Source organism: Arthrobacter sp. 8AJ (assembly GCF_902506025.1).
GTDB lineage: Bacteria > Actinomycetota > Actinomycetes > Actinomycetales > Micrococcaceae > Arthrobacter.
This window is the reverse complement of the sequence record NZ_LR733289.1, coordinates 2,783,408-2,831,510: the sequence shown is the minus strand read 5'-3', so window position 1 is coordinate 2,831,510 and position 48,103 is coordinate 2,783,408. Positions and strand designations below refer to the sequence as shown.

Annotated in this window: 32 protein-coding genes; 14 read left to right on the top strand and 18 right to left on the bottom strand. The window is 67.7% G+C overall.

The features are described from left to right. Positions 1-90: 90 nt before the first annotated feature. On the top strand, positions 91-1,677 hold the full coding sequence (locus tag BACI349Y_RS13125) for a radical SAM protein (RefSeq protein WP_159632471.1): 1,587 nt from the start codon (positions 91-93) through the stop codon (positions 1,675-1,677). Between the two features lie 9 nt (positions 1,678-1,686). Next, the gene (locus tag BACI349Y_RS13120) at positions 1,687-2,061 is read left to right on the top strand and encodes a hypothetical protein (protein WP_201302441.1); all 375 of its coding nucleotides are present in this window, start codon (positions 1,687-1,689) and stop codon (positions 2,059-2,061) included. A 41-nt stretch (positions 2,062-2,102) separates the two neighbouring features. On the opposite strand, the gene BACI349Y_RS13115 is transcribed toward BACI349Y_RS13120, so the two are convergent. The 5 genes from BACI349Y_RS13115 to BACI349Y_RS13095 form a co-directional block, all read right to left on the bottom strand. Then, on the bottom strand, positions 2,103-3,560 hold the full coding sequence (locus tag BACI349Y_RS13115) for a benzaldehyde dehydrogenase (RefSeq protein ID WP_159632470.1): 1,458 nt from the start codon (positions 3,558-3,560) through the stop codon (positions 2,103-2,105). Positions 3,561-3,700: 140 nt separating this feature from the next. Further along, positions 3,701-4,336, bottom strand: a complete 636-nt coding sequence (locus BACI349Y_RS13110) for a hypothetical protein (protein ID WP_159632469.1) — start codon at positions 4,334-4,336, stop codon at positions 3,701-3,703. 84 nt (positions 4,337-4,420) lie between these two features. Next, entirely contained in the window at positions 4,421-5,980 is a 1,560-nt protein-coding gene (locus BACI349Y_RS13105; protein ID WP_159632468.1) for an FAD-dependent oxidoreductase, read from the bottom strand. Next, positions 5,977-8,196, bottom strand: coding sequence for a molybdopterin oxidoreductase family protein (locus BACI349Y_RS13100; RefSeq protein WP_159632467.1), 2,220 nt, complete (start codon positions 8,194-8,196; stop codon positions 5,977-5,979). Before BACI349Y_RS13100 ends, BACI349Y_RS13105 begins: the two co-directional genes overlap by 4 nt. A 1-nt stretch (position 8,197) precedes the next feature. Beyond that, entirely contained in the window at positions 8,198-9,619 is a 1,422-nt protein-coding gene (locus BACI349Y_RS13095) for an MFS transporter (protein ID WP_159632466.1), read from the bottom strand. A gap of 277 nt (positions 9,620-9,896) precedes the next feature. On the opposite strand from BACI349Y_RS13095, the gene BACI349Y_RS13090 reads away from it, so the two are divergent. Then, positions 9,897-11,306: an MFS transporter gene (locus tag BACI349Y_RS13090; protein WP_159632465.1), complete on the top strand. Its 1,410-nt coding sequence runs from the start codon at positions 9,897-9,899 to the stop codon at positions 11,304-11,306. Between the two features lie 57 nt (positions 11,307-11,363). On the opposite strand, the gene BACI349Y_RS13085 is transcribed toward BACI349Y_RS13090, so the two are convergent. From BACI349Y_RS13085 to BACI349Y_RS13060, 6 genes are all read right to left on the bottom strand, one after another. Then, positions 11,364-12,095, bottom strand: a complete 732-nt coding sequence (locus BACI349Y_RS13085) for a glutamine amidotransferase (protein ID WP_159632464.1) — start codon at positions 12,093-12,095, stop codon at positions 11,364-11,366. 106 nt (positions 12,096-12,201) lie between these two features. Continuing rightward, positions 12,202-12,639: a YybH family protein gene (locus BACI349Y_RS13080; RefSeq protein WP_159632463.1), complete on the bottom strand. Its 438-nt coding sequence runs from the start codon at positions 12,637-12,639 to the stop codon at positions 12,202-12,204. Between the two features lie 18 nt (positions 12,640-12,657). Then, positions 12,658-14,469, bottom strand: coding sequence for an acetyl/propionyl/methylcrotonyl-CoA carboxylase subunit alpha (locus tag BACI349Y_RS13075; RefSeq protein WP_159632462.1), 1,812 nt, complete (start codon positions 14,467-14,469; stop codon positions 12,658-12,660). 130 nt (positions 14,470-14,599) lie between these two features. Then, the gene (locus BACI349Y_RS13070; protein ID WP_159632461.1) at positions 14,600-15,247 is read right to left on the bottom strand and encodes a Maf family protein; all 648 of its coding nucleotides are present in this window, start codon (positions 15,245-15,247) and stop codon (positions 14,600-14,602) included. 9 nt (positions 15,248-15,256) lie between these two features. Then, a complete protein-coding gene (locus tag BACI349Y_RS13065; RefSeq protein WP_159632460.1) occupies positions 15,257-17,779 on the bottom strand; it encodes an MMPL family transporter in 2,523 nt (840 codons plus the stop codon). Between the two features lie 18 nt (positions 17,780-17,797). Then, positions 17,798-18,487, bottom strand: coding sequence for a TetR/AcrR family transcriptional regulator (locus BACI349Y_RS13060; protein ID WP_159632459.1), 690 nt, complete (start codon positions 18,485-18,487; stop codon positions 17,798-17,800). A gap of 198 nt (positions 18,488-18,685) precedes the next feature. Between BACI349Y_RS13060 and BACI349Y_RS13055 the strand changes: the two genes are divergently transcribed. Further along, the gene (locus BACI349Y_RS13055; RefSeq protein WP_159632458.1) at positions 18,686-19,249 is read left to right on the top strand and encodes a hypothetical protein; all 564 of its coding nucleotides are present in this window, start codon (positions 18,686-18,688) and stop codon (positions 19,247-19,249) included. A 114-nt stretch (positions 19,250-19,363) separates the two neighbouring features. On the opposite strand, the gene BACI349Y_RS13050 is transcribed toward BACI349Y_RS13055, so the two are convergent. The 5 genes from BACI349Y_RS13050 to BACI349Y_RS13030 form a co-directional block, all read right to left on the bottom strand. Continuing rightward, positions 19,364-20,815 (bottom strand): dicarboxylate/amino acid:cation symporter, encoded by a 1,452-nt coding sequence (locus tag BACI349Y_RS13050; RefSeq protein ID WP_159632457.1) that lies wholly within the window; start codon positions 20,813-20,815, stop codon positions 19,364-19,366. Positions 20,816-20,934: 119 nt separating this feature from the next. Next, positions 20,935-21,786, bottom strand: coding sequence for a phosphatase PAP2 family protein (locus BACI349Y_RS13045; RefSeq protein WP_224025505.1), 852 nt, complete (start codon positions 21,784-21,786; stop codon positions 20,935-20,937). Positions 21,787-21,920: 134 nt separating this feature from the next. Beyond that, on the bottom strand, positions 21,921-23,606 hold the full coding sequence (locus BACI349Y_RS13040) for a DUF885 domain-containing protein (RefSeq protein ID WP_159632456.1): 1,686 nt from the start codon (positions 23,604-23,606) through the stop codon (positions 21,921-21,923). Between the two features lie 41 nt (positions 23,607-23,647). Further along, positions 23,648-23,896: an acyl-CoA carboxylase epsilon subunit gene (locus tag BACI349Y_RS13035; protein WP_159635648.1), complete on the bottom strand. Its 249-nt coding sequence runs from the start codon at positions 23,894-23,896 to the stop codon at positions 23,648-23,650. Further along, positions 23,896-25,479: an acyl-CoA carboxylase subunit beta gene (locus tag BACI349Y_RS13030; protein ID WP_159632455.1), complete on the bottom strand. Its 1,584-nt coding sequence runs from the start codon at positions 25,477-25,479 to the stop codon at positions 23,896-23,898. Before BACI349Y_RS13030 ends, BACI349Y_RS13035 begins: the two co-directional genes overlap by 1 nt. A gap of 215 nt (positions 25,480-25,694) precedes the next feature. Here BACI349Y_RS13030 and BACI349Y_RS13025 point away from each other — a divergent pair, with 215 nt between their 5' ends. The 4 genes from BACI349Y_RS13025 to BACI349Y_RS13010 all read left to right on the top strand — a co-directional run bounded on the left by BACI349Y_RS13025 (position 25,695) and on the right by BACI349Y_RS13010 (position 29,359). Beyond that, a complete protein-coding gene (locus BACI349Y_RS13025) occupies positions 25,695-26,582 on the top strand; it encodes an SDR family oxidoreductase (protein WP_159632454.1) in 888 nt (295 codons plus the stop codon). A gap of 84 nt (positions 26,583-26,666) precedes the next feature. Then, positions 26,667-27,575: a biotin--[acetyl-CoA-carboxylase] ligase gene (locus tag BACI349Y_RS13020; protein ID WP_159632453.1), complete on the top strand. Its 909-nt coding sequence runs from the start codon at positions 26,667-26,669 to the stop codon at positions 27,573-27,575. Next, a complete protein-coding gene (locus BACI349Y_RS13015) occupies positions 27,568-28,167 on the top strand; it encodes a PH domain-containing protein (protein ID WP_159632452.1) in 600 nt (199 codons plus the stop codon). The genes BACI349Y_RS13020 and BACI349Y_RS13015 overlap by 8 nt, the downstream gene beginning before the upstream one ends. A gap of 112 nt (positions 28,168-28,279) precedes the next feature. Continuing rightward, on the top strand, positions 28,280-29,359 hold the full coding sequence (locus BACI349Y_RS13010) for an adenylate/guanylate cyclase domain-containing protein (protein ID WP_236561043.1): 1,080 nt from the start codon (positions 28,280-28,282) through the stop codon (positions 29,357-29,359). Between the two features lie 365 nt (positions 29,360-29,724). Here the strand turns inward: BACI349Y_RS13010 and BACI349Y_RS20315 are convergent, their stop codons facing one another. Continuing rightward, positions 29,725-29,970: a hypothetical protein gene (locus tag BACI349Y_RS20315; RefSeq protein ID WP_236560829.1), complete on the bottom strand. Its 246-nt coding sequence runs from the start codon at positions 29,968-29,970 to the stop codon at positions 29,725-29,727. Between the two features lie 37 nt (positions 29,971-30,007). Between BACI349Y_RS20315 and BACI349Y_RS13005 the strand changes: the two genes are divergently transcribed. Beyond that, on the top strand, positions 30,008-35,671 hold the full coding sequence (locus BACI349Y_RS13005; protein ID WP_236561041.1) for an Ig-like domain-containing protein: 5,664 nt from the start codon (positions 30,008-30,010) through the stop codon (positions 35,669-35,671). A 342-nt stretch (positions 35,672-36,013) separates the two neighbouring features. Here BACI349Y_RS13005 and BACI349Y_RS20310 read toward each other — a convergent pair whose 3' ends face one another. After that, the gene (locus tag BACI349Y_RS20310; protein ID WP_236560829.1) at positions 36,014-36,259 is read right to left on the bottom strand and encodes a hypothetical protein; all 246 of its coding nucleotides are present in this window, start codon (positions 36,257-36,259) and stop codon (positions 36,014-36,016) included. On the opposite strand from BACI349Y_RS20310, the gene BACI349Y_RS13000 reads away from it, so the two are divergent. The 5 genes from BACI349Y_RS13000 to BACI349Y_RS12980 all read left to right on the top strand — a co-directional run. Further along, positions 36,246-41,927, top strand: coding sequence for an Ig-like domain-containing protein (locus BACI349Y_RS13000; RefSeq protein WP_236560827.1), 5,682 nt, complete (start codon positions 36,246-36,248; stop codon positions 41,925-41,927). The two genes, BACI349Y_RS20310 and BACI349Y_RS13000, sit on opposite strands and share 14 nt — an antisense overlap. 79 nt (positions 41,928-42,006) lie before the next feature. Then, positions 42,007-42,978 carry an AAA family ATPase gene (locus BACI349Y_RS12995; RefSeq protein WP_159632448.1) on the top strand — a complete coding sequence of 324 codons (972 nt, stop codon included), beginning with the start codon at positions 42,007-42,009 and terminating at the stop codon, positions 42,976-42,978. 71 nt (positions 42,979-43,049) lie between these two features. Next, on the top strand, positions 43,050-44,393 hold the full coding sequence (locus tag BACI349Y_RS12990) for a DUF58 domain-containing protein (RefSeq protein ID WP_159632447.1): 1,344 nt from the start codon (positions 43,050-43,052) through the stop codon (positions 44,391-44,393). Continuing rightward, positions 44,390-47,002 (top strand): transglutaminase-like domain-containing protein, encoded by a 2,613-nt coding sequence (locus BACI349Y_RS12985; protein WP_159632446.1) that lies wholly within the window; start codon positions 44,390-44,392, stop codon positions 47,000-47,002. The genes BACI349Y_RS12990 and BACI349Y_RS12985 overlap by 4 nt, the downstream gene beginning before the upstream one ends. Beyond that, positions 47,002-48,103, top strand: a 1,102-nt coding sequence (locus BACI349Y_RS12980) for an RDD family protein (protein WP_159632445.1), incomplete at its 3' end; no start/stop codon positions are given. The genes BACI349Y_RS12985 and BACI349Y_RS12980, both read left to right, overlap by 1 nt.

The window sequence follows — 48,103 nt, the reverse complement described above, 5'->3', positions numbered from 1 at the left end:
GATGGGGCTGGGCATCTTCCTGCTGCTCGGCGGGGGACTGTGCGTGGGAGCCCTCGCACAGACCAGAATCTGAGAAGGGAGCACTGATCAATGAGGTCGCGAGAGTTGCCAGGGACCGGCCAGCCGCTGCGGGGTGACCGGATCCACCGCTACGTCACGGCGTTCTGCCCCCGTTGCCACGACACCAACCCTCCACTCAGCGAGGTCCGGCGGCTGTCCGGGGCGTTGCTGGTCCGCGACGGGCGGGTGTGGCTTGAACGAGGTTGCCCGGAGCACGGGCTGGTCCGCACGCTCTATGACGAGTCCCCGGAGATCCTTCGCTACCTGGAGAAATGGCAGGCGCCCACCAAGCAGCATGTTCCTGACCGGCCAGGCAATTTCCGTCCCATCCCCGAGGCGTATGCCTACGGGCTTCCGGCCATGCAGACCCAGCACACCTGCATCCTGCTCCAGGACATCATCGAGCACTGCAACCTGAAGTGCCCCACCTGTTTCACGGCCTCCGGGCCGCAGCTGCAGGGCGTGGCTCCGCTGGAGGAGGTGCTGGCCAATATCGATACCCGCCTGGCACGCGAGAACAACCGCCTCGATGTGCTGATGTTGTCCGGCGGTGAACCAACGCTGTACCCGTACCTGGCGGAACTGCTGGACGAACTCGTGGCCCGGCCGATCGTGCGGATCATGGTGAACAGCAACGGCATGCTGATAGCCACTGACGACGAACTGCTTGCCCTGTTGGCGCGGCACCGTGACCGCGTGGAGGTTTACCTCCAATACGACGGCTCTTCCAGGGAGGCATCGATCCACCACCGGGGCGGCGACCTGACCCGCTACAAGGATGCGGCCATCTCCCGGCTGTCCGCGGCCGGAATATTCACCACCCTGACCATGACGGCATCCCTGGGCGTCAATGACAGTGAGATCGGTGACGTGGTGATGCGTGCGCTGGAGACCCAGTTCGTGGGCGGCGTGGCGCTGCAGCCCGTGTTCGGTTCCGGGCGCGGGCACGGCATCGATCCCCTGGACCGGCTCACGCATACAGGCGTCCTGGACAGGCTTGAGTCACAAACCGGCGGCGTGGTCTCCTGGCACGACCTCACGGCACTGCCGTGCTCCCATCCGCACTGCGCATCGGTGGGCTACATGCTCAAGGACGACGCCGGCACCTGGCGTTCCCTGGCAGCGCTTATCGGCCACGACCAATTGCTGGGGTGGCTCGAACTCAATCCTGACAGCATCGCCAACCGGATTGCTGACAGCGCCATCCCGCTGGAACTGCGGAACCTGATGAAAACCTCGCTGCTGGACCTGCTGAGTGAGCAGTCGTCCCTGTCGCACCCACGGACCATGGATCTGTGGAAGAACATCTGCACGCAGTGCGACCTTGGCATCGGAACGCTGACCACCCTGGCGGCAGGCAAGCTTCCGGGCCAGCAGCAGCGCCTGCGCCGGCTCCTGGCCGAGCGGGTCACCCGGATCATGGTCAAGCCCTTCATGGACATGTCCACCATGATCGAGGAACGGCTCACCCAGTGCTGCGTCCACGTCGGAACCAAGGGCGACGACGCGGAGCACCAGTGCGCGCCCTTCTGCGCTGTCCAGGCATGGCCCTCCCTGGCCCGGCAGCGGATGAGCACGGCAACCGGTGCACAGCTGCTTCCGGGGCGCCAGGTCTAGGGCAGGGCCATGGACCCCGCTTCCAACGCCCGCCGCATCGCGGGAGGGCCTACGCCCTCCCAGCTGGTGCGCCGGCACGCCGCAGCACACTCCACCCCGGAGGGTCCAGGCACCCCCGCACCCACGGGCCAGGCACCCTATGACTCGCTCCGGCTGTGTATTTTTGCCACCGTCGCGCTGCTGGGATGGCTGGCGGGACCGGCCGCCCTGGTTGTCTTCGCCGGCCTGGGATTTGCGGGTTACTGGAAGGCGAGACGGCGGGGCCTGGCACGGTCCAAATGCCTCCTGCGCGACACGCGGCTCGTGCTCGCTTACCTGGGTGCCCTCCTCGCAGCGGGCGCTTACGGAATCTACGTGGCGGCGGGGCAATGGTTAGGGGTGTGACAGGTGCGTGGGGTGCTGTCCTCCCTGGAACGGGCAGGGGCCTAGAACGGGTACGGGGCGATGTCCGGGCGCATGGTGAGCCACTGGATCTCGGTGAATGACTCCATGTTGGCGTGGTGGCCGCCGATCCGCGAGCCGTTGCCGGAGTTCTTCGTTCCGCCGAACGGGGAGTTCGCTTCATCGGAGACGGTCTGTTCGTTGATGTGGACCTTCCCGGAGTCGAGCCGGTCGGCGATGGTCATGGCCATTCCGACGTCGCCCAGGATCCCGATGGACAGGCCGTACTCATTGTCGTTGGCCAGCGCCACAGCCTCATCCACGGTGGAGAACTTCATCACCGGGGCCACGGGGCCGAAGATTTCGTCCTTCCAGGCAGGACTGTCAGTGTCCAGGTCAACCAGCACGGCGGGCTGGTAGAACCGGCCGTCGTGGGTGCCGCCGGCGGCGAGCCGGGCGCCTGCCTGGACCGCGTCCTGGACGATCCCGTCCACCCGCTGCAGCTGGCGCTCGTCGATCACGGGACCCAGCGCCACGGTGCCGCTCTTGGGATCTCCCACGGGCAGGTGGGCCGCCTTCTCCGACAAGGCGGCAACGTAGTCGTCGTAGATGTCCTCATGCACGATGTGGCGTCCGGCGGCCATGCAGATCTGGCCCTGGTGCATGAACGATCCGAACGCCGCCGCGGACGCCGCCTTGGCCAGGTCGGCACCGGGCAGCACGATCAGCGCGTTGTTGCCGCCCAGTTCCAGGTGCGCACGCTTAAGAAGCCGGCCCGCCGTTTCACCGATCTTCCGGCCGGCCGCCGTCGATCCCGTGAAGGCGATCACGCGGACCTCGGGGGCTTCGACGACGGCGGCTCCGATGTCCGCGCCGCCGGGCAGCAGGGAGAGCAGGCCCTGCGGAAGCCCGGCCTCCTCGAAGATGCGCACCACGGTCACGCCGCCGCAGACCGCGGTCCGCGGGTCCGGCTTAAGCAGCACGGCGTTACCCAATGCCAGGGCAGGTGCCACGGCGCGGATGGAAAGGATCAGCGGGAAGTTGAACGGCGCGATGACGGAGACGACGCCCACCGGACGGCGCCGGGCAAAGGACCAGCGGTTTTCGTTGGACGTGAGGACGTCCCCGGCAGGGAGTGAGGGCAGCGCCGAGGCGTCGTAGCATTCGTTGGCGGCGATATGCGTTTCCAGCGCTGCCTTGGGCGGGATGCCCCCGGACTCGCGCACGATCCAGTCCTGGACCTCGGCTGCGTGCTCCTCCCAGAGCTGCCCGGCGCGGCGCAGTACCGCGGCGCGGTCCTCCGGGTTGCGGGCGGACCATTCCTTCTGTGCCTTCGCGGCGGCGCTTGCTGCTTCCCGGACGTCGTCGACGGAGGCGACGCCGTAGCTGCCGAGCTGTCCGCCGGTGGCCGGTTCCATGCTGGTGCCGGTACCGCCGCCGCCCGCCCGCCAGCCGTTGAGGTAGATCTTGCCTTCCCAGAGGGCGGAGTCGAGCAGGGACATGGCAGGTCCTTTCGTTGTTCCGGACGTCAGGCGTCCGGCCTGGAAGATGGGAGCGCGGGTCAGTCCCGTCCATCACATGCTGTGCGGACGCCGCGGTCAAGGGCATGGACAGGAAAAGGCAGCGGTATCCGTGCAGAGGCTTATGCCGACGCCGGGAGCGTATTCCGGGCGGCCGGGTCCCGCCGTGCCAGCCGCGAGGCCACCAGGTAGGTAATGCCGGTTATCAGCGGAACCGCGCTGGCGGAGGCCAAGGAGGCCGCAGGCCCCGACCGGCCAAGAACCGTGATCAGCAGCGGCAGCGTGCCAATGGCAAACAGCAGCCAGCCGGCCGCGCCTGACCGTTTAAGTCCCAGGACAGCGGCCGGGAACGCCAGGGCGACGACGCCGATGGCCACCACCGGCCCGTTCGAATCCTGGAGGCTGCGGGCCGTCGCGGGATCGAGGGCGAACCACACGCAGACCGCGACGAGTAGCACGGCCAGCGCCGCCAGGAGGGGAGATGCTCCGGCCGGCCGGAACCAGGCGAGGGCCGCAAGGACCACCATGGGAGCAAACCAGGACAAGGTCATCATCAGCCCCGTCATGCCGCCGGGCTGATCCATGGCGTAGCCGCCAATGAAGGTCACGGCCGCCGCAGTAAAGACCGTCATGACCACCGCGCCCATCTTCACCAGTGCACGGGCCCGGCGCTGGGGATCCTTCTCCCGGACAAGGAGTACTCCGGCCACGGCGGCGAGCACCACCGCGGCGAAGGCCAGTATGAGAGGGAAGGACATGGGTGCCTCCTGCGGCCAGTGGAATCCTGTGACCATTCAAGCCCTGGGGAATCCCGGTGCCAAGGGGCCAAAGCCCCGCAGCTGCTATGCGGCGGCTGCCTGGAAGTGCCGTTCGATGAGACCCTTGATGTCCTCATGGCAGCCGCCGCACCCGGTTCCGGCGCGGGTGGCCCTGGAAACCTCGGCCACCGTGGAGCAGCCGTCAGAGGCCGCCGCCGTGATGGCCGCCCCGCTGACCCCCGCGCACCGGCACACGGTCCCCGCGGGGTCGGCAGCCCCGCCCCCGGGCAGCTGGTCCGGTCCATCCAGGCGCAGGAGCAGTGACCGGTCGGCGGGCAGCTCGGCACCCCGTTCAAAAAGCCCCACCAGTTCGGCTGCGGTCCGGGGCATGCCCACGGCCACCAGGCCTTCCAGCACACCGCCCCGGGTGGTCATCTTCACGTACCGGCCGTGCTCCGGATCCGCCCACTGTGACACCTGCAGGCGTGGCCTGCCGTTGACCGCTCCGGCCGTGAGTGCTTCCTCATCCCACGGCTCGGCGGCGTTGTCCCCGGCCACGGCCATGTTCATGCCGCGGGCTTTCAGGACCACGACGCCGGGCTGTTCCGGCGGCAGCGCGGGGAGCACTTCGGCGTCCGTTTCCGCCCCCTCGGCCAGCAGGGTGAGATAGCCGGCCAGCCATTCGGCCTGCCGCCATCCAGGACCCACCAGGCCGGAGGGCCCCTTGGCGTTGCGGCAGGCTGCGCAGCCGGGATCCGGGCAGCGGACCTCGGCGCAGTCGCCAATGGCGAAGATATGCGGTTCGTGGTGCGCCCGCAGCCGGTGGTCCACCAGGATCCCGGTGCCGGTGGAGAGGCCGCAGCCTTCGGCCAGCTCCGTCCGGGGACGCACGCCGCAGGAGATGACCAGGAGGTCACCGTCGATCGCTGATCCGTCGTCCAGCAGCAAAGCCGAAAACCCGCCGTCGGGCGCGTTGTGCTCAACGCCGGTGGACCGGGCGTTGCCGGCCACCCGGACGCCGCAGCGGCGCAGCCCGGCAGCCAGAACCGCCCCGCCGCCGCGGTCGATGCTGCGGCCCAGCGGGTGCGGGCCGTTGTGGACCACGGTGACCGTCGCGCCTTCCTCCGCGGCCGCCAGCGCCGTCTCCAGGCCCAGGACGCCGCCGCCCAGGACCACCACGCGCTTGCCGCCTTCCACCGCCTGCCGCAGCACTTCCGCGTCGCGCAGGTCCCGCAGTGCCGTGACTCCGGCAGGCAGCACGGGGGAAGACGGGTCCGGATTGATGCCGGTGAGGTTGGGAATCACCGGCCGGGATCCGGTGGCAAACACCAGCCGGTCGTAGTGCACGGACGCGCCGTCGGACAGGGCCACCTGCTGCCGCGCCCGGTCCACGCGCTTAACCCGTACGCCCAGCCGGACATCCACACCCTCGGCAACCAGCTCCGCGCTGTCGGCGAGGGCAAGGGCGTCAGCGGTGGTCCGGCCGACGCCGAGATCGGCCACCAGGACGCGGTTGTAGGCGGCCTCGGCTTCCTGGCCCACCACCGTGAGCCTGGCGTGTCCGCTGCGCACGGCGGGCAGGAGCTCCTCCACCAGCCGGGCGGCCACGGGGCCGAATCCCACAATGACAATCTGCTCGCTCATGAGGCCTCCGTCGTTTGAAGCATGCGGGCGGATTCGGGCGCGGCCACGGGCCGGACCCAAACGGTGTTGAACTTGAACTCGGGCATCCCGGAGACCGGATCCGTCGCCGCTTCCGTCAACCGGTTGGCGCTCTCAGCCCCGGGAAAGTGGAAGGGCAGGAACACCGTTTCCGGGCGGATCGCCGTGCTGTGCTCGGCCCGGCACACCACCTCGCCGCGCCCGTTGGACACCGACACCAGTGTTCCGGCGGCGATGCCCATGGCGTCGGCCGCCGCCGGGTGGATCTGCATCCTGGCCTCCGGCTGGGCGGCGGCGAGCTCGGCGACCCGGCGGGTCTGGGCGCCGGACTGGTAGTGCTCCAGGAGGCGGCCGGTGATGAGGGTCATGGGTGTGCCGGCGGGGCGTGTTGCGTGCCCGGCCGCTTCAGGCGCGGGAGTCCGACGGCGGCGCGGCGCCACCGGGACCATGACCGCCTTGCCGTCGGGGTGGGCGAAGCCGTCCCGGAACAGCCGGGGCGTTCCGGCGCTGCCGGCCGGGTACGGCCAGTAGGCGGCCTCGCCGCGGTCCAGCATGGCGTAGTCGATGCCGGAGTAGTCGGCCATGCCGCCCGCGGAAGCCAGGCGGAGTTCCTCGAAGACGGTTTCCGGATCGTCGCTGTAGGTGGAGGGGGCGTCCAGGCGCTCGGCCAGGCGGGCCATGATCCAGAGTTCGCTGCGGGCGCCGGCGGGAGGGGCGATGGCACGGCGGCGGCGCAGGACGCGGCCTTCCAGGTTGGTCAGGGTGCCCTCCTCCTCCGCCCACTGGAGCACGGGAAGGATCAGGTCCGCCTCCGCAGCGGTCTCCGACAGGAAGAAGTCGCAGACCACCAGGAAGTCCAGGCTCCGCAGCCCCTCGATCACGGCGTTGGCGTCAGGTGCCGCCACCGCGATGTTGGAGGCGTGGACAAAAAGGCACCGGACGCCGTCGGGCTGTCCCAGTGATTTCAGCAGCTGGACGGCGGGCAGGCCGGGGCCGGGGATGAGTTCATCGGGGATGCCCCAGACCGCGGCGACGTGCGCGCGGGCGGCGGGGTCGGTGATCTTGCGGTAGCCGGGCAGCTGGTCGGCTTTCTGGCCGTGCTCGCGGCCGCCCTGGCCATTGCCCTGGCCGGTGAGGGTGCCGTAGCCGCTGCGGGCGGACCCGGGCAGGCCCAGCAGGAGGCTGAGGTTGATGGCCGCGGTGGCGGTGTCCGTGCCGTCCACGTGCTGTTCCACGCCGCGGCCGGTGAGGATGTAGCTGCCGCCCCTGCTGGCGCCTGCGGCAAGCATCCTGGCGGTTTCGCGGATCAGGTCCGCGGGGACGCCGGTGATGGACTGGACGCGTTCAGGCCAGAAGGCGTTCACGCTGCGGACGACGGCGCTGTAGCCCGAGGTGCGCTCCTGGAGGTAGGCGGTGTCCATCAGGTCCTCGTGGATGACCACGTGCGAAAGGCCCAGCAGCAGGGTGAGGTCGGTGCCGGGAAGGGGCTGGAGGTGGAGGCCGGCGCCGTCGGCCGTGAAGGCCGCGGTGGCGGAGCGGCGGGGATCCACCACAACCAGCCCGCCGGCGTCGCGGGCTCCCTGCAGGTGCTGGACGAACGGCGGCATGGTCTCGGCAACGTTTGAGCCGAGCATCAGGATGGTGCTGGCGGTGTCCAGGGCCTCGAGCGGGAACGGCAGCCCGCGGTCCACGCCGAAGGCGCGCATTCCCGCTGCGGCCGCGGAGGACATGCAGAACCTGCCGTTGTAGTCGATCCGGGAGGTGCCCAGCGCCAGCCGGGCGAACTTGCCCAGCTGGTAGGCCTTTTCATTGGTGAGGCCGCCGCCGCCGAAGACGCCGACGGCGTCCGCACCGTACCGGGCGCGGGCGTCCTTGACTGCCGCAGCGGCGAGGTTCAGGGCCTGGTCCCAGCCGATGGGACGGTGGATCCCGTCAGCACCTCTGAGCAGGGGCTCGGTGATCCTGCCCGCGTGGTTCAGGAGCGTGGCCGAGGTCCAGCCCTTGCGGCACAGGCCGCCGCGGTTGGTGGGGAAGTCCCGGCCGGCCACGTCCAGGACGGGGGATGCCTTGGAGCCGGCAGGTGCAGGAGCGGGGCCTGGCCCCGGCTGCGAAGCCGGGGCCAGGCCCGCCGGGGACGTGAGCGTCATGGCGCACTGCAGGGCGCAGTAAGGGCAGTGCGTGTCGGCGCTTTTGGTCATGTTAGACGTTTCCCATCGCGTTCCGGCCGGCGTTGCGGATGTAGCAGGTCCAGCAGACCACCAGCATCAGGACGTAGGCGCCGACGAATCCGTAGAAGGCCGGGGTGTAGGAGCCGCTGGCGGTGCTGGAGGCATTGAGCACCTGGGGGATCACGAAGCCGCCGTAAGCGCCGATCGCGGAGATCAGGCCGAGGGCCGAGGACGCGAGCCGCTGGGTGGCCACCGGGTTTGCACCGTTGCGGGCAGCCCGGCTGGAGGTGGCGAAGATGACCGGAATCATCCGGTAAGTGGCCCCGTTGCCGAAGCCGCTGGCAGTGAACAGCATCAGGAAGAGGACCAGGAAGAGCAGGAAGTTCTTCAGCGGCAGGGTCCAGATCATGGTCAGCGTGATCACGGCCATCGCGGCGAAGGCGGACACGGTCATCCGGGCCCCGCCCATGCGGTCCGCCATGCGGCCGCCGTAGGGACGGGCCAGCGAACCCACCAGGGGGCCGAGGAAGGCCAGGGACAGGGCCACGGTTCCCACTCCAATGGAGGAGAACGCGGGGAAGTAGTCCTTGATCAGCTTGGGGAATACACCGGCGAAGCCGATGAAGGAGCCGAAGGTGCCGATGTACAGCAGCGCCATGATCCACAGGTGCGGTTCCTTCAGTGCAGCGACCGAGCCGGCCACGTCACCCTTGGCGCTGGTGAGGTTGTTCATGTACTTGAAGGCGCCGAATGCGGCCAGCAGGATGAAGGGGACCCACATCCAGCCCGCCAGGGGAAGGTTGACGGTGCCCGCGGCAAGCAGGGTGATGACGATGGGAACGGCAAGCTGTGCGACGGCGGCCCCCAGGTTTCCGCCCGCGGCGTTCAGTCCCAGCGCCCAGCCTTTTTCCCTGGCCGGGTAGAAGAACGTGATGTTGGCCATCGAGCTGGCGAAGTTGCCGCCGCCGAAGCCGGCGAGGGCAGCCACGAGGAGCATGACACCGAACGGTGTGTCCGGGTTGGAGACGCAGAGGGCCAGCCCGGTGGAGGGGATCAGGAGCAGCAGGGCGGAGACGATGGTCCAGTTGCGGCCGCCGAAGCGGGGGACCATGAAGGTGTAGGGGATGCGGAGGGTGGCACCCACCAGGCTTGGCATGGAGATGAGCCAGAAGATTTCCGAGGTGGAGAAGGTGAAGCCTGCGGCGGGAAGCTGGACCACGACGATGGACCACAGCTGCCAGACGACGAAGCCGAGGAACTCGGCGAAGATGGACCAGTTCAGGTTGCGGCGGGCGATGGCCCGGCCTGCGGCCTCCCACTGTTCCTTGTTCTCGGCATCCCAGTTGGCGATCCAGCGGCCGGGGCGGAATTTAAGGGCGGGGGCGTCAGTAGTGCGGGTAGGGCCGGGCTGTGCGCTGGCGGATACGGCATCAACGGTGCGGTCAACAGTCACGGGTTACCTCCTTCGGGGGATGTTGTTCCTCCAAGGTAGGGACGGCGCGTTTCGCGGACAGTCGATGTTTGTTAACGCGCTGTGACTTTTGCCTATCCGGGCCCGCCATGCGGCGTGAGGCGGTGCCGGGGCCAGGAATATGAGATGCACAACACAGGTCCGCATTGTGGACGTTTCGTCCATTGACTGGACGCGGCGAAGTAAGATCGAACTCTAACTATTCGCGCCGGGAGGCAGCACTGCCTGCGCCCGGCCGATCTCACGAAAGCGCTTACCCATGTCATCCACCGATACCACCAAGGTGCCTGGTTCGCACCAGCCGGTGAACTCCCGCGGCCGCGTTATCGTGGCCAGCCTGATCGGCACCACTGTGGAGTTCTACGACTTCTACGTCTATGCCACGGCCGCCGTGCTCGTGTTCCCGAAGCTCTTCTTCCCGGGCGCGAACGAAACCACCCAGCTGCTGAGCTCCTTCGCCGTCTTCGGCGTGGCCTTCGTTGCCCGCCCCCTCGGCTCGATCGTCTTCGGGCACTTCGGCGACAAGTTCGGCCGCAAGGGAACCCTTGTGGCGTCGCTGCTGACCATGGGCATCGCAACCTTCCTCATCGGCTGCCTGCCCACGGCGCTGGTTCCGGGCTGGGAGTTCTGGGCGCCGGCCATGCTGGTGGTCCTGCGGTTCGCCCAGGGCCTGGCCCTCGGCGGCGAGTGGAGCGGCGCGGCCCTGCTGGCCACGGAGAATGCCCCCGCCAACAAGCGCGCCATCTACGGCACCTTCCCGCAGCTCGGTGCCCCCATCGGCTTCATCATTGCCAACGTCATCTTCCTGGTGGCCAGCTACACCCTGACCCCGGAAGCTTTCCAGGCCTGGGGCTGGCGCGTCCCGTTCCTGCTCAGCGCCGTCATGGTGATCCTGGGCCTCTACGTCCGGCTCAAGCTGATCGAAACCCCGGCCTTCACCAAGGTGGTGGAATCGAACGAGGTAGCCAAGCTTCCGCTGGGCCGGGTCTTCAAGTCCAGCTGGCGCCAGCTGATCCTGGGCACCTTCATCATGCTGGCCACGTATGTGCTGTTCTACCTGATGACCACGTTCACGCTGACCTACGGCACCAAGCCCACTTTGGAGGGCGCCAAGGCCGCAGCCGAAAAGGCCGGCAAGCCCATGTCCGAAGCCGCTGCCGCCGCGTTCGTTCCGGGCCTTGGCTACAGCCGCAACGATTTCCTCTGGATGCTGATTGCCGGCGTCGTATTCTTTGGCATTTTCACCCTGGTCTCCGGACCGTTGGCCGAGAAGTACGGCCGCCGCAAGATGCTCATGGCCGTCACCGCCGGCATTTTCGTCTTCGGCCTGCTGTTTGTCCCGCTGTTCAGCGGCGGCTTCGTGGGCACCATGGGCCTGCTGATCCTCGGGTTCTCCCTCATGGGCCTCACCTTCGGCCCCATGGGTGCGCTGCTGCCGGAACTGTTCCCCACGAACGTCCGGTACACCGGCTCAGCCATCAGCTACAACTTCTCCAGCATCCTGGGTGCCGCGGTGGCCCCGTTCATCGCCGTCGCCCTGTGGGAAGCCGCCAAGGGCAGCCCGCTGCTGGTAGGCATCTACCTGACATCCATGGCTGTGCTGACCCTGATCGCGCTGTTCCTCACCCGTGAGACCCGCGACCTGGACTACGAGAACAACGTCGCCTGACGCTTCGTTTGCCCCAATGCCCGGCGCTGCCTTTCGGCACGCCGGGCATTGCCGTTTTTACCGGGCGTAGCGGGCCACGAAGTTCTTCAGTACGGCCATGGGCTCGGTGACGGTGAACCGCCGTGCGGCAGCCATGAGCTCCTCGGCGGACTCCGGTGGAAAGTACCCGGCGTCCCGGTAGATATCGATCCGCGTCACCAGCCCGTCGGCGTCCAGTTCGGGGTGGAACTGGGTGGCGTACAGGTTGGTCCTGATCCGGAACATGTGGACCGGGCAGGTGGCGGCCCGTGCCAGGAGGACAGCGTGCGGGGGCAGCGAGCTGACGGCCTCCTTGTGTCCGGTCAGCGCCGTGAACCGTTGGGGCATTCCCTGCAGGACGGGGTCCTGCAGGCCTTCGCGGGTCAGCTCCACTTCCACCGCGCCGAGGGGCTCGCCATAGGTCCGGTCGATCACGGCGCCCTGGTGGCTCCCGAGGGTGCCCACCCCGTAACAGGCGCCAAGGAACGGGAAGTCGCGGGCCACCAGCTGGTCCAGCAGTGCGGCCAGCTCCTGCTCTACCCGGTGCTGGACCGTGCTCTTGTGCTCCGGCGGGTCGCTGGACGTGAACGGGCTGCCGCCCACGATGACACCGGAGTACCTGGAGAGGTCCAGCGGGGGCAGGGGAGCGGCTTCGAGCCGGATCCGGTGCAGCTCCCGCTCCTCCAGCCCGCCGTACCTTAGGTATGCGGCGTACTCGTCCTCAGCGGCGGCGTCTTCCGCGCGGGAGGCCAGGAGCAGGAAAGGCAGCATGTGCTAAGTCTGCATCCTGCCGGCGCCGCCTGCCAGCATTCGAGCAGCGGTCACCGTGCCGGCAACGGGCCCCCGGGCACCCGCAGGCGCCCGCGGGGCAGCCGGCTCAGGCCGGAGGCTGCGTGAGCGAGCGGCGGGACTGTGGCCGGGCGGCGGGGTCCGCGTGCCGGTGCACCAGCTTCCAGTAGCCCTCCTCGCGGCGGAAGATGCTGGTCACGCGGAGCGCGAACTCCTCCGTGGCGGCGGCGCTGTCCAGCCGTGCCCGGAAGTGTTCGGTCTCCACCAGGTATGCGGTGTCGCGGGCCGTGTAGGAGGTGACGGTGTCGAAGCCCAGCATCTCGCCGTCGCGGAACTGCCGCGCGGCCTGGTCCAGCCGCGCCTCCACCTGCGCCCAGCCGCGGGCTATGCCGCCGAACGGGTTGGCCAGGGTGACGTCATCCAGCCGGGAATACAGGTCCTTGATCGGCGCCGGGTTTCCCCGGGTGATTTCAGGGACCGCCTGGTGGTAGCGGTCCACTTCTTCCTGGAAACTTGGTGCGAGCATGGCTGCGTGCGCCGCTTTCTAGTCTTCGATGGTGGCGATAATGGCGCCCGCGGACACCGTTTCGCCCGCCGTTGCCGTCAGGCCCGTGATGGTGCCGGACCGGTGCGCGGTGAGGGGCTGTTCCATCTTCATGGCCTCGAGGACCACCACCAGGTCGCCTTCGGTGACCACGTCCCCGTGCGCCACGGCCACCTTCACGATGGTGCCCTGCATGGGGGAGGTCAGCGCATTGCCGGTGGCCGCAGCCGGACCGGCGGAGCGGGAGCGCTTCTTGGACTTGCCCGGCTTGCCGGCGGCGGCCGAGGCCGTTCCCGGGGTGCCCAGGGATGCGGGGAGGACCACCTCGAGGCGCTTGCCGCCCACTTCCACCACCACGCGCTGGCGCTCCTCGGCGGAGCCCTCGCCGTCAACGGCAGTGTCCGGGGTCCAAGCCGGCAGGTTGTTGGTGAACTCGGTTTCGATCCAGCGCGTGTGGACCGTGAAGGGCCCCTCGGCGGGTGCGAAGGCTGGATCCGTTACCACTGCGAGGTCGAACGGGATGACGGTGGGGATGCCCTCCACCACCATTTCCTCCAGCGCGCGGCGGGCGCGCTGCAGGGCCTGCGGGCGGCTGGCACCGGTGATGATGAGCTTGGACAGCATGGAGTCGAAGTTCCCGCTGATGACGTCGCCCTGTTCCACGCCGGAATCGACGCGGACGCCGGGACCGGTGGGGTTCTTCAGGACGCGGAGCGTGCCGGGGGCGGGCAGGAAGTTGCGGCCCGGGTCCTCGCCGGTGATGCGGAACTCGATGGAGTGTCCGCGCACCTCGGGATCGCCGTAGCCCAGTTCCTCGCCGCGGGCCAGCCGGAACTGCTCGCGGACCAGGTCGATCCCGGTGACTTCCTCGGAGACGCAGTGCTCCACCTGCAGGCGGGTGTTGACCTCGAGGAAGGAAATGGTCCCGTCCTGGCCCACCAGGAATTCGCACGTGCCGGCGCCCAGGTAGCCGGCCTCCTTCAGGATCGCCTTGGAGGATTCGTAGAGACGGCGGTTCTGGTCTTCGGTGAGGAAGGGTGCCGGAGCTTCCTCGACGAGTTTCTGGTTGCGCCGCTGGAGGGAGCAGTCGCGGGTGGACACCACTACCACGTTGCCGTGGGCGTCGGCCAGGCACTGGGTTTCCACGTGCCGGGGAGCGTCCAGGAAGCGCTCGATGAAGCATTCGCCGCGGCCGAAGGCGGCGGTTGCCTCGCGGACGGCGGATTCGTAGAGTTCGGGGATTTCCTCGCGGGTGCGGGCTACCTTGATGCCGCGGCCGCCGCCGCCGAAGGCCGCCTTGATGGCCACCGGCAGGCCGTGCCGGTCTACGAACTCCAGGACTTCCTCGGCGGATTCGACGGGGTCGGCGGTGCCGGGGACCAGGGGAGCGCCCACCTTTTCGGCGATGTGCCGGGCGCGGACCTTGTCGCCCAGGGCGGAGATGGCCTCCGGGGAGGGGCCGATCCAGGTGATGCCCGCGGCAATCACCTTGGCGGCGAACTCGGCGTTCTCGGCCAGGAAGCCGTAGCCGGGGTGGATGGCGTCGGCGCCGGACTGGCGGGCGGCGTCAATGATCTTGTCCATGAGCAGGTACGACTCGGCAGCGGTGGTCCCGCCCAGGGCGTAGGCCTCGTCAGCGAGCCGGACGTGCAGCGCATCGCGGTCCGGGTCAGCGTAGACGGCCACGGAGGCGATGCCTTCATCCCGGGCCGCCCGGATGATCCGCACGGCGATTTCGCCGCGGTTGGCGATCAGCACCTTTGTGAGGCTGGGCTGCGTGGTTCCTGCGGACTGCTCCAAATTTGCTGACAAGGCGTCTCCTTCTTTCCTTCAGGGAGCCTAGCGCGGTTTTGGAGGTTCCGCCGATATTACTTGCGGAATCCGCGTGTAAACCGGGCCGCCTTTGTAGGGAAGCTACAAGTGGTGCAGAAAAGGGAGTACTTTACCGCGGCGGCCAGAGGTCCGTGATGCGAACGTTGGCAGCAGCGAGCAGGCCGCGCAGGGTGGAGACGGAGAGGCCGACGACGGCGTGCGGGTCGCCGTCGACCTTCCGGATGAAGGCCCCGCCCAGGCCGTCGATCGTGAAGGAGCCGGCGCAGTGCAGCGGCTCGCCGGTGGCGATATAGGCGTCGATTTCCTCCGGTGCCATGTCCAGGAAGGACACCTCGGCGGAGGCGACCGCCCCGAGCGTGGCGCCCGAACCGCGGGCGGCGCCGTCGTCGTCGTCGTCCGTGTCCCTGCAGTCCACAAGCCAGTGCCCCGTGTGCAGCACCCCCGCGCTGCCGCTCATGCGGAGCATCCGTTCCCGCGCGACGTCGGCGGTGTACGGCTTGCCGTGCGCCTCGCCGTCGAACTCGAAAACGGAGTCGCAGCCAAGGACCAGTGCGCCCTCTGCTTCCGGCAGCGCGGCGACGGCTTCGGCCTTGGCACGTGCCAGCAGCAGCGCGGTGTCGTGCGGGTCCGTGACGCCGTAGTGTGCCTGGACGGCCGCTTCGTCGACGTCGGAGACCAGCACGGTGTGGCGGATGCCGGCCTCCGCCAGGAGCTTGGTGCGGGCGGGGGACTGGGAGGCGAGGATCAGATGGAGCACCGTTTCAGCCTAGTGGACCAGCTCGCCCGGAGCCGGTGCGGCCTGGCAGCGGTTGAGCTTGGCGCCCTCCACGTCCACGTCCGGCAGGATCCGGTCCAGCCAGCGCGGCAGCCACCAGGACTTGGCGCCCAGCAGGTACATCACGGCCGGGACGATGGTCATCCGGACCACGAACGCGTCGAACAGGACGCCGAAGGCCATCGCGAAGCCCAGCGGCCGGACCATGGTGAGGTGGCTGAAGATGAAGCCGGAGAACACGCTGACCATGATGATCGCGGCGGCGGTGACCACGGCGGCCGCGTGCCGGAAGCCCACCCGCACCGCTTCCTTGGCTGACGATCCGTGCATGTAGGCCTCGCGCATACCGGAGGCGATGAACACCTGGTAGTCCATGGCCAGGCCGAACAGCACGCCGATCAGGATGATGGGCAGGAAGCTCAGCACGGCGCCCGGATTGGCAACATCGAAGACGTTCCCCAGCCAGCCCCACTGGTAGACGGCCACCACGGCGCCGAAGGCGGCCGACAAGGACAGCAGGAATCCGCCCGTGGCCAGCAGCGGGACCACGATGGAGCGGAACACCAGCAGGAGCAGGATCAGGGAAAGTCCGACGACGATCGCCAGGTAGGGCGGCAGGGCGTCACCGAGCTTGGTGGAGACGTCCACGTTGCCGGCGGTTTGGCCGGTCAGGCCCATGGCAACGTCGTAGTCGGCCTTGATTTCGGCGTTAAGGCCCCGGAGTTCGTCGACCACCTTGACCGTGCTGGCGCTGGCCGGGCCTTCCTTGGGGATGACCTGGAAGACGGCGGTCCGGCGGTCCTCGCTGAGCGCCACCGGTACAGCGGCCACCACATTGTCCACGGCCCGGAGCTTGTCCGCGATGTCGAACTGCAGCTTCTGCGCCTGGGCCGCGTCAAGGTTCGCGGGGAACTCGCCCACGGCCACGATCGGCCCGGTGACGCCTTCGCCGAAGCTGCGGGCGGTCAGGTCGTAGGCCTGGTAGGCCTCGGACTCCACGGGTTCGGACCCGCCGTCGGGCAGGGCCAGCTGGAGCTGGGTGGCGGGCAGGGCCAGGGTGCCCAGCAGGACGATGCCGGCGGTCAGGGCAACCCAGGGGTGCTTGGTGACCAGGCCGCCCCACCCGTGGGTGCTTCGTTCGCGGTCGACGGCGATATCTGCGGCTTCGTGGCCCGGCTCGGCGTTGTGCGCCTCGGACTTGGCCCAGGCCCGCCTGGAGATGATGCGGCGGCCAATCAGGGACAGCATGGCGGGGGTCAGGGTGATGGCGACCAGTACCGCCACTGCGACGGTTCCCGCGGCGGCCAGGCCCATGACGGTTAGGAACGGCAGTCCCGGGACCACCAGGGCGGCAAGGGCGATGATCACGGTGAGGCCGGCGAAGACTACCGCGTTGCCGGAGGTACCGTTGGCCCGGGCCACGGACTCCTCAGGGTCCATTCCGGCCAGGAGCTGCGTCCGGTGCCGGTTGACGATGAACAGCGAATAGTCGATGCCGACGGCGAGGCCCAGCATGAGGGCCAGCATGGGGGAGATGGAGCTCATGTCGAACAGGCCGGAGAGGGCGAAGGTGATGCCGACGCCCACGCCGACGCCGATGATGGCCATCAGCAGCGGCAGTCCGGCCGCGATCAGCGTCCCCAGCATGAGGATCAGGACCAGCGCCGCGACGGCGATGCCGACAATTTCCGCCGTGCCGAACAGGGCCGAGATGTCCTCGGTGATTTCCTTGCTGGCAAAGGCCTGGACGCCGGCGGAGGACGTCTCGTGGGCGATCTCCTGGACCTGCTTGCGCACCGCCGGGGCGAGCCCGTTGATGGAGGTGTTGAACTGCACCTGTGCCACCGCGGCCTTGTTGTCCTCCGAGACGAAGCGGATGGCGGAGGCCGCCTGGGCCTGGCGCTTGCCAAGTTCCAGCTTCGCCTTGTTGGCCTCCAGTTCCTGGGCGCCGGCGTCGAGCTTGGCCTGGCCGGCAGCCAGCGCTGCCTTTTGCTGGCCCAGCTGGGCCTCGACCACGGCTGCGGGCGCGCCGGCGGCGGTGAGTTGCTGCTCGGCTGCCGCCAGCTGTGCCTTGCCGGCCTCCAGCTGCGCCCGGGAGGCGTCCAGCTGTGCCTGGCCGGCCGCCAGTTGCTTTTCGCCGTCGGTGATGGCCTTGCCGGCCTGGTCCACCTGGGCCTGGGTGGCGAACGGATCCACCGTGCCGCGGACCTCGGGGATGGTCTGGAGTTTCTTCAGCGCATCCGTGACGGCCGCGCGGCTCTCAGCCTTGAACCCGCCGTCGGGGGCTTCGAAGACGATCGTGGCGCTTCCGCCCGAGGCTGCCGGCAAATCCTGCTTGAGCTTGTCCGCGATCCGCTGGGTCTCGGTACCCGGGATCTGGAAGTTGTTGGACAGCGTGCCATGGAAGGCCGCGGCGGAACCGCCAACGGCCACCAGCACGGCAAGCCCGAGGGAGATGACAAGCCAGCGCCGGCGGTAGGAGAACTTGCCGAGGCGGTAGAGGAGGAGTGCCATGCGGGAGGACCGATCTGATCAGGAGGAACGGGTGGCGGATGGGAAAGCAGTGGTGGTGAAGCCGGCGCCCAGCAGGGCCATGGCATCGATCAGCAGTTGGCGGAGTTCCGCCAGGGAGGCGGGTGACAGGTCCGGGCCGCGCCGGCTGAACCAGACCTCCATGGCGGCCTTTCCGCAGGAGATGATGGAGCCGGCCAGGGCGTGGACATACAGCTCGTCCCGCTCCCCGGGGGTGCCGGCGAGGCGTTCGCGGGCCACGGTGAAGACCTGGGCCCGGCAGTGGTCCCACGCCTCCAGTTCCGTGTGGGACATCAGCGGGCTCTGCTGGGTCAGCGTGAACAGTTCAGCCAGGGGCGCGATGGCCTTGGGATCGGCCAGGGCCACCAGTGCGGCCTGGGCCGACTCAAGCATGGGCTCGTCCGCCGGGCGGAGGCGCAGTTGCTGGATGGCGTTGTCCAGGAAGCCATGGACGATGGACGCCAGGGCGGCGTCGGTGCTGCTGAAGTAGTTAAAGAAAGTGCGCCGCGAAATGCCTGCGGCATCGGCGATGTCCTCCACCGTGAAGTTGCCGGGGCCCTTGGAACGCAGGAGTCCCAGGGCGGCATCGGTGATGGCCTGGCGGGTGGCGGCCTTGTTCAGCTCGCGCCGGGAAGGGGCGGCGGATCCGGCGTCCTGCGACGCGTCGGGCGGTGAAAAGGGGCTGGGCACGGCCTTACACTACGTGCAAGTTTGCACTGCATGCAAGTTATCTGCGCGGGGGCTCAGGTGCGGGGGTGTCTCCGGATTCACAGGAGAACGAAAGGTTCCCAACAGCCTTTGCTGAACCTGGTCGCGGATGCTTGGAATGTCCCGCCACCAGGCGTATCACCAGCAGCCGTCAGGCGACGGCGAATCAGGAGACAAGAAATGACACGCACGAAGAAGATGACCCTGGGCCTGTCAGCCGCGGCGCTGGCGCTCGGTGCAGGAATCGGCGTGGCCGGCATGGCCTCTGCCACCACCACAACTCCCGCTCCCACGCCGAGTGCAAGTTCCAGCGCCTCCGCTGACGGCGGCACCGGCACCGGCCACGACGGCATGGGCAGGCATGGCGGCCGCGGCGGCCACGGCATGGAGCAGGCCTCCGCGCTGGCAGCGAAACTCGGTGTGGACGAAGCCAAGGTGACTGACGCGCTGAAGGCCTTCCGCGACGCCAACAAGCCCGCCGCTCCGCCCGCCGACGGCCAGAAGCCGGACCCCGCCGCGCGCGAGGCCGCGCTCGCCAAGTCCCTGGCTGAGTCGTTGGGCATCGATGAGGCGAAGGTGACGGCCGCCCTCCAGGAGATCCGCAGCGAGGAGCAGTCCGAGCACGCCGCCGCGCTCAAGACGCGCCTGGACAAGGCCGTGGCCGATGGAAAGCTGACGCAGGCGGAAGCCGACGCCGTGACCAAGGCGGTCCAGAGCGGGGTGATTGGCGGGGGCGGTCGCTGACTGATGCCGGCCGCTGACTGCTGCCGGCCGGTGAATGGCCGGAGGCACAGCCCATGAAACAAAAAAGACGTCCCCGGGAGGTTTCCCGGGGACGTCTTTCATTGCTGCTGCGCGTTATGCCTTTGCATCCTGCAGTTCGCGGGGTGCGGTGTCGGCGCTGGTGCCGTCCGTGGCGGGGCCACCGGCGGCGGCATCGCTGCCTGTTTCTTCCTCAACAAAGGGCGTGCCGTTGCGGGGGGCGTTGTACAGCGACTCGTCCAGGATGCCCTGGCGCTTGGCCACGATGGTGGGGACCAGTGCCTGGCCCGCGACGTTGACCGCGGTGCGGCCCATGTCCAGGATGGGGTCGATGGCAAGGAGGAGTCCGACGCCGGCCAGCGGCAGTCCCAGCGTGGAGAGCGTCAGCGTGAGCATCACCACGGCGCCGGTGGTGCCGGCGGTTGCAGCGGAGCCGAGGACGGAGACCAGGGCGATCAGCAGGTACTGGCTGAAGTCCAGGTGGATGCCGAAGAACTGGGCCACGAAGATCGCCGAGACGGCGGGGTAGATGGCTGCGCAGCCGTCCATCTTGGTGGTGGCGCCCAGGGGCACGGCGAACGAGGCGTAGGCGCGGGGGACGCCCAGGCTGCGCTCGGTCACGCGCTGGGTCAGCGGCAGCGTTCCCACCGAGGAACGGGACACGAAGGCCAGCTGCACGGCGGGCCATACGCCGGAGAAGTACTGCTTGATGGACAGGCCGTGGCTGCGGATCAGGATGGGGTAGACCACGAACAGCACCAGGACCAGGCCCGCGTAGATGGCAACGGTGAACTTGCCCAGCGAGCCGATGGTGTCCCAGCCGTAGACGGCGACGGCGTTGCCGATGAGGCCGATGGTGCCCAGCGGCGCGATGCGGATGATCCACCACAGCACCTTCTGGATCACGGCAAGGGCTGATGCGTTAAGGGTGAGGAACGGCTCTGCGGCTTTGCCCACCTTCAGCGCGGCGACGCCCACCGCGATGGCGATGACCAGGATCTGCAGGACGTTGAAGCTGACCGACGTGGTGACGGCGCCGGAATCGGCGACGGTGGAGCTGGCGCCCAGGCCGAGGAAGTTCTTGGGGAAGAGGCCTACGAGGAAGGCCCACCAGTCACCGGACTTGCCGGTGTACTTGGCGTCTCCGGCGATGCCGGTGTTGGCGCCGGGCTGCAGCAGCACGCCCAGTCCCATGCCGATCAGCACGGCGATCAGGGACGTGATGGCGAACCACAGGAGCGTGTTCCACGCCAGCCGGGCGGCATTGGATACCTGCCGCAGGTTGGAGATGGAACTGACGACGGCGGTGAAGATCAGCGGAACAACGGCGGTCTGCAGCAGAGACACATAGCTTGAGCCGATGGTCTGCAGCGTGGCGCCGAGGGCGTTGGGGTTGGTCTTGGTACTGCCGGTGTACTTTGCCAGCAGGCCGAGGCCAAGACCCACAATGAGGGCGGCGATGATCTGGAAGCCGAAGGAACCCGCCCACTTGGGGAGCTGGAATCCGGTCTTCCCTGCGGGGGAGGGGGTGCTTGTCTGAGTGCTCACCAGAACAAGCTAGACCTCCGCTAAATATCACGTCGAACCAACATTGAGAAATATTACGCGGCTGGGATGCGGGCCCCAGCCGGAAATCCCCGGAGAATCAGGGATAACGACGGCATTTGTTACTTATTCCCGGCGGGGGTGTGCTTAACGTCTCGTGGTTCGTGGTGTTTCCTGACCGTCAGGTAGAGCCGATGGGCGGTGATCACGATGGCCAGCCACGCGGCACCCAGTGCCCAGGCCGCCAGCACATCGGTGAGCCAGTGATGGCCCAGGAAGACCCTGCTTAGGCCGATCGCGACGGCGAAGAGGGCTGCCGCCGCGGCGGTGAGGATGCGGGCGCGGTTCGAGTGGAGCCGCAGGATGATGAGGTACGCCACGATGCCTGCTATCACCACCGCGTTCAGTGAGTGTCCACTGGGAAACGATGCCGAGTGTTCGTAGGGCGGTACGGCGTCGCTGAGGTCCGGCCGCGTGCGTCCCACGAGGCGCTTGCCGGCGATGGTCATCAGCAGTGAACCCAGGCCCGCGGTGACGATCAGGATGACGGGGGTCCAGGAGCGGCGCCGCAACGCGAGCACCGCCATGATGGCGACGGCGAGGACCGGCATCCCGATGGTCCCGCCAACATCGGTGAAGGCCGTGACCGCCACATCCAGGGCAGGGGTACGGAGGTCCTTGCTGGCCGCCAATACCGGATGGTCAAGTCCGGCCACCCCGTCGGCGGCCACGACCGCTTCATAGACCTCGCTGAACGCGGCGGTCAGGGCGGCGGAAATGACCGCCCCCACCAGCAGCGTCAGGATCAGTGCGCCATGCGGGCCCAGTACCTGGCTGATGCGGTGGACCACTTCCACCAGGCGCCGGCCTGTCCGGGTGTCCCATCTGGTGAGGTCCTTGCCGCCGACGGTCGTGTCCTGGCGCAGTTCCCCACGCACCCCCGTCCCGGCCGGTGTCCCTTGGAGGTTGGTCAACGTCGTCTCCCTGTCCCTGCGGCGGTGCGCGCCACGGCAATTTAGTAAGTAAGCTTATGGATTGCCGTGGGCGCTGTCCACCGAATGCCGGGGGCGCGGTCCGCCGGCCAGGGATCCGGCCGGGGGATGGACTGTCAGCCCAGCAGCGCCCGGCGCAGGGTATCGAGCCCAACAGAGCCGATGTTGAGGGCCCTGGTGTGGAACTCCTTCAGGTCGAACCCGGGCCGTGACTCCAGCTCCGCACGGATCTGTTCCCAGAGCCGCTGGCCAACTTTGTAGGAGGGGGCCTGGCCCGGCCAGCCAAGGTAGCGGGTGAACTCGAAGTTGAGCTGGCCTTCGCTGATGGGGAGGTTTTCCTTGAGGAATCCGTAGCCCTTGTCCGGGGTCCAGGTGCCGGTTCCCCAGCGTTCGGGCATCTCGAGTTCGAGGTGCACGCCGATGTCGAAGACCACGCGGGCTGCCCGCATGCGCTGCATGTCCAGCATTCCCATGTGGTCGCCGGGATCGTTCAGGTAGCCCAGTTCCTGCATGAGCTTCTCGGCGTAGAGGGCCCAGCCCTCGCCGTGGCCGGAGGTCCAGCAGACGTTCCGGCGCCACTTGTTAAGCAGTTCGCGCCGGTAGGTGGCGGTGGCCACCTGGAGGTGGTGGCCGGGGACGCCCTCGTGGTACACGGTGGTGGTTTCGGCCCAGGTGGTGAAGGTGTCCTCGCCTGCGGGAACGGACCACCACATGCGGCCGGGCCGGCTGAAGTCGTCGGACGGGCCGGTGTAATAGATGCCGCCCTCGTCGGTGGGGGCAATCCGGCACTCAAGTGTCTTCATCACCTCGGGGATGTCGAAGTGCACGCCGGAGAGTTCGGCCACGGCTTTGTCGGAGAGGCCCTGCATCCATTGCCGCAGCGCCTCCGTGCCTTTCAGTTGCCGTGCGGGGTCGTTGTTGAGGATTTCCTTGGCTTCGGCAATGGTGGCGCCTGGCTTGATGGCGGCTGCGACCTGTTCCTGCTCCGCGATGAGGCGGTCGAGTTCCTGGACGCCCCACGCGTACGTTTCCTCCAGGTCCACCTCTGCGCCGAGGAAGGACCGGGAGGCCAGTGCGTAGCGGGCCCTGCCCACGGCATCCTTTTCGGGAGCAGCGGGGAGCAGTTCGGTGCGCAGGAATTCCGCCAGGCCGGCGTAGGCCCGGCGGGCGGCGGCAGCACCGGCGTCGAGCTTCTCCTGCAGGGCCGTGGGAAGCGGCCCCGCATCCGTGGCGGCACCCGCGGCCAGTTTTGCGAAGAAGCCGTCCCCGGCGGCGTACTTGCTGACCTGTTCGATGACGATGCGCACTTGGCGGGCAGCGGCGACCTTGCCTGCATCTTTGGCCATGCGCAGGGACTCGGTGTAGCCGCTGATGGCCGCCGGCACGTTGTGTGCGCGCCCGGCGATGTGCTCCCAGTCCTGTTCGGTTCCGGTGGGCATGAGGTCGAAGATGGCGCGGATGTCCTGGGCCGGGGAGGCAATATTGTTCAGGTCCGCATACTCCCACCCGGAGGCATGGATCAGCAGTTGCAGGCCCAACCGCTCCTGCATGGCGTCCAGGGTGACGGCGTCCACGTCGTCCTCCGGCTCCAGGCCTTCCAGCGCAACGAGGGCGTCCCGTGCCGCCTCGGCGAACCCGGCGATGCCGGCAGGGGAGAAGTCCTGGTATTCCGTCTCATGTCCCGGCAGGCCAAGGGTGGTGGCAAAGGTCGGATTGAGCCTGATCAGGGTGTCGGTGTAGTTGTCCGCGACATCGTCGATCCGGGTATGCGGGCGCGTGGCGGGTGCAGTGTCGGTAGTCACATCCCGAGCCTACCGGCCGCATGGACAGGATGTGGAAGCTGTCAGCCCTGGCTGCGTTTCCAGGCTCCCGGTCCGGGCGTGGGGGCAAGCCGCAGCTGCTGCCTCCGCACCCAGTGCCGCACGCTGGCGGTCCTGGCCGGCGCCGGGCTTTCCCCGCTGAGGGAAAGGACGACGGCGGCCAGCGCGGCCAGTTCCTCGGCGTTCGGCTGCCCTTTGACCACAGAGAGCAGGGGTGCGGCGACTGCCGCGTCCGGGGCTTCGGCGGGCTCAGGCGCCCCTGGGGTGCTGATCACAGCGGGATGTTCCCGTGCTTCTTGGCGGGGAGGCTGGCCCTCTTGTCCCGCAGGGCGCGCAGTCCCTTGATGATCTGGAGACGGGTGTCCGAGGGGGCGATGACAGCGTCCACGTAGCCCAGCTCGGCGGCCTGGTAGGGGTTGAGGAGTTCTTCCTCGTACTGCTGGATCACCTGGGCGCGGCGGGCCTCGACGTCGCCGCCGTCCTCGGCAACGGCTGCGAGGTCGCGGCGGTAGAGGATGTTCACCGCACCCTGCGCACCCATCACGCCGATCTGCGCCGTGGGCCACGCCAGATTCAGGTCGGCACCGAGCTTCTTGGAGCCCATGACGATGTAGGCGCCCCCGTAGGCCTTGCGGGTGATGACGGTGAGCTTGGGGACGGTGGCCTCGGCGTAGGCGTAGAGAAGCTTCGCGCCGCGGCGGATGATGCCCTGGAACTCCTGGTCCTTGCCGGGCAGGAAGCCGGGGACATCCACCAGGGTGATGATGGGGATGTTGAAGGCGTCGCAGTGGCGCACGAAGCGGGCCGCCTTTTCCGATGCGGCGATGTCCAGGGTGCCGGCGAACTGGAGGGGCTGGTTGGCCACGATGCCTACCGTGTGGCCCTCCACCCGGCCATAGCCGATCATCACGTTGGGCGCGTACAGGGCCTGCATCTCCAGGAAGTGCCCGTCGTCCACGATCTGCTCCACCACTGCGCGCATGTCGTAGGGCTGGTTGGCTGAATCCGGAACCAGCGTGTCCAGGGCGAGGTCGTCGTCGTCGATCTCCAACTCCTGCTGGTGCCCCAGGACCGGTGCCTCTGCCAGGTTGTTCGAGGGGAGGAAGTCCAGCAGTTCGCGGACGAACTCGATGGCATCTGTCTCGTCCGAGGCCAGGTAGGTGGAGGTTCCGGTGGTGGCGTTGTGCTGCCGGGCGCCGCCGAGGGTTTCCATGTCCACGTCCTCGCCGGTGACGGTCTTGATGACGTCCGGGCCGGTGATGAACATGTGTGAGGTCTTGTCCACCATCACCACGTAGTCGGTGAGCGCGGGGGAGTAGGCCGCGCCGCCGGCGGACGGGCCCATGATGAGCGAAATCTGCGGCACCACGCCGGATGCGTGGACGTTGTTGCGGAAGATGTCCGCAAACATGGCCAGCGACGCCACGCCTTCCTGGATGCGGGCGCCGCCCCCGTCCAGGATGCCGACGACGGGGCACCCGTTGCGGAGCGCGAACTCCTGGACCTTGACGATCTTTTCGCCGTTGACCTGGCTCAGCGATCCGCCGTAGACCGTGAAGTCCTGGCTGTAGACCGCCACCAGGCGTCCGTCCACGGTGCCGTAGCCGGAGACCAGGCCATCGCCCAGCGGCTTCTTCTTTTCCATGCCAAAGGCGGTGGAGCGGTGCACGGCCAGGGCGTCAAACTCAACAAACGAGTCCTCGTCCAGCAGCAGCGCGATGCGCTCGCGGGCAGTGTTCTTGCCGCGGGCGTGCTGCTTTTCGATGGCTTCGGGACCGGAAGGCTGTTCGGCGCGCGCCTGGCGGTCGCGGAAATCGGCAATCTTTCCCGCTGTCGTTGTCAGATCGTGGCTCATCAAGTGTCTCCGGCTCTGTAGCAGGTCAGTTCTGTCGGCTGGCGGCCCGTGTTGTCCGGCGCTTTAAGTAGCATCCACACAAAAGACCAACCCTGCTGGCAAGTCTAGTGACGGTTTGGGCGCCGACGGCTGTAGGGAACCTACAATTTTCTGCGGGTCGAGCAACCCCTTCGCAATGTTACTCGCCGGTAACATAGTTGGGTTACAGTGTTCCCATGACTTCAAGCGACGATGCTTTGCATGCCTCCGAAAGCCCGTACCGGGCCGCCGGCTCCCTGGCGGGCCGGACCATCCTGCTGTCCGGCGGCAGCCGCGGGATCGGCCTGGCCATCGCCCTGAGGGCGGCCCGGGACGGCGCCAATATCGTCCTCCTTGCCAAGACGGGGGAGCCGCACCCCAAGCTTGCCGGAACGGTCTACACCGCAGCCCGGGAGCTGGAGGCGGCCGGAGGCCAGGCGTTGCCCCTGGTGGGCGACGTGCGCAGGGACGAGGACGTGGCAGGCGCCGTGGCCGCCGCCGTGGACCGGTTCGGCGGCATCGACGTCGTCATCAACAATGCCTCCGCCATTGACCTCTCCACCACGGACGCCGTGGACATGAAGAAGTACGACCTCATGCAGGACATCAACGTCCGCGGCACTTTCCTGCTGTCCAAGTTGGCGCTCCCGGCGCTGCGTGCGTCCGGACAGGGGCACATCCTGACGCTCTCGCCGCCGCTGAACCTCCACCCCTCCTGGGCTGGAAAGCACCTCGCCTACACCATGGCCAAATACGGGATGAGCCTGACCACCCTGGGCCTGGCCGAGGAACTGAAGGCTGACGGGATCAGGGTCAACTCACTGTGGCCATGCACGCTGATCGACACGGCGGCCATCCGCAACATGCCCCACGGCGACACCATGGTGCTGGCCGCGCGCGGCCCGCAGATCATGGCCGACGCCGCCCACGCCGTCCTGACCGGAAGCAACCTCGCCGCGGGCGCGCCGCCGTCGGGCAACTTCTACACGGATGAGCAGGTCCTCGCCGCCGCGGGCGTGACCGACTTCCGCCCCTACAGCCTGGGGGCACCGGAAGACCGGCTGGTTCCCGACATCTTCCTCTAGCAGGCCCCCGGCGGTGCCCTGACGGTCTGTTCCGGGACGGCAGGTGGCTGGGAGGGACCCGGCGCGGCTCGGTAGGATCTAGCTATGGATGACGCACATGCACCGGGTTCCCCCCTGAACCGAGGGGACCTGGCCGACCAGCGTTTCCTCGCCGCCACGGGGATCCCCCGGATCGACGTCGTGGACTCCACCGGCTCCACCAACGCCGACCTCCTGCGCGGTGTCACGGTGGACCCCGGGGCCTGGCCGGACCTCTCCGTCCTGACGGCGGAGTACCAGACAGCCGCACGGGGACGCCTGGACAGGCGGTGGGAGGCGCCCCCGCTGAGCTCGGTGTCGGTCTCCGTGGTGCTGCGTCCGGTCAACGCGGAGGGCAGGCCCCTCCCCACCCAGAGCTACTCCTGGCTGTCCCTCATCGCAGCCCTGGCGCTGCGTGAAACACTGCTGGAAACGGCGGGCCTCCCGGCCGAGCTCAAATGGCCCAACGACGTCCTGGTGCGCGGCAGGAAGATCGCCGGCATCCTGGCCCAGCTGGGCCCCATGGTGGACGGCAGCGTGCCCCCCGTGATCCTGGGGACCGGGCTGAACGTCACCCTGCGCGAAAGCGAACTTCCGGTTCCCACTGCCACGTCCGTGGCCATCGAAGGTGCCCGCACCACCGACCGCACCGCGCTGCTGAAAAGCTACCTGTCCCACTTCGCGGTCCTGTACCGCAGTTTCTGCAACGCCGACGGCGACCCGACGGCCGGCATGGCGGGGGGCCCTTCGCTCCACAAAAGAGTGGAGGCCGTCATGGTCACCCTGGGAAAGCAGGTACGCGCGCAGCTGCCCGGCGACCACGAAATCATTGGGCATGCCTCCCGGCTGGATGACTATGGCTCCCTGTTGGTGATGGACCGGGACTCGCACGAGCACGTGGTCACCGCCGGGGACGTGGTGCACCTGCGGCCCTGGACATCCCCGGACGCGCCAAACCAGGGTGGGTATGCGTAAAACCCTCGTGCCAGGGGAGCAGGTCATCGTCACTACCCGTCCGCAGCCGAGGAAGCTTGCCGGAGCCGCCGTGGCCTTTGTCCTGGCGCCGGCACTTGCCGCCTTCGCCAGCGCCTGGGTCATCCGCGGCGGGGCCGCCCGCCTGGCGCCTGCCCTGGGCCGGCAGTGGACGCCCTGGCTCGTGACCGCCTGCGTCCTCGCCGCTGCAGCCGTATGGCTGGGCTACTGCCTGCCCCGTCTGCTGCGCTGGCAAGGCACCCGCTACACCCTGACCAGCCAGCGGATGGTGGCCCGGTATGGCCTGCTGAACCGGCGGGACCAGCAGGTGAACCTGGCGTCGGTGCGCAACCTGACGGTCCATGAATCGCTGCTGCAGCGACTGGTGCGCTCAGGGAATATATCCTTGGAAACCGGGCACCAGGGCATGGTGACCTTTCGCGACGTGCCCGAGGTTGCCCGGTTCCGCGACTTTATCCTCGACGCCATCGGGGAACTGCCGGAGGACAGCGGGACCCAGCCGGGTGGCGCGACGTATTACCCCGCCGGTGCTTTTCCGGAGGACATGAGAGAAGGTGGACGGGATGACCGATGAGGCCCAGCAGGAACGCGTCGAGCGCATCCCGACCGGAACCGCCGCCGTCGAGCCTGCTTCCGGCGACTACCACGCCGGCGCGTCGTTGGCCGGTCCGGATTCCCCCGCGGAGATGCCCGCCGTCGACCGGCACCCGCCCACAGGTGCCATGTCCGCCGAACGCCTGGCCATGAAGGCGCTCGAAGCCCGGCTGCTGGGTGGTGAACGCAAGCTCCGCCGCCGTGAAGTTGCTGCCGGCGCGGGACTCTCACTGCTCTCTGCCCGCAAACTGTGGCGCGCCCTGGGGTTCCCGAACTTCGGCGATGAGGACGTGGCCTTCACCGAACGTGACCAGGCGGCCCTGTCCACGGTGGTGGACCTGGTCCGCGCCGGCAAGCTCACGGAGGAAGCCGCCATTTCGGTGACCCGCTCCATCGGCCAAATGACCGACCGCATGGTGGTCTGGCAGATCGAAGCGCTGGTGGAGGACATGGTCCACGAGCAGGGCGTCACGGATGCCGTGGCCCGCAAGCGCCTGGTCAACGAACTGCCCGCGCTGGTGGACGCGCTGGAGGAAGTGCTGGTCTACTCCTGGCGCCGCCAGCTCAACGCCGGGGTCCAGCGGCTCGCGGTCCGGGCCGAAGCCGGCCTGCAGGCCAGCGAAGAAGGCCGCGAAGGCGACGAGGATGACGCTCCGCTGCCCCTGGCCCGCGCCGTGGGGTTCGCTGACCTGGTCTCCTACACCAGCCTGTCCCGCCGGATGAACGAAAAGACGCTCGCCCGCCTGGTCCAGCGCTTCGAGAACAAGTGCGCCGAGATCATCTCCGTCGGCGGCGGCCGGCTGGTCAAGACGGTCGGCGATGAAGTCCTGTACATCGCCGAAACCCCGGCAGCCGGTGCCGAGATCTCCCTGGCGCTCGCCGAGGCCTTCACCGAGGACGAGATCCTCCCCGAAGCCCGGGTGGCCATGGTGTGGGGCAGGATCCTGTCCCGCCTGGGCGACATCTACGGTCCCACTGTCAATCTCGCAGCGCGCCTGACCACCCTTGCGGATCCGGGAACGGTGCTGGTGGACTCCATGACCGCCTCCGCCCTGGAGCACGACGAGCGGTTCGTCCTGATTCCCCAGGAGCCGGAAAACGTGCGCGGCTTCGGCGAGATCAATCCCGTCCGCCTCACGCGGGGCCGGGGCAAGGGCCTGGTCCTCGACTAGGAACCAGGTTTTGGCCGCCGCCAGGCCTGCTGAAAGAATTTGTCCATTTGTTGGCGTATAGCGGTATCGTTGTGGTCCCGGGGTCCCGTGACGCCGGCTGCAGGCAAAGGGCCTAGATCTACCGGGGGATTTTCACTCATGAAACGTCGCGGACAAACGCGCGCCCAAAGCCCTGTCTCCGGCACGCCCCGGTGGAGCCGCCTGGCGCGCTCCCGGTGGTTCTCCGGTACTGCGTTTGGTGCTGTGGTTGCTGTGGTGGTGACGGGTGCTGTGTTGTATCCGGGGTTTAAGACCACTGAGGTGGAGTTGAATGACGGTGGTGTGTGGGTTGTTTCGAAGTCCCGGAATGCTGTGGGGCGGTTGAATTATCCGTCGCGGGTGTTGGATGGTGCGGTGACGCCGGCGTCGACGACGTTTGATGTGTTGCAGCATGCCGGTGAGGTGTTTGTTGATGATGAGACCGGTTCGACGTTGAACCAGGTGTCGCCGGCGAATATGCGGTTGGGTGGGGATAAGCAGTTGCCGGGGGCGGCTGATGTGAGTTTTGGGGCGCGGACGATTTCGGTGACGGATGCTGTGTCGGGGAAGGTGTGGGCGGTGTCTCCGTCCACGGTGAATGGTTTTGATAAGGAAGCGTCCGAGCCGGTGATGGTTGGTTCGGCGGGTCTTGTGTCTGTGGTGGGTTCTGATGACCGGATTTATTCGGCGGATCCGAAGACCGGGGCTGTGACGGTGACGGGTGTTGACGCTGATGGTGGTGTGACGTCGTCGGAGTCCAGTACCTGGGATGGTCTTAAGGGTGCCGGGGATCTGCAGATGACCGTGGTGGGGGACCAGCCGGTGGTGTTGGATGCTGCTGCGGGGAACCTGTTCCTGCCTGGTGGTAAGCGGTTGGCGTTGGAGGATGCCCGGGATGCGAAGTTGCAGCAGCCTGGGCCGGGCAGTGATGTTGTGGCGGTGGCGACGCGGAAGGCGTTGTTGAAGCAGCCGTTGGATGGTGGGACGGCGAAGACGGTGGGGTTCGACGGCGAGGGGGTTCCTGCTGCGCCGGTGCAGTTGGGCGGGTGTGTGCATGCGGCGTGGTCGGGTGCGAACAAGTATGTCCGGGATTGCGTCAATGATGCTGATGATAAGAATGTTGCGGTGCCCAAGGCGAGTGCGTCGCCGTCGTATGTTTTCCGGGTGAACCGGGATCTGGTGGTCCTGAATGATGTGAACTCGGGGAATGTGTGGTTGGTCAACCAGAACATGCAGCTGGTGAACAACTGGGACGACGTCATCCCACCGCAGCAGACCTCGGACGACGCCGACAAGGACTCCGCCGACGAAGTCCAGCAGACCGTGCTGCCGGACCGCACCAAGCCCAACAGCGCCCCCGTGGCCAAACCTGACCAGTTCGGCATCCGCGCCGGGAAGACAACTATCCTGCCCGTCCTGGACAACGACTCCGACCCCGACGGCGACGTCCTCACCGTCCGTACCCCCGAAGGCGTGAAAACCGGCGCCGTCTCGCCCATCTACGGATCCACGGGCCTCCAGGTGGCCGTGCCCGCCGACAAGACCGGCAGCGAAACCTTCAAGTACACCGTGGACGACGGCCGCGGGCTGTCAGCGTCGGCGGACATCACCCTCAACATCATTCCGCCCGGCACCAACACCCCGCCGCGGCAAAAGCCCAACCGGAACACCACGCTGGTGGTCCAGTCAGGCAAAGCTGTCACCCAGAACATCCTTCCGGACTGGATTGATCCCGACGGCGATGACCTGTTCGCCGTCTCCGTGTCCAGCACCGACCCGCTGGACCAGGCCCGGATCCGCCCCGACGGTCAGCTGACCTTCCAGGACTCCGGCACCGCCCCGGGCCGGAAAGTCCTCACCGTCACAGTCTCGGACGGACAGTCCACCGCCGAAGGCAAGGTCACCGTGGACGTCAGGAGCCCCGGGGCCCTGCCGCCCATCGCCAACGCCGACCATGTGGTGGCCGTGGCCGGCACCGATACCGTCATCACCCCGCTCAAGAACGATTCGGACCCGCAGGGCGGGGCGCTGCGGCTGGCGCAGGCCACGCCGGATGCCGAGTCCACAGCTACCCTGAACCCGGACCAGCAGACGTTCACGTTCAATTCCCGGACCCTTGGCGCCCACTACGTCAGCTACCTGGTGACCAACGGCCCGGCCAGCGCCCAACAGCTGGTGCGCGTCGATGTGGTGCCGGGCACCGACCAGGGTGCGCCGGTCGCCGTCCGCGACACGGCGCTGCTTCCCACCGGCGGGGATGTCCTGGTGGACGTCCTTGGCAACGACTCGGATCCCTCCGGTGGAGTGCTGGTGGTGCAGTCCGTAACCGCCGACGCCGGCCTGCCGGTCAGCGTGGCAGTGCTGGACCACTCGGTGGTGAGGATCACCGACATCCGCGCCGAAGGCCAGCTGACGGTCCGGTATACCGTCTCCAACGGACGCTCGTCCGCCACCGGCGAGATCGCCGTGCTGATGGTTCCCGCTCCGGCCAAGCTCCAGGCGCCGCAGGCCAAGCCGGACGAGGCCACGGTCAGGGCGAACGACGTCGTCACCATCCCCGTCCTGGCCAACGACGCCGACCCCAACGGCTCCAAGCTCACCCTGCTGCCGGAACTCGCCCAGCAGCCTGACGCCGCCGACGGCCGCATGTTCGTGGCGGGCGACCAGCTGCGGTTCGTGGCCGGCCCCGAAGCGAAGACCGTGTACGCCATTTACAAGGTCCAAAACGAATCCGGGCAGGTGGACTCGCAACAGGTCACCATCCGCATCCGGGCCCGGGACGATGACCGCAACACGCGGCCCGAGCCCCGCAACCTGACCGCCCGCGTGGTGGCCGGGATGACCGTCAAGGTGCCCGTGCCCCTGGACGGCATCGACGCCGACGGCGACTCCGTCCAGCTCATCGGCATCGACAAGGCACCGGCCATGGGAACCGCCGTGGTACGCGACGGCTACCTCGAGTTCACGGCCGCCGGCGACGCCGCCGGCACTGACAGCTTCACCTACCGGGTCCGGGACAGGATCGGTGCCGAGAACACCGGAACCGTCATTGTGGGCATTGCCCCGCCGGAGGCCAACAACCAGAAGCCCATCGCGGTGGACGACGCCGTGGATGTCCGGCCCGGCCGCAAGGTGGCCGTGGAGGCGCTGGCCAACGATTCGGACCCCGACGGCGATCCGCTCAGCCTGGTTTCCGACGGGTTCGAGGCCAAGCCGGACCTGCAGGTCGAGGCTACGGACGGCGCCAAGATACTGTTCACTGCGCCCGGCACCGCCGGCAACGAAAGCATCAGCTACCGCATCCAGGACGACAAGAAGGCTTCCGCCAGCGCCGTGATCCGGGTGCGGATCAGCCCGGACGCCGAACTCAAGCGCCCCGTGGCCAAGGACGACCGGGTGACGGTGGCCGAAACCCTCGGCAAGACCGCTGTTGACGTCCCCGTCCTGAAAAACGACTCCGATGCCGACGGCGTGGCCTCCGAGCTGAAGATCAGCCTCCCCGACGGCAACCCGAACGCCCGGACCGGCGACTCGGGCAACGTGGTGGTGACCCTCACCCCTGAAGACCAGCTGATTCCCTACACGGTCACGGACGTCGACGGCCTCACCTCCACCGCCCTGATGTGGATTCCCGGCCAAGGCGCGCAGTATCCCACCCTCGCCAAGACCGACCCGGTTGAAGTCATGTCCGGCAAGGACGTCACCCTGGACCTGTCCGAATACGTCCGCGTCCGCAACGGCCGCACCGCGAGGATCACCGTGGCCGACTCCGTGCGCGTCCAGGGCGGATCACCGGAGGGCGTCATCCAGTCCGACGGCAAGGCCCTGCGCTACACCGCGAAACCGGACTACGTGGGCCCCGGCTCCATCACCTTCGAAGTGACGGACGGCTCCGGACCCGACGACGGCGACGGCCTGAAATCCACGCTGGTGATCATGACCAAGGTGATCCCGGACCCCAACGCCAACCATCCGCCCACCTTCAGCGGTACCTCCGTGGATGTTCCCAAGGCCGAACAGGCAACGGTGGACCTCGCCGGGCTGGCCAAGGACGTGGACGAACGGGACAAGGACAACCTCCGCTTCGAACTGGATGGGACCCTTCCCGCCGGATTCAACGCAAAGGTCGACGGCGCCACCCTCGCCATCACCGCTGACGGTTCCCTGGGCATCGGCGTCACCGGAAACATCCAGGTGAAGGTCACCGACGGCAGGTCTCCCGCCGTGAGTGCCACCATCACCGCACGCCACGTTGCCTCCAACCGGCCCCTGCCGGTGGCTAACGATGATGCGGTGGACAAGGCCAACGCCGGGAAGACCGAACAGGTCAACGTCCTGGCCAACGACTTCAACCCCTTCCCGGACACGCCCCTGCGGATCGTTGGCGCCACGGTGGAGACGGGCTCCGCAGCCGGTCAGCCGTCCGTGTCGGGAGACAGCATCACCGTTACCCCGGCTGACGGGTACAAGGGAGTCATGGTGGTCCGCTACACCGTGGCCGACAAGACAGGCGACCTGTCCCGCCAGGTGGACGGCCGCCTGCGGCTCACCGTCCGGGGCAAACCCGACGCACCGTCCGCCCCCAGCGCTACCGACGTCCGCAGCCGCACCGCCGTGCTCAAGTGGGCCCCGCCGTCGGACAATGGAGCGCCCATCACCGGGTACACCGTCCGCTCAAACAACGGCTTCGAACAGAAGTGCCCCACCACCACCTGCACATTGAGCGGGCTCACCAACAACGTAAAGTACGTTTTCACGGTGCTCGCCACCAACGAGGTGGGGGACTCGCAGGCTTCGCCGCAGTCCAACGAAATCCGCCCTGACGAAAAGCCGTCACCGCCTGAAGCCCCCACGGTGAAGGCCGGGGACAAGACGATGGCGGTCACCTGGCCCGCGGCGAAGACCGAGGGCTCACCGGTGAAGCACTACAACCTGGAAATTTCGCCGCCGCCGGCCAGCGGGGTGGCCGTGAAGAACGAGGTCGCCGGGCTGAACTACACCTGGACCGGCCTCACCAACGGCGTGAAGTACAAGGTGCGTGCGCAGGCCGTCAACGAGCTTGGCGCCTCCGACTGGGGGACGTATTCTGCGGAGGACAATCCCGCCGGTGTCCCGGCGGCACCTGCAGCACCTTCGTCCGCCGTCGCATCATCCGTGGGGACCCAGAACCAGCTTCGGGTCACGTGGGCCGAACCCAACACCAACGGCGATCCGATCAGCACCTATTACGTCACCATGAGCGGTGGCAACGCCCCCGCCCAGACGCAGACCGTCCCCGGCAACGTCCGCACGGCGAACTTCACTGCCAACAACTCCGAGGCCGCCTACACGTTCACGGTGCAGGCTGAGAACAAGGCCGGCAAAGGCGCGGTCAGCCCGCCCTCCGCGCCCCGCCGCGCCACCGGCAAGCTCGCAACGGTCTCCGGCGTCACGGCCACGCCGGCGAACACCGGCGGAGCAGGACGCGCCGTGACCGTGGACTTCCGCAAACTGACCGCGGCGGAACGCAACGGTTCTGCCGAAAACGAGGTCAGCTACAGCTACAACGCCAGCAACGGCGCCCGCGGCCCCATCACGCCCGGCCAGACCATCGGCGGCTTTACCAACGGCAGCGCGGTCAGCATCACCGTCGTCGCCAACTCCACGGTGGCGCCCAGTTCGGACGCCAGCACCCCTGCCACCACCACACCGTACGGATCCCCGGGCACCCCCTCCGCGTCCGGCCAAAACGGCGGCGTGAACCAAAAGTCCGCCACCCTGAACTGGTCATCCCCGTCCACCAGCACCAATGACGTGGCGCAAACCAGGATCAGCATCAACAACGGCGGCTGGGAAAACGTTGCCCCCTCCGGCAGCAGGACGGTCAACACGGCAAACTTCGGTGACACCGTCACCATTGCGGTCCAGACCTTTAACTCCGTCGGCACCGGCAGCGCGGTGGTCACGGCCAGCGCCACTGCCGGCAAGCAGGGACTGTGGGAAACCCGGATCAAGACCTCCGACCCCAACTTCGTCAGGAGTTGCACCTTCACCCTGGGCGGCTCGAACTACCGGCCCAGTCCCTACTTCGACTGTGACGGCGTCAACGCGGACAGCCCGCCCTGGTTCTACAAGGCGGACCAGGACCGCATCATGGTGGCGTGCTACATCGACCAGAGCGACAACTGGTCCGGCAACGGAATCGTCCGCTGGTGGCGGGTTGAATCCGGTTCCGCGCGCAACGTTGGCCGGTACGTCATCGCCGGCCACACCACGCTTGCGGATCCCGCCGGCCTGGGGGCCCCACATTGCTGACAGGCAGGGCCCGGGTGGGCGGGCAGTTGTCCCCATCGCGGGGGTTGCGGCGGTTCGGTAGGCTTGCCGCGGGGAAAGAAAGCCTGCTGCCTGTCCTGCGACCGGGCCGCCATCTGGCTACACAATCTGAGGGAAAAGTAACGCTGTGACAACTCTGCTGGGGAAGCTTGGGCTGAAAAAGCGACATAGGAAGCTCGTCACTGGTACTGCGTTTGGTGCTGTGGTTGCTGTGGTGGTGACGGGTGCTGTGTTGTATCCGGGGTTCAAGACCACTGAGGTGGAGTTGAATGACGGTGGTGTGTGGGTTGTTTCGAAGTCCCGGAATGCTGTGGGGCGGTTGAATTATCCGTCGCGGGTGTTGGATGGTGCGGTGACGCCGGCGTCGACGACGTTTGATGTGTTGCAGCATGCCGGTGAGGTGTTTGTTGATGATGAGACCGGTTCGACGTTGAACCAGGTGTCGCCGGCGAATATGCGGTTGGGTGGGGATAAGCAGTTGCCGGGGGCGGCTGATGTGAGTTTTGGGGCGCGGACGATTTCGGTGACGGATGCTGTGTCGGGGAAGGTGTGGGCGGTGTCTCCGTCCACGGTGAATGGTTTTGATAAGGAAGCGTCCGAGCCGGTGATGGTTGGTTCGGCGGGTCTTGTGTCTGTGGTGGGTTCTGATGACCGGATTTATTCGGCGGATCCGAAGACCGGGGCTGTGACGGTGACGGGTGTTGACGCTGATGGTGGTGTGACGTCGTCGGAGTCCAGTACCTGGGATGGTCTTAAGGGTGCCGGGGATCTGCAGATGACCGTGGTGGGGGACCAGCCGGTGGTGTTGGATGCTGCTGCGGGGAACCTGTTCCTGCCTGGTGGTAAGCGGTTGGCGTTGGAGGATGCCCGGGATGCGAAGTTGCAGCAGCCTGGGCCGGGCAGTGATGTTGTGGCGGTGGCGACGCGGAAGGCGTTGTTGAAGCAGCCGTTGGATGGTGGGACGGCGAAGACGGTGGGGTTCGACGGCGAGGGGGTTCCGGCTGCTCCGGTGCAGTTGGGCGGGTGTGTGCATGCGGCGTGGTCGGGTGCGAACAAGTATGTCCGGGATTGCGTCAATGATGCTGATGATAAGAATGTTGCGGTGCCGAAGGCGAGTGCGTCGCCGTCGTATGTTTTCCGGGTGAACCGGGACCTGGTGGTCCTGAATGATGTGAACTCGGGGAATGTGTGGTTGGTCAACCAGAACATGCAGCTGGTGAACAACTGGGACGACGTCATCCCACCCAAGAACCAGTCCGACGACCAGGACCAGGAGTCGGCGGACAACAACACCATCAACATCCTGCCGGACCGCACCAAACCCAACCGTCCGCCCGAAACCAAGCCCGACGCCGTCGGAGTCCGCCCGGGCCGCACCACCATCCTGCCCGTCCTGGACAACGACTCCGACCCCGACGGCGACGTCCTCACCGCAGCGGTGGGGGACGCCGGACCCAAATCGGGAACGCTGGAAAGCATCTACGGCGGCACCGCCTTCCAGATCACCGTCCCCGCAGACGCCAAGCCGGGCACCGAGACCTTCAACTACAGTGCCTCGGACGGCCGCGGCCTGTCCGCCACGGGCCAGGTCACGCTCAGCGTGGTGGGACCCGACGAAAACAAGCCGCCCAAGTTCAAGCGCGGCGAAGACACCACCATGCTGGTGGAACAGGGCAAGACCGTCAGCCAGAACATCCTCACCGACTGGATCGATCCCGACGGCGACGACCTGGTCCTGCTGGACGCCAAGGCCGACAACGACCAGGACCAGGTGAAGGTCCGGCGCGACGGGCTGCTTACCTTCCAGGATTCCGGCGCCACCGCCGGCAAGAAGAACGTCCAGGTCACCATCTGGGACGGCCGCGCCACCGTCACGGGGAAGGTGGTGGTTAATGTCCAGCCGCCCGGAGCCCTGGCACCCGTGGTCAACGCTGACCACGTCACCGCCGTGGTGGGCCAGGACCTGGTCATTTCCCCGTTGAAGAACGACGTCGACCCCAACGGAGGTGCCCTCCGCCTGGCCCAGGTGGAAGCCAACGGCCCGGCCGAACTTGGCCCCGTCACCGACGGCGGCACCTTCACGTTCCGCAGCAGCACCCCCGGCCCCGTCTACCTGACCTATATCGCCAGCAACGGCCCCCAAAGCAGCCAGGGCCTCATCCGGGTGGATGTGGAATCCGGCAACGACGGCGGCGACCCCGTGGCAGTCCATGACGTTGCCCTGATGCCCACCGGCGGCAGCGTGCTGCTGGACCCCTTGGCCAATGACTCCGACCCATCCGGCGGTGTCCTGGTGCTGCAGTCCGTGAAGCTCCCGGACAATGCGACGGTGTCCGTCAGCGTGATCAACCACAGCGTCCTGCGCATCACGGACATCCTGGGGACCAAGGACCCCATCCTGTTCGAATACACCATGTCCAACGGAAAGAAGTCGGCCACCGGCTCAGTCTCCGTGGTGCCGGTCCCGGCACCGGCCGTGGTGGAAGCACCCCAGCCCAAGCCGGACGAGGTGAATGTCCGCGTCAATGACGTGGTCACCATCCCCGTCCTGGACAACGACACCCACCCGCAGGGGCAGGAACTGACCGTGGACCCGGTCCTGCCGCAGGCGGTTGATCCTGCCGACGGCAAGAGCTTCGTCTCCGAGAACACGCTCCGGTTCATTGCGGGCAGCCAGCCCAAGACCGTGCGCGCCATCTACAACGCGGTGGATCCGCAAGGCCAGAAGAGCGCCGCCGCCGTGACCATCCACATCCTTCCGCTCGAAGGCGCGGAGAACTCCCGGCCGCAGCCGCGGAACCTCACCGCCCGGGTGGTGGCTGCCGGTACCGTCCGCATTCCGGTTCCCCTGGACGGCATCGATCCGGACGGCGACTCCGTGCAGCTGACCGGCATCGACAGCACCCCCGCCATGGGAACCGCCACCGTCGGCAGCAACTTCATCGACTTCACTGCTGCCGGGGACGGCGCCGGCACCGACACGTTCCGCTACAAGGTGGTGGACCGCCAGGGCGCCGTGAACACGGGAACCGTCACGGTGGGTATCGCACCCCGCGGTGACATGAACCAAAAGCCCACCCCCGTGGACGATGAGGTCAGGGTGCGCCCGGGCCGCCAGATCGCCGTCGATGCCCTCGCCAACGACACCGATCCCGACGGCGACCGCATCCGCATCCTGACCGACGGCATCGAGGCCGACCCGGCCCTGCAGGCCACCGTCAGCAAGAACAGCGGCCGCATCATCCTCCTGGCCCCCAACGAGGCCGGAACCGTCAACGTGCGCTACACCATCGCGGACGACCGGGACGCCACCGCCCAGGCCACCATCCGCCTGGTGGTCGACAACGACGTGCCGCTGAAGGCGCCGATCGCCCGTGACGACAGGGTGACGTCCGCCCAGGCCATGGGGAAGACCGCCGTAGACGTTCCGGTCCTCAAGAACGACGAGGATCCCGACGGCGTCGGCGAGAACCTGAAGATCAGCACGGACGCCACCACGGCCCGGCCCGGCGGCAACGGCAACGTCCTGGTGGACCTCACCGAGCAGCCACAGCTCATCCCGTACACCGTGGAAGACGTGGACGGCCAGCAGTCCACAGCCATCATCTGGGTGCCGGGCCTGGGCCAGCAGGTTCCCACCCTGGCCAAGGACGAAGTCATCGATGTGGTTGCCGGCCAGTCCGTCGACGTCGACCTGAAGGAATGGGTCAAGGTCCGGGAGGGACGCTCACCCCGGCTGACCCAGGCGGACCGGATCAAGCTCATCGGTGCCGACGGCGGCGATCCGGTGACGCGCGACGGCACCGGCCTGAAATACACGGCAGGTGCGGATTATGTGGGCCCCGGTTCACTGACCTTCGAGGTGACCGACGGAACCGGACCGGACGATCCTGCCGGACTCAAGTCCACCCTCAGCATCCGCACCAAGGTCCTCCCGGACCCGAACAAGAACAACCCGCCGGAACTGCTGGGCGCCAACGTGGATGTTCCCAAGGGCGACTCGGCCACCACGGACCTCGGCAAGCTCACCTCCGATCCGGACCAGGACGACGTCGAGAAGATGAAGTACGAAGTGGTGGGCGATTCCCCGGGCGGGTTCAACGCACGCATCGACGGCAAGACGCTGAAGGTGTCGGCGGCCGATTCCACGGCAACCGGAACCCGCGCCGCCGTGCAGGTCAAGGCAACCGACCCCCGCGGGCTCCAGGCCACGGCCACGTACCAGCTTGCCGTGACCGCCTCCAACCGGCCCAAGCCGGTGGCGAACGACGACGTGCAGGACAACGCCGCCGCCGGCAAGCCGGTGACCATCAATGTGCTGGCCAACGACGCCAACCCGTTCCCGGAAACACCGCTGAAGATCATTGCCGCGAACACCGAAACGGGCAGCGGCAATGTGGGCGTCAACGGTGACTCTGTGACCGTCACGCCGGCGCCCGGTTTCACCGGAACCATGGTGGTGGCGTACACGGTGGAAGACAAGACACAGGACAGCTCCAGGCATGCCACCGCGCGTGTCCGGCTGACCGTCAAGGACAAGCCTGCAGCGCCCACCACGCCGCAGGCGCAAAGCGTGGGCGACCAGACCGCACTGCTCACCTGGTCCGCGCCGGCCGACCGGGGCTCCGCCATCACCAAGTACACCGTCTACGGTGAGGGCGGGTTCCGGCAGGAGTGCCCGGCCAACACCTGCACCCTGAACGGCCTGACCAACAACACCACCTACCACTTCCAGGTGACGGCCACCAACGAGTTCGGCGATTCCGACCGCTCGCCGGCGTCCGCCGATGTCCGCCCGGACGTCAAACCGGATACGCCGCTGGCGCCGTCGCTGAAGTTCGGCGACAAGCAGCTGACGGTGAACTGGACTGCCCCGGCGAGCAAGGGCTCGCCGGTGAAGTCCTACGACCTGGAAATCTCGCCGGCTCCGGCCGGGCAGAACGCCCAGATCCAGGGACTGACGTCAGTCAGCTACGTCTGGAAGGGCCTCCAGAACGGCGTCTCCTACAAGGTCCGGGTCCTGGCCCGCAACGATGCCAAGGACCCCTCCGAGTGGAGCCCGTATTCGGCGGCCGAGGTGCCGGCCGGCGTCCCCGCCACTCCGGCGGCGCCGAGCGTGGCACAGGCGACGCCGGTGGGTTCGCAGAGCCAGCTGAGGGTGGTTTGGGCCGCGCCCAACAACAACGGTGACGCGGTCTCGGCCTACACCCTGACCACGCTCCGGGGCGGTGCCGCGGTCTCCAGCCAGCAGGTGTCCGGCACGTCGCAGAACGTCACCGTGGATAACTCGGAAACGAACTACACGTTTACGGTCTCGGCAACCAACAAGGCCGGAACGGGCGGCACGAGCGCGCAGTCCGCCGCAATCCGGGCAGCAGGCAAACCTGGCACTGTCAACGCTGGAACCGTCAAAGAGAACGGGACCAGCGGTCAGCTCGACGTTACGTTCACGCCCCTGACGGATGCGCAGCGCAACGGCTCCACGGCGTCCGAGATTGCCTACTCATACAACGCAGACGGAAAGACAGGTGCCATCAAGGCCGGGGGAGGAACCATCGGTGGCATGACCAATGGTCGGGACATCACCGTGACCATCATTGCCACGTCCACCAAGAACAATATGTCCGGTGACGCCAAGGCCATCGGCACCGGGAACCCCTACGGTCCTGCCAATGCCCCCAGCATCAACGGCGGCACCTCGGCGAAGGGCGATGGCCAGGTGCACTGGACCTGGAATGACCCGGCGACGAACGGCAGGCCCCTTAGCTACTACGAGGTGAGCATGGATGGTGGCGGCTGGCAGAACGTCGGCAAGGCGAACAAGTTCGATACCGGAGCCGGCGGGTGGAGCACGAGCCACAAACTGCGGGTCCGCGCCTACACCGTCACCAACGGGGCAATCGGCGGACCGGTGACCTCTACCTCCGGTCCGGATAACACCCCACCCCCGCCCACGGACTGGTACGTCACGGCAAGCCCGGTGCGCAGCTGCACGGAGCCCCGCCAGGGGACGGACAGCTACATTGCCGGCAATCCGTCCCAGTGCACCGGTGCCGGCAAGTGGCTCGATGCCGGTGCCCCATCCACGGCGGACCGCTACCAGGTCTGGTACAAGACCTCCAACAACCCCAGCGGCATCTGGTACCACCTGAATTCGGGGATGGCGTCGGGCAACTGGCTCCGCTGCGACACCTCCAATGTGGGCTGCAACCCGCCGAACGGCATGCCAAACCGCTAGCAATCTCCGGAAGCACAACTGTGGGCCCGGCTACCCGGGGCTCACAGAAGATTCGATCCATCAGAAGGAAGCACATCTCATGACCATGACCATTGAGCAGGCCGAGTGGTTTGCTGGCACGTTCGAAAAGCTGGTTGCCAACGTGGGCCAGGCGGTGCTGGGCAAGGAACACGTCATCCGGCTGACCTTCACCGCCATGCTGGCCGAGGGCCACGTCCTGTTCGAGGACGCCCCGGGTACGGGCAAAACCTCCCTTGCCCGCGCGCTGGCTGCCACCGTGCAGGGCTCCAACAACCGCATCCAGTTCACCCCGGACCTGCTACCCTCCGACGTCACCGGTGTGACCATCTACGACCAGAAGACGCAGAAGTTCGAGTTCCACAAGGGCCCGATCTTCAACAACATCGTCCTGGCCGACGAAATCAACCGTGCCTCGCCCAAGACCCAGTCGGCGCTGCTGGAGGTCATGGAGGAATCCCGCGTGACCGTGGACGGCGTCACGTACTCGGCAGGGCGGCCCTTCATGGTGATGGCCACCCAGAACCCGATCGAGCAGGCAGGTACCTACCGCCTTCCCGAGGCGCAGCTTGACCGCTTCCTGATCAAGACCTCCATCGGCTACCCGGACCACGCGTCCACGGTCCGGCTCCTGGGCGGCAGCAACCTGAAGGACCGCTCCAAGGAACTCTCCGCCGTCATCACCACCCAGGCAGTGGCGGACATGGCAGATCTCGCCGCAACAGCCCACGTGGACACTGCCGTGCTGGAATACATCTCCAGGCTGTGCGAGGAAACCCGCAACGCCCCGGAAACGCGCCTTGGGGTGTCAGTGCGTGGTGCCCTGGCCATGGTGCGGGCCGCCAAGGTCTGGGCCGCCGCGCAGGGCCGGAATTTCGTTCTGCCGGACGACATCAAGGAACTGGCCTCCGTGGTGTGGACCCACCGGTTCGTGATGGACCCCGAAGCAGAGTTCTCCGGCGCCACCGCTGAGGCCGTGCTGACCCGGATCCTGGCCGACGTCGCCGCCCCGCAGCAGCGCACCAACGCCTGATCCGCCCGGCTGCGGCCGACCGCCGCAGCCACCGTCATCCCATTCCAGCGCAACAACGAAGGCACACCCCTATGTCCGACGGCACGTCCAGCGGTACCCCGTTGACCCGGCTCGCGGAGCGTTTCCAGCACCTCTTCCACCGGAACGGCCGCCCCACCCGGCTGCACCCTGCCGCGGTGTGGTCCGAGGCCAGCAGTACCGCACTCCAGGCCCTGACGCCCGCATGGCGGTCCGTCCGGGACACCTGGCTGAAGTACGCGTGGCCGGTGCTTTCCGTGGTCAGCATCCTGGGCTGGTCCGTCCTCGCCGCCGCGATCCTGCTCTGGACCACAGGACAGGCATTCGGCTGGCAGGAAGCCACGGCGGCGGCCATAGCCGCCTTCGCCATGTTCGTCATCGCAGTGGCCTTCATCCTGGGCCGGTCCTCGTACGGGGTGGTCCTGGACCTGGCCCGCACCCGGGTGGCGGTGGGGGACAGCGCCGTCGGCAGCATCGCGGTCTCCAACACCTCGGCGCGTCCCCTCCTGCCGGCCGCGCTGGAACTCCCGGTGGGCAGCACCACCGCCGTGTTCCACCTGCCCCGGATGAAGCCCGGCCAGGTGCACGAAGACCTGTTCACCATCCCCACCGCGCGCCGCGCCGTCATCGTGGTGGGACCGGTCCGCTCCGTGCGGGCGGACCCGCTGCACCTGCTGCGCCGCCAGGTCCTCTGGACTGAGCCGGAGGACCTCTTCGTCCACCCGCGGACCGTGGCCCTGGCCGGCTCCGCCGCAGGCTTCATCCGCGACCTCGAGGGCATGCCCACCACGGACCTCTCCAGCGCCGACGTCTCCTTCCACGCCCTGCGCGACTACGTGCCGGGCGATGACCGCAGGCACATCCACTGGAAGACCACCGCCCGCACCAACAAGCTGATGGTGCGCCAGTTCGAGGAAACGCGCCGCGCCCACCTGGCCATTTCGCTGTCCATCAACACCGAGGAATACGCTTCCGAGACCGAATTCGAGATGGCCATCTCCGTGGCTGCCTCCATCGGCCGGCAGGCCATCCGCGAACAGCGTGAACTGGATGTCCTGACCCAGAAGGGCCCCCTGCGCTGCGAAACCGGCCGCAACATGCTGGACGACATGACCCGGATCGTCGGCGCCCCCATGCGCCGCACCGCCGTCGACCTCGCCCGGACCCTGGCTGACACCGTGCCCAACGCCTCCGTCGTCTTCTTCGTGGTGGGCAGCAACGTCACGGCAACCCAGCTTCGCTCCGCCGCCGCCTCCGTGCCGCCCGGTGTGCGCAGCCTGGCCGTCAGGGTGGAAGCCGGCGCCGCCCCCACCCGGGCCAACATCGCAGACCTTACTGTCCTGACCCTCGGCGACCTGGCCGACCTTGCCATCGTGCTGAGAAAGGCGGCACCATGAGCACCGCACCGGGCCGATCCCGACAAACCCCTGCCCCGCAGACCCGCAGCCGCCGCAAGGTGGCCAACCAGGAGTCGGCGTTCGCGGACGGCCAGCCGCTATGGCACTTCCTGCTCGACGCCGGAGCCCTGGTGGTCCTGCTGGGCCTGGGACTGCTCGGCTTCGGCCTGAGCTTCGGCGGGGACCCGTACTACCTGCTGTCGGGTTTCGGCGGCATCATCCTGGGCCTGGCCATCGGTGCGGTCAACGCCCACCTGCGCCTGGGCCTGCTCATCACCACCGCACTGGCCCTTGCCGCGTACCTGCTCTTTGGCACCTGGCTGGCGGTCCCTGATGCTGCCATCGCCGGCTTCGTCCCCACCCTGGATTCGCTGCGGACCCTGCTCCTCGGCGTCGTCTTCGCCTGGAAGGACATGCTCACGGTGGGCGTGCCCGTGGGAACTGCCGGCGGCGTGCTCATTGTCCCCTTCCTGAGCTCCCTGATCACGGCGCTCGTCGCGGCGCTGCTGACATGGCGCACCAAAAGCCCCTACCTGCCCCTCCTGCCCGTGCTGGTCCTGTTCGTCACGGGCATCGCCTTCAGCACCAACGCGGCGTTCCTGACCCTGGAACGCGGCATCGGCCTGACCGTGCTGGGCATCGCGTGGGCCACGTTCCGCCGGGACGCGCTCCGGCGGAACAACACCCGGCGGGTGTCCGTGAACAACCCGCAGACGGATACCGCCGCCGCACGGCGTGCCCGGATCCGCCGGCTGGGCATGGCTGCGGGAGTCATTGCCGCCAGCGTGGGAGTCACCGCAGTGGCCGTACCGCTGGTCAGCGCAGGAGAGGACCGGAAAGTCCTCCGCAACGTGGTGGTGCCCCCGTTCGACCCCAAGGACTACATCACGCCCCTGGCAAGCTTCCGGACATACGTGAAGGACAAGAAGGACGACACCCTGTTCGTGGTCAAGGGCCTCCCGAGGGACGGCCGGGTCCGGCTCGGCGCCCTGGATGCCTTCAACGGGACTAACTACAACATGGACCCCAATGGCTCCGGAAACTTCAGCAAGGTGGGCGATGCGAAATCCATCAACACCCTCGCCGACTCATCCGGTGTGGTGCCCACCAACGACTACTCGATCAGCATCAACATCGAGGACTACCAGGGCTACTTTGTCCCCGGCGGACGAAAGACCACCGGCATCAGCTTTGACCAGTCCGGCTCCGCCGCCGCTGCGGGCCTCTACTTCAACCCCGGCTCCGACACCGCGGTGACCACCAGCGGGCTGTCCCGCGGCGACTCCTACAGCGTCCAGGTTTCCGATCCCGTCAAGCTCGAGCACGGGCAGTTGACGCAGTACGACTTCGCAAAGATTTCCCTCCCGGATGCACTGGAGGTGCCGCCGGTGGTGGGCTCCCAGGCCAACGACCTGTCCGCCGATGCGCCAACCGCCATCGACCGGGTGCGCCAGATCGAAGCCCACTTCCAAAAAACCGGGGCGTTCAGCAACGGTTTGGTCAGTGAAGGCCAGCTGCCCAGCGTCTCCGGTCACGGCTCGGCCCGCATCCGCAGCCTGCTGACGGCCAAGCAGATGCTGGGTGACGATGAGCAGTACGCGGTGGCCATATCCCTGATGCTCCGCCACCTGGCCATCCCGTCCCGCGTGGTGATGGGTTTCTACCCTGAGCCGACCAGCCCGGAGAACGGTGCAGGCGAGGTGAAGATCACCGGCAAGGATGTCCACGCCTGGGTTGAGGTCGCCTTTGAACGGGTTGGCTGGGTCAGCTTCGATCCCACCCCGCCCAAGGACAACATCCCCATCCCGCCTGACCCCGAGAACAAGTCCAAGCCCAAGCCACAGGTGCTGCAGCCGCCGCCCCCGCCGCAGGAGCCGGCAGACCTGCCGCCGGACTCCTCACCGGACGCGCTGGATGCCGACCAGAAGAAGAACAACCCGTGGCTGTTCTGGGGTGCCCTCCTGGGTGCACTGGGCGTCGTCGCGATCCCGCTGGTGATCCTGGCCCTGCCGCTGCTGCTGATCGCCCTCTTGAAGACACGACGGCGGAAGTCGCGTTTCCGCGATGGGCACCCCGCCCAGCGCGTGGGCGGAGGATGGAACGAGGTGGTGAGCCTTGCGACAGACCTGGGCGCCGCCGTCGACACCCGCGCGACGCGGCGGGAGAGTGCTGCCGTCCTGGCCGAAGCGTTCCCAGCCACCCAGGGAACCACCACCATGCTGGCGCGCCGGGCGGACGCCTCGATCTTCGGAGCGGGGGAGCCCACCGAGGAGGAAGTCCGAGAGTACTGGACCATCGTTGACGGGTCCCTCAAGGAGATGACCTCCTCCATCGGATTCTGGCGGCGCCAGCAGGCACGGTTCTCGCCGCGGTCGCTCCTTGCCGACGCCAGGACCGCGATGAACTCCGGCCAGGGCCTCAAGCTGCGCGGCGGACGCGTGGCGCTGCCGGCGGTGGGCGGAATCCTGGCTGCGCGCCGCCGCCGGAATGCCGGCGGGAACCCTGCCACGGGCCGGGCGGAATCGCCCAACGCACCTTCATCGCCCCGGCCGGATGCGCCGGCCCGGGACACGAACGAGCCAGACCAGCAAGGACCCCACCAGCAGTGATGCCCGACGCCGAACGCTGCCCGCGCTGCCAACAGCAGATCCGCGCGGGAGCCACCTTCTGCACCGCCTGCGGCGCGCCGCTGCCCAACCGGGCGGCGCGCCGCACCCGCACCCCGGACCCGCTGGAGCACCAGGACAGGAGTGACGCCAGGGAAGCGCGCCCCACGCACGCGCCCGGGATTCCCGGTACTATCCCGGTAGTAGAAAGGCCCCCGGCAGGTCAGCCGGCGGGCACAGCACATACGGGCAACGCGCGCAGGGGCACCCTGCATACGGGCACCGGGCCGGGCACAACCGGCGGTTCCACAAGGGTGGAAGCCGCTCCAGGGGGAGGAACGGGAATGGCAGTGAACCTTCAGCTTGTTCCGGCTGCGGCGGGCAAGCGGCTTGGCGCTGCCGTCATCGACTGGCTGCCCGGGGTGGCAGTGCTGGTGGTGACGTTCGCCATCGGATTTGCCGGGATCACCCGCACCAGGAGCGGAGGGTTCATCGTGTACGACACCTCTTCCCTGGTGCTGTTCGGCGGACTCGGCCTGGGCCTCACCCTGGCCTACCTGTTCGTCGTGCTCGGTCTGGAAGCCCGCAGCGGCAAAACGCCCGGCAACCTGGCCATGGGCATCCGCAGCGCGGACCAGGACGGCTACGCACCCGGCGCGGGCGCTGTGTTCCTGCGCGGCCTCATCACCGGGGCGGGCATCCTCCTGGCCCTGCTGGCGGCAGTGCTGGTAGTGGTCTTCAAATGGTTCGACGCCGCCCTGTTCATCCTCGGCCCGCTGCTCCTGGTGGGTGCTGCCTGGGCTGTGCTGGTGGTGGTTTCCAACCGTTGGGACAAGAACGGCGGCCTCCGGGGCTGGAATGACACCGCTGCCAAGACCCTGGTGTTCGACGTCAAGGCAGGCAGGGACCCCATCACCACCGGCGGCATCCAGGGTCCCTACAGCTTCGCGCCCCTGGACCTCCCGCCCGTGCAGCAGGTGCTCTCCCCGGTGGCCGGCGCCAAATCGCCGCAAACCGCCGCACCCCAAGCCGCCGCACCCCAAACCCCTGGCTCCCAGCCACCTGCTCCGGTACTGCAAACTCCTGCACCTGCTGTCCCGGCCC

Excerpts from the sequence above, each read along its gene's own strand:
- BACI349Y_RS13125 (WP_159632471.1), top strand. The coding sequence starts at position 91 with ATGAGGTCGCGAGAGTTGCCAGGGACCGGCCAGCCGCTGCGGGGTGAC.
- BACI349Y_RS13120 (WP_201302441.1), top strand. The coding sequence starts at position 1,687 with ATGGACCCCGCTTCCAACGCCCGCCGCATCGCGGGAGGGCCTACGCCC.
- BACI349Y_RS13115 (WP_159632470.1), bottom strand. The coding sequence starts at position 3,560 with ATGTCCCTGCTCGACTCCGCCCTCTGGGAAGGCAAGATCTACCTCAAC.
- BACI349Y_RS13110 (WP_159632469.1), bottom strand. The coding sequence starts at position 4,336 with ATGTCCTTCCCTCTCATACTGGCCTTCGCCGCGGTGGTGCTCGCCGCC.
- BACI349Y_RS13105 (WP_159632468.1), bottom strand. The coding sequence starts at position 5,980 with ATGAGCGAGCAGATTGTCATTGTGGGATTCGGCCCCGTGGCCGCCCGG.
- BACI349Y_RS13100 (WP_159632467.1), bottom strand. The coding sequence starts at position 8,196 with ATGACCAAAAGCGCCGACACGCACTGCCCTTACTGCGCCCTGCAGTGC.
- BACI349Y_RS13090 (WP_159632465.1), top strand. The coding sequence starts at position 9,897 with ATGTCATCCACCGATACCACCAAGGTGCCTGGTTCGCACCAGCCGGTG.
- BACI349Y_RS13085 (WP_159632464.1), bottom strand. The coding sequence starts at position 12,095 with ATGCTGCCTTTCCTGCTCCTGGCCTCCCGCGCGGAAGACGCCGCCGCT.
- BACI349Y_RS13080 (WP_159632463.1), bottom strand. The coding sequence starts at position 12,639 with ATGCTCGCACCAAGTTTCCAGGAAGAAGTGGACCGCTACCACCAGGCG.
- BACI349Y_RS13065 (WP_159632460.1), bottom strand. The coding sequence starts at position 17,779 with ATGGCACTCCTCCTCTACCGCCTCGGCAAGTTCTCCTACCGCCGGCGC.
- BACI349Y_RS13055 (WP_159632458.1), top strand. The coding sequence starts at position 18,686 with ATGACACGCACGAAGAAGATGACCCTGGGCCTGTCAGCCGCGGCGCTG.
- BACI349Y_RS13030 (WP_159632455.1), bottom strand. The coding sequence starts at position 25,479 with ATGAGCCACGATCTGACAACGACAGCGGGAAAGATTGCCGATTTCCGC.
- BACI349Y_RS13025 (WP_159632454.1), top strand. The coding sequence starts at position 25,695 with ATGACTTCAAGCGACGATGCTTTGCATGCCTCCGAAAGCCCGTACCGG.
- BACI349Y_RS13020 (WP_159632453.1), top strand. The coding sequence starts at position 26,667 with ATGGATGACGCACATGCACCGGGTTCCCCCCTGAACCGAGGGGACCTG.
- BACI349Y_RS13015 (WP_159632452.1), top strand. The coding sequence starts at position 27,568 with ATGCGTAAAACCCTCGTGCCAGGGGAGCAGGTCATCGTCACTACCCGT.
- BACI349Y_RS13010 (WP_236561043.1), top strand. The coding sequence starts at position 28,280 with ATGCCCGCCGTCGACCGGCACCCGCCCACAGGTGCCATGTCCGCCGAA.
- BACI349Y_RS13005 (WP_236561041.1), top strand. The coding sequence starts at position 30,008 with ATGGTTGGTTCGGCGGGTCTTGTGTCTGTGGTGGGTTCTGATGACCGG.
- BACI349Y_RS12995 (WP_159632448.1), top strand. The coding sequence starts at position 42,007 with ATGACCATGACCATTGAGCAGGCCGAGTGGTTTGCTGGCACGTTCGAA.
- BACI349Y_RS12990 (WP_159632447.1), top strand. The coding sequence starts at position 43,050 with ATGTCCGACGGCACGTCCAGCGGTACCCCGTTGACCCGGCTCGCGGAG.
- BACI349Y_RS12985 (WP_159632446.1), top strand. The coding sequence starts at position 44,390 with ATGAGCACCGCACCGGGCCGATCCCGACAAACCCCTGCCCCGCAGACC.